The organism is Allochromatium palmeri (assembly GCF_009720725.1).
Lineage (GTDB): Bacteria > Pseudomonadota > Gammaproteobacteria > Chromatiales > Chromatiaceae > Thermochromatium > Thermochromatium palmeri.
In genome coordinates, this window is the sequence record NZ_WNKT01000028.1 from 1 (window position 1) to 52,894 (window position 52,894).

47 protein-coding genes, 5 tRNA genes and 3 pseudogenes are annotated in these 52,894 nt (G+C 60.7%); 35 read left to right on the forward strand and 20 right to left on the reverse strand.

Going from position 1 to position 52,894, the window contains the following annotated elements:
- Window positions 1–470: 470 nt before the first annotated feature.
- Window positions 471–2,105 (reverse strand): alpha-D-glucose phosphate-specific phosphoglucomutase, encoded by a 1,635-nt coding sequence (locus GJ668_RS12605; RefSeq protein WP_155450505.1) that lies wholly within the window; start codon window positions 2,103–2,105, stop codon window positions 471–473.
- A 191-nt stretch (window positions 2,106–2,296) separates the two neighbouring features.
- Here GJ668_RS12605 and htpG point away from each other — a divergent pair, with 191 nt between their 5' ends.
- The 4 genes from htpG to GJ668_RS12625 all read left to right on the forward strand — a co-directional run bounded on the left by htpG (window position 2,297) and on the right by GJ668_RS12625 (window position 6,207).
- Entirely contained in the window at window positions 2,297–4,216 is a 1,920-nt protein-coding gene (gene htpG, locus GJ668_RS12610; protein ID WP_155450506.1) for a molecular chaperone HtpG, read from the forward strand.
- A gap of 230 nt (window positions 4,217–4,446) precedes the next feature.
- A complete protein-coding gene (gene adk, locus GJ668_RS12615; RefSeq protein ID WP_155450507.1) occupies window positions 4,447–5,106 on the forward strand; it encodes an adenylate kinase in 660 nt (219 codons plus the stop codon).
- 136 nt (window positions 5,107–5,242) lie between these two features.
- Window positions 5,243–5,614 (forward strand): thioredoxin, encoded by a 372-nt coding sequence (gene trxA, locus GJ668_RS12620; protein WP_155450508.1) that lies wholly within the window; start codon window positions 5,243–5,245, stop codon window positions 5,612–5,614.
- 32 nt (window positions 5,615–5,646) lie between these two features.
- The gene (locus GJ668_RS12625) at window positions 5,647–6,207 is read left to right on the forward strand and encodes a DUF1249 domain-containing protein (RefSeq protein WP_155450509.1); all 561 of its coding nucleotides are present in this window, start codon (window positions 5,647–5,649) and stop codon (window positions 6,205–6,207) included.
- On the opposite strand, the gene argA is transcribed toward GJ668_RS12625, so the two are convergent.
- Window positions 6,164–7,546: an amino-acid N-acetyltransferase gene (gene argA / locus GJ668_RS12630; RefSeq protein WP_155450510.1), complete on the reverse strand. Its 1,383-nt coding sequence runs from the start codon at window positions 7,544–7,546 to the stop codon at window positions 6,164–6,166. The two genes, GJ668_RS12625 and argA, sit on opposite strands and share 44 nt — an antisense overlap.
- Window positions 7,547–7,691: 145 nt before the next feature.
- Between argA and gpmI the strand changes: the two genes are divergently transcribed.
- The 7 genes from gpmI to GJ668_RS12665 all read left to right on the forward strand — a co-directional run bounded on the left by gpmI (window position 7,692) and on the right by GJ668_RS12665 (window position 12,893).
- Window positions 7,692–9,227 carry a 2,3-bisphosphoglycerate-independent phosphoglycerate mutase gene (gpmI, locus tag GJ668_RS12635; RefSeq protein ID WP_155450511.1) on the forward strand — a complete coding sequence of 512 codons (1,536 nt, stop codon included), beginning with the start codon at window positions 7,692–7,694 and terminating at the stop codon, window positions 9,225–9,227.
- A gap of 5 nt (window positions 9,228–9,232) precedes the next feature.
- Window positions 9,233–10,072, forward strand: coding sequence for a thymidylate synthase (locus tag GJ668_RS12640; RefSeq protein ID WP_155450512.1), 840 nt, complete (start codon window positions 9,233–9,235; stop codon window positions 10,070–10,072).
- A 36-nt stretch (window positions 10,073–10,108) separates the two neighbouring features.
- Window positions 10,109–11,125 carry a protease SohB gene (gene sohB / locus GJ668_RS12645; RefSeq protein ID WP_155450513.1) on the forward strand — a complete coding sequence of 339 codons (1,017 nt, stop codon included), beginning with the start codon at window positions 10,109–10,111 and terminating at the stop codon, window positions 11,123–11,125.
- A gap of 12 nt (window positions 11,126–11,137) precedes the next feature.
- A complete protein-coding gene (locus GJ668_RS12650) occupies window positions 11,138–11,584 on the forward strand; it encodes a nucleotidyltransferase substrate binding protein (RefSeq protein WP_155450514.1) in 447 nt (148 codons plus the stop codon).
- Window positions 11,581–11,934: a nucleotidyltransferase domain-containing protein gene (locus GJ668_RS12655; RefSeq protein WP_155450515.1), complete on the forward strand. Its 354-nt coding sequence runs from the start codon at window positions 11,581–11,583 to the stop codon at window positions 11,932–11,934. Before GJ668_RS12650 ends, GJ668_RS12655 begins: the two co-directional genes overlap by 4 nt.
- A 102-nt stretch (window positions 11,935–12,036) precedes the next feature.
- Window positions 12,037–12,345 (forward strand): type II toxin-antitoxin system TacA family antitoxin, encoded by a 309-nt coding sequence (locus tag GJ668_RS12660; RefSeq protein WP_155450516.1) that lies wholly within the window; start codon window positions 12,037–12,039, stop codon window positions 12,343–12,345.
- Window positions 12,346–12,467: 122 nt separating this feature from the next.
- Window positions 12,468–12,893 carry a GNAT family N-acetyltransferase gene (locus tag GJ668_RS12665; protein WP_246194844.1) on the forward strand — a complete coding sequence of 142 codons (426 nt, stop codon included), beginning with the start codon at window positions 12,468–12,470 and terminating at the stop codon, window positions 12,891–12,893.
- Window positions 12,894–13,107: 214 nt separating this feature from the next.
- Here GJ668_RS12665 and GJ668_RS12670 read toward each other — a convergent pair whose 3' ends face one another.
- The 6 genes from GJ668_RS12670 to GJ668_RS12695 form a co-directional block, all read right to left on the reverse strand.
- On the reverse strand, window positions 13,108–14,520 hold the full coding sequence (locus tag GJ668_RS12670) for a tetratricopeptide repeat protein (protein ID WP_155450518.1): 1,413 nt from the start codon (window positions 14,518–14,520) through the stop codon (window positions 13,108–13,110).
- On the reverse strand, window positions 14,517–16,616 hold the full coding sequence (locus GJ668_RS12675; protein WP_155450519.1) for an AAA family ATPase: 2,100 nt from the start codon (window positions 16,614–16,616) through the stop codon (window positions 14,517–14,519). Before GJ668_RS12675 ends, GJ668_RS12670 begins: the two co-directional genes overlap by 4 nt.
- A 65-nt stretch (window positions 16,617–16,681) precedes the next feature.
- Complete coding sequence (locus GJ668_RS12680; RefSeq protein WP_155450520.1) at window positions 16,682–18,409, reverse strand: response regulator; 1,728 nt, start codon at window positions 18,407–18,409, stop codon at window positions 16,682–16,684.
- The gene (locus GJ668_RS12685; RefSeq protein ID WP_155450521.1) at window positions 18,393–21,026 is read right to left on the reverse strand and encodes a reverse transcriptase domain-containing protein; all 2,634 of its coding nucleotides are present in this window, start codon (window positions 21,024–21,026) and stop codon (window positions 18,393–18,395) included. Before GJ668_RS12685 ends, GJ668_RS12680 begins: the two co-directional genes overlap by 17 nt.
- A gap of 561 nt (window positions 21,027–21,587) precedes the next feature.
- Window positions 21,588–23,102, reverse strand: a complete 1,515-nt coding sequence (locus GJ668_RS12690) for a PcfJ domain-containing protein (RefSeq protein ID WP_186343084.1) — start codon at window positions 23,100–23,102, stop codon at window positions 21,588–21,590.
- Window positions 23,103–23,472: 370 nt separating this feature from the next.
- Window positions 23,473–24,984, reverse strand: a complete 1,512-nt coding sequence (locus GJ668_RS12695; RefSeq protein WP_155450523.1) for a sigma-54 interaction domain-containing protein — start codon at window positions 24,982–24,984, stop codon at window positions 23,473–23,475.
- A 109-nt stretch (window positions 24,985–25,093) separates the two neighbouring features.
- Between GJ668_RS12695 and GJ668_RS12700 the strand changes: the two genes are divergently transcribed.
- From GJ668_RS12700 to GJ668_RS12715, 5 genes are all read left to right on the forward strand, one after another.
- Complete coding sequence (locus GJ668_RS12700) at window positions 25,094–25,324, forward strand: hypothetical protein (RefSeq protein WP_155450524.1); 231 nt, start codon at window positions 25,094–25,096, stop codon at window positions 25,322–25,324.
- Between the two features lie 209 nt (window positions 25,325–25,533).
- Window positions 25,534–25,680 (forward strand): hypothetical protein, encoded by a 147-nt coding sequence (locus GJ668_RS12705; RefSeq protein WP_155450525.1) that lies wholly within the window; start codon window positions 25,534–25,536, stop codon window positions 25,678–25,680.
- Window positions 25,681–25,777: 97 nt separating this feature from the next.
- Entirely contained in the window at window positions 25,778–25,912 is a 135-nt protein-coding gene (locus tag GJ668_RS20940) for a hypothetical protein (protein ID WP_281350234.1), read from the forward strand.
- Window positions 25,912–26,088, forward strand: coding sequence for a type II toxin-antitoxin system RelE/ParE family toxin (locus GJ668_RS12710; protein WP_155450526.1), 177 nt, complete (start codon window positions 25,912–25,914; stop codon window positions 26,086–26,088). Before GJ668_RS20940 ends, GJ668_RS12710 begins: the two co-directional genes overlap by 1 nt.
- Window positions 26,089–26,104: 16 nt before the next feature.
- The gene (locus GJ668_RS12715; protein WP_155450527.1) at window positions 26,105–27,004 is read left to right on the forward strand and encodes an alpha/beta fold hydrolase; all 900 of its coding nucleotides are present in this window, start codon (window positions 26,105–26,107) and stop codon (window positions 27,002–27,004) included.
- On the opposite strand, the gene GJ668_RS12720 is transcribed toward GJ668_RS12715, so the two are convergent.
- Window positions 26,988–27,647 carry a thiopurine S-methyltransferase gene (locus tag GJ668_RS12720; protein WP_155450528.1) on the reverse strand — a complete coding sequence of 220 codons (660 nt, stop codon included), beginning with the start codon at window positions 27,645–27,647 and terminating at the stop codon, window positions 26,988–26,990. The two genes, GJ668_RS12715 and GJ668_RS12720, sit on opposite strands and share 17 nt — an antisense overlap.
- Window positions 27,648–27,799: 152 nt before the next feature.
- Between GJ668_RS12720 and GJ668_RS12725 the strand changes: the two genes are divergently transcribed.
- The 4 genes from GJ668_RS12725 to GJ668_RS12740 all read left to right on the forward strand — a co-directional run bounded on the left by GJ668_RS12725 (window position 27,800) and on the right by GJ668_RS12740 (window position 31,211).
- Window positions 27,800–28,675 carry an HDOD domain-containing protein gene (locus GJ668_RS12725; protein ID WP_155450529.1) on the forward strand — a complete coding sequence of 292 codons (876 nt, stop codon included), beginning with the start codon at window positions 27,800–27,802 and terminating at the stop codon, window positions 28,673–28,675.
- Window positions 28,659–30,491 carry an excinuclease ABC subunit UvrC gene (gene uvrC, locus GJ668_RS12730; RefSeq protein ID WP_155450530.1) on the forward strand — a complete coding sequence of 611 codons (1,833 nt, stop codon included), beginning with the start codon at window positions 28,659–28,661 and terminating at the stop codon, window positions 30,489–30,491. Before GJ668_RS12725 ends, uvrC begins: the two co-directional genes overlap by 17 nt.
- Before the next feature lie 4 nt (window positions 30,492–30,495).
- The gene (pgsA, locus tag GJ668_RS12735) at window positions 30,496–31,080 is read left to right on the forward strand and encodes a CDP-diacylglycerol--glycerol-3-phosphate 3-phosphatidyltransferase (RefSeq protein WP_155450531.1); all 585 of its coding nucleotides are present in this window, start codon (window positions 30,496–30,498) and stop codon (window positions 31,078–31,080) included.
- A 55-nt stretch (window positions 31,081–31,135) separates the two neighbouring features.
- Window positions 31,136–31,211 (forward strand) — tRNA-Gly (locus GJ668_RS12740).
- A 77-nt stretch (window positions 31,212–31,288) separates the two neighbouring features.
- On the opposite strand, the gene GJ668_RS12745 is transcribed toward GJ668_RS12740, so the two are convergent.
- Together GJ668_RS12745 and GJ668_RS12750 are read right to left on the reverse strand one after the other, a co-directional pair.
- Window positions 31,289–31,519: a hypothetical protein gene (locus GJ668_RS12745; RefSeq protein ID WP_155450532.1), complete on the reverse strand. Its 231-nt coding sequence runs from the start codon at window positions 31,517–31,519 to the stop codon at window positions 31,289–31,291.
- Window positions 31,520–31,525: 6 nt separating this feature from the next.
- On the reverse strand, window positions 31,526–32,089 hold the full coding sequence (locus GJ668_RS12750) for a Uma2 family endonuclease (RefSeq protein WP_155450533.1): 564 nt from the start codon (window positions 32,087–32,089) through the stop codon (window positions 31,526–31,528).
- Window positions 32,090–32,597: 508 nt separating this feature from the next.
- On the opposite strand from GJ668_RS12750, the gene GJ668_RS12755 reads away from it, so the two are divergent.
- From GJ668_RS12755 to GJ668_RS12765, 3 genes are read left to right on the forward strand one after another with little or no spacing between them, the layout of a single operon-like run.
- Window positions 32,598–34,016, forward strand: a complete 1,419-nt coding sequence (locus GJ668_RS12755) for an acetyl-CoA carboxylase biotin carboxylase subunit (protein ID WP_155450534.1) — start codon at window positions 32,598–32,600, stop codon at window positions 34,014–34,016.
- Window positions 34,017–34,047: 31 nt separating this feature from the next.
- Complete coding sequence (oadA, locus tag GJ668_RS12760) at window positions 34,048–35,874, forward strand: sodium-extruding oxaloacetate decarboxylase subunit alpha (RefSeq protein ID WP_155450535.1); 1,827 nt, start codon at window positions 34,048–34,050, stop codon at window positions 35,872–35,874.
- On the forward strand, window positions 35,874–36,200 hold the full coding sequence (locus tag GJ668_RS12765) for a cysteine-rich small domain-containing protein (RefSeq protein ID WP_155450536.1): 327 nt from the start codon (window positions 35,874–35,876) through the stop codon (window positions 36,198–36,200). Before oadA ends, GJ668_RS12765 begins: the two co-directional genes overlap by 1 nt.
- Window positions 36,201–36,213: 13 nt before the next feature.
- On the opposite strand, the gene GJ668_RS12770 is transcribed toward GJ668_RS12765, so the two are convergent.
- Both GJ668_RS12770 and GJ668_RS12775 read right to left on the reverse strand, forming a co-directional pair.
- Entirely contained in the window at window positions 36,214–36,708 is a 495-nt protein-coding gene (locus GJ668_RS12770; protein WP_155450537.1) for a DUF302 domain-containing protein, read from the reverse strand.
- A gap of 70 nt (window positions 36,709–36,778) precedes the next feature.
- Window positions 36,779–37,060, reverse strand: coding sequence for a cupin domain-containing protein (locus GJ668_RS12775; protein WP_155450538.1), 282 nt, complete (start codon window positions 37,058–37,060; stop codon window positions 36,779–36,781).
- 160 nt (window positions 37,061–37,220) lie between these two features.
- Here GJ668_RS12775 and pncC point away from each other — a divergent pair, with 160 nt between their 5' ends.
- Complete coding sequence (gene pncC / locus GJ668_RS12780; protein ID WP_155450539.1) at window positions 37,221–37,742, forward strand: nicotinamide-nucleotide amidase; 522 nt, start codon at window positions 37,221–37,223, stop codon at window positions 37,740–37,742.
- 2 nt (window positions 37,743–37,744) lie between these two features.
- On the opposite strand, the gene GJ668_RS12785 is transcribed toward pncC, so the two are convergent.
- The gene (locus tag GJ668_RS12785) at window positions 37,745–39,928 is read right to left on the reverse strand and encodes a transporter substrate-binding domain-containing diguanylate cyclase (RefSeq protein WP_155450540.1); all 2,184 of its coding nucleotides are present in this window, start codon (window positions 39,926–39,928) and stop codon (window positions 37,745–37,747) included.
- A gap of 194 nt (window positions 39,929–40,122) precedes the next feature.
- On the opposite strand from GJ668_RS12785, the pseudogene recA reads away from it, so the two are divergent.
- From recA to GJ668_RS12830, 11 genes and pseudogenes are all read left to right on the forward strand, one after another.
- A pseudogene (gene recA, locus GJ668_RS20945) lies at window positions 40,123–40,734 on the forward strand (recombinase RecA); the annotation flags it as partial.
- Window positions 40,726–41,472 (forward strand): annotated as a pseudogene (locus GJ668_RS21095) (intein-containing recombinase RecA); the annotation flags it as partial. The pseudogenes recA and GJ668_RS21095, both read left to right, overlap by 9 nt.
- 345 nt (window positions 41,473–41,817) lie before the next feature.
- Window positions 41,818–42,252: pseudogene (locus GJ668_RS20955) on the forward strand (recombinase RecA family protein); the annotation flags it as partial.
- Window positions 42,253–42,327: 75 nt separating this feature from the next.
- Complete coding sequence (locus GJ668_RS12795; protein WP_186343085.1) at window positions 42,328–42,747, forward strand: RecX family transcriptional regulator; 420 nt, start codon at window positions 42,328–42,330, stop codon at window positions 42,745–42,747.
- 39 nt (window positions 42,748–42,786) lie between these two features.
- Entirely contained in the window at window positions 42,787–45,390 is a 2,604-nt protein-coding gene (gene alaS, locus GJ668_RS12800; RefSeq protein ID WP_155450542.1) for an alanine--tRNA ligase, read from the forward strand.
- Window positions 45,391–45,451: 61 nt separating this feature from the next.
- A complete protein-coding gene (locus GJ668_RS12805; protein ID WP_155450543.1) occupies window positions 45,452–46,672 on the forward strand; it encodes an aspartate kinase in 1,221 nt (406 codons plus the stop codon).
- Between the two features lie 281 nt (window positions 46,673–46,953).
- Window positions 46,954–47,175: a carbon storage regulator CsrA gene (gene csrA, locus GJ668_RS12810; protein ID WP_155450544.1), complete on the forward strand. Its 222-nt coding sequence runs from the start codon at window positions 46,954–46,956 to the stop codon at window positions 47,173–47,175.
- Window positions 47,176–47,299: 124 nt separating this feature from the next.
- A tRNA-Ser gene (locus GJ668_RS12815) sits at window positions 47,300–47,390 on the forward strand.
- 126 nt (window positions 47,391–47,516) lie between these two features.
- Window positions 47,517–47,933: a tetratricopeptide repeat protein gene (locus GJ668_RS12820; RefSeq protein ID WP_155450551.1), complete on the forward strand. Its 417-nt coding sequence runs from the start codon at window positions 47,517–47,519 to the stop codon at window positions 47,931–47,933.
- 72 nt (window positions 47,934–48,005) lie between these two features.
- Window positions 48,006–48,092: transfer RNA gene (locus GJ668_RS12825), tRNA-Leu, on the forward strand.
- An 83-nt stretch (window positions 48,093–48,175) separates the two neighbouring features.
- On the forward strand, window positions 48,176–49,453 hold the full coding sequence (locus GJ668_RS12830) for an O-acetylhomoserine aminocarboxypropyltransferase/cysteine synthase family protein (RefSeq protein ID WP_155450545.1): 1,278 nt from the start codon (window positions 48,176–48,178) through the stop codon (window positions 49,451–49,453).
- A 10-nt stretch (window positions 49,454–49,463) separates the two neighbouring features.
- Here GJ668_RS12830 and GJ668_RS12835 read toward each other — a convergent pair whose 3' ends face one another.
- From GJ668_RS12835 to GJ668_RS12860, 6 genes are all read right to left on the reverse strand, one after another.
- Complete coding sequence (locus tag GJ668_RS12835; RefSeq protein ID WP_155450546.1) at window positions 49,464–50,288, reverse strand: Fic family protein; 825 nt, start codon at window positions 50,286–50,288, stop codon at window positions 49,464–49,466.
- 122 nt (window positions 50,289–50,410) lie between these two features.
- Window positions 50,411–50,486, reverse strand: a tRNA-Phe gene (locus GJ668_RS12840).
- A 123-nt stretch (window positions 50,487–50,609) separates the two neighbouring features.
- The gene (locus tag GJ668_RS12845) at window positions 50,610–50,882 is read right to left on the reverse strand and encodes an oxidative damage protection protein (RefSeq protein WP_155450547.1); all 273 of its coding nucleotides are present in this window, start codon (window positions 50,880–50,882) and stop codon (window positions 50,610–50,612) included.
- Between the two features lie 75 nt (window positions 50,883–50,957).
- Entirely contained in the window at window positions 50,958–52,025 is a 1,068-nt protein-coding gene (gene mutY / locus GJ668_RS12850; RefSeq protein ID WP_155450548.1) for an A/G-specific adenine glycosylase, read from the reverse strand.
- A 69-nt stretch (window positions 52,026–52,094) separates the two neighbouring features.
- Window positions 52,095–52,168 (reverse strand) — tRNA-Gly (locus GJ668_RS12855).
- A 91-nt stretch (window positions 52,169–52,259) separates the two neighbouring features.
- Complete coding sequence (locus tag GJ668_RS12860; protein WP_343032213.1) at window positions 52,260–52,754, reverse strand: hypothetical protein; 495 nt, start codon at window positions 52,752–52,754, stop codon at window positions 52,260–52,262.
- Window positions 52,755–52,894: the final 140 nt, after the last annotated feature.

A 52,894-nucleotide genomic window follows, 5' to 3' on the forward strand; every position in this document is an offset into this window, starting at 1 on the left:
TGCGAACCTAGGGCACCGCCAGGGCCCTCTTCCTCCATTACCCCCTCCACTACACAGTGGCGGGGGTCTTGGTTTTGTCTAAACGAAATTTCGAATGTCCCGTAAACCTTGACCTCCGCGAGGCGATAGGGTCGGAATGCCAAAAAAAGACCCGGCGGTGTGCCGGGTCGAAAAGTCTCTCGTAGAAGAGAGACGAGGAGGACAGTGTGACCTGGCGCTGGCCAGGAAATTCGGTGCGTCGCTTGAGTGTATCGGCGACCATAAATGGAAGTTTAGATGATTTTTGGCGATTGCAATGGGTCCAGTGCAAATTTTTTTCTGGCCCGGCCCCATCGCTTCCATTGCAACAGACTTTTGCTGAAGCGGCGCGGGCGTATCAGGATCAGGTAGAGGCGCTGTCCGGCCGCTTAACCCCTCTCCCCACGCGGGGGAGGGGTGATGTTGGCGAAATGGGTTAATTTAGGCGTGGTTCAGGTCACAACATCCGGCTCAGCACGCCCGGTGCGGGCCTCGATCTGAGCCAGTTCGCGCGCGATAAGGATGAGTGGGCGCATCGCCTCCTGGGTGTCGCGCTGATGCAGCATCGGATCCGGCTCGAAGTATTCGAGATAGACCCGCAACGTGGCTCCCGAGGTGCCGGTACCCGAGAGCCGATAGACGATCCGCGCGCCGCTTTCGAAGCCGATGCGCAGCCCCTGATGCTCTGAGACGCTACCGTCGATGGGGTCTGTATAGGCGAAGTCGTCGGCATAGCTCACGATTTCGGCACCAAGCTGACGCCCTGGCAGATCAGGCAGCAGTCGGCGCAGATGGTCGACCAGACCCGCGGCGGCGGCTAGATCCACGGCCTCATAGTCATGACGGGTGTAAAAATTACGCCCGAAACGGCGCCAGTGGTCGGTGAGGATCTCGGCGACCGACTGCTGACGCACCGCCAGCAGATTGAGCCAGAACAGGACTGCCCACAGCCCATCCTTCTCGCGCACATGGTCCGAGCCGGTGCCGAAGCTCTCCTCGCCGCAGAGCGTGATGCGCCCGGCATCGAGCAGGTTGCCGAAGAACTTCCAGCCGGTGGGCGTCTCGAAGCACTCGATTCCGAGAAAATCCGCGACCCGATTGGCTGCCTGACTGGTCGGCATCGAGCGCGCGATCCCACGAATGCCCTGCCGGTAGCCTGGCAGCAGATGCGCATTGGCAGCAAGGATGGCCAGACTGTCGCTAGGTGTGACGAAGCAGTCGTGTCCGAGGATCATGTTGCGGTCGCCATCGCCATCGGAGGCGGCGCCAAAGTCGAGTCCGTCCTTGCCCTGGGTCAGGGCCACCAGTTCCTGGGCATGGGCGAGGTTGGGATCGGGGTGACCGCCGCCGAAGTCCTCCAGCGGTACGCCATTCATCACGGTGCCAGGTGCCGCGCCGAGCCGGTTCTCAAGAATCTCGACCGCATAGGGACCGGTGATGGCGTGCATGGCGTCGAAACGCATCTGGAAATGGCCGGAGTTGAACAGATGATGGATCGCGTCGAAATCGAACAGCGCCTCCATCAAATCGGCATAGTCGCTGACCGGGTCGATGATCTCGATCTCGGTTTCGCCGAGCGTGAAGGTGCCGAGCTGGTCGAGATCGAGCGGCGGGGTGTCGAGCGTCAGATAACGGTCGATGGTCTTCGTCCGCTCGAAGATCGCCTCAGTGACCGACTCGGGCGCGGGGCCGCCATTGGCCGAGTTAAACTTGATGCCGAAGTCTTCGTCCGGTCCGCCGGGATTGTGGCTGGCCGAAAGTACGATGCCACCCTGGGTCTTGTGCTTGCGAATGACGCAGGACACAGCCGGCGTCGAGAACAGCCCACCGCGCCCGACGATGAGCCGGCGCACGCCATTGGCCGCGGCCAGACGCAGGATGACCTGGATCGCCTCGCGGTTGAAGTAGCGTCCATCGCCACCGACCACCAGGCTGCCGCCCTGAAGTTCAGGTAGGGTGTCGAGGATCGCCTGGACGAAGTTCTCCAGATAGCCCGGCTGCTGAAAAACCTTGACCTTCTTGCGCAATCCGGAGGTTCCGGGGCGCTGGCCCTCGAACGGCGTGGTGGCGATGCGGATCGTTTCCATCTTCAAACCCTTGAATTATGGTTGAATAGACTTCACTGAGCGGCCAGCGCGCGGCGGCGGGACGGCCGTGACGAGAACGGGGCGATGCCGACGTTAGCGGGCATTGTATCCCCCCGGCCCCGTGCGACAATAAGCGGCGCGCGTAAATTCGCGCCCATCCCCCACATTCACAGTAAGGTAAGTATCCAAAGATGACAGTCGAAGCGCATAAGGAAACACTGGAGTTCAAGGCCGAGGTGAGTCAGGTGCTGGATCTGGTGATCCGCTCACTCTACTCGAACAAGGAGATCTTTCTGCGCGAACTGGTCTCCAACGCCTCGGACGCAGCCGAAAAGCTCCGTTTCGAGGCGCTGAGCGACGACGGGCTCTACGAGGGTGATTCGGAGCTGCGCATCCGCGTCACGGTCGATCGCGAGGCCGGCACGGTCACGATCTCCGACAATGGCATTGGACTCAGCCGCAACGAGGTGATGGAGACCATCGGCAGCATCGCCAGCTCAGGCACGCGCCGCTTCATCGAGAGCCTGTCGGGCGATCAGGCCAAGGACAGCACGCTGATCGGCCAGTTTGGCGTCGGCTTCTATTCGGCCTATATCGTCGCCGACAAGGTGACGCTGGTCTCGCGCCGCGCCGGACTTGGTGCCGACCATGGCGTGCGCTGGGAGTCCGACGGACGCGGCAGCTATACGCTGGAGACGGTCGAGAAAGCCGAACGTGGCACCGATGTCACCCTGCATCTCAAGGACGACGAAAAAGAGTTCCTGGATAGCTGGCGTCTGCGTTCGATCATCGGCAAGTTCTCCGACCACCTCGCCATCCCGGTCGAGATGACCAAGGAACTCTACGGCGAGGAGGCCGAGCAGAAGAAAGACGAACCGCCCGAGTTCGAGCAGGTCAATCGCGGCACGGCGCTATGGATGCGCAACAAGTCCGAGATCAGCGAGGAGGAGTACCACGACTTCTACAAACACGTCTCGCACGACTTCCAACCGCCGCTGGCTCATGCCCACAACCGGGTCGAGGGTACCAACGAGTACACCACGCTCCTCTATGTGCCGAGCAAGGCGCCCTGGGATCTGTTCGACCGCGACCAGAAGCACGGCGTGAAGCTCTATGTGCGCCGCGTCTTCATCATGGACGAGGCCGACAAGCTGATGCCGCACTATCTGCGCTTCGTCAAGGGCATCGTCGACTCCGACGACCTGCCGCTGAACGTCTCGCGCGAGATCCTTCAGCACAACCGCAAGATCGACACCATCCGCCAGGCCAACACCAAGCGCGTGCTGGGTCTGTTGGAAACCCTGGCCAAGGACGAGCCCGAAAAGTACGCCGGTTTCTGGGATGAATTCGGCAAGGTGCTCAAGGAAGGTCCAGCCGAGGACTTCGCCAACAAGGAACGCCTCGCGAGCCTGCTGCGCTTCTCGACCACGCACAGCGAAGGCACCGAGCAGCGCGAGTCGCTCGACGCCTACATCGAGCGCATGAAGGAGGGTCAGGACAAGATCTACTACATCACCGCCGATAGCCCGGCGGCGGCGCGTCACAGCCCGCATCTGGAAGTGTTCCGCAAGAAGGGCGTCGAGGTGCTGCTGCTCTCCGACCGCGTCGACGAGTGGCTGGTCAGCCACTTGACCGAGTACCAGGGCAAACAGCTCCAGTCAGTCGCCAAGGGCGATCTGGATTTCGGCGAGCTGGCCGACAAGGATGAGCAGGAAGCCAAGGAAAAAGCCGCCAGCGAGCACAAGCCGCTGCTGGAGCGTCTGAAGACCACGCTCGGCGAGCAGATCGAGGACGTGCGTCCCAGCACCCGTCTGGTCGACTCACCGGCCTGTCTGGTGGTCGGCGCCGACGACATGAGCGCCAACCTGGCGCGCGTGCTCAAGGCCGTGGGTCAGAGCGCGCCCGAAACCAAGCCGATCCTGGAGATCAATCTGGATCATCTGCTGGTGCGACGTCTGGAGTCCGAGTCGGACGAGGGGCGCTTCAATGATCTGGCCTCGATTCTGTTCGATCAGGCGCAACTGGCCGAGGGCGGTCAGCTCGACGATCCGGCGGCCTTTGTCGGGCGCTTGAACAAGCTCATGCTCAATATGATGATGTCCGGCGGTTGAGGCTGGACAACACGCCAGCGAAGCGGTGATCTGACGGACATCCACGGGCAACCGGGGTGTCCGTTTTCATTTGCTTAGAGCATTGAAATACGCAAAACTCATGATTGATCAGCGCCTTGAAAGCGCCGCTCGGCTGATTCGGGTGGTCGCGCCGCTAAGGCCCATGGCATACTCCACCCGATCCCGATTTTCACCAAATGATTCAAGTTTTCGATTGAGGAGACACAGATATGCGCATCATCCTGCTCGGCGGTCCAGGCGCGGGTAAAGGCACCCAGGCCAGCTTCATCAAGGCGCACTTCAATATCCCGCAGATCTCGACCGGCGACATGCTGCGTGCGCACGTCAAGCAGGGCACCGAGCTGGGTCTGGCCGCCAAGAAGATCATGGACGAGGGCGGTCTGGTCTCCGACGACATCATCATCGGCATGGTCAAGGCACGCATCGCCGAGGCCGACTGCGTCAACGGTTGTCTGTTCGACGGCTTTCCGCGCACCCTGGCCCAAGCCGATGCGCTCAAGGACGCGGGCGTCTCGATCGACGCCGTGGTCGAAATCGATGTGCCTGACGAGGAGATTATCAAGCGCATGTCCGGGCGTCGCGTGCATCCAGCCTCGGGTCGCACCTATCATGTCGTTTTCAATCCGCCGAAGGTCGAGGGCGTCGATGACGAGACCGGCGAACCGCTGATCCAGCGCGATGACGACCTCGAAGAAACCGTCAAGGCGCGTCTCAAGGTCTATCACGACCAGACTGAGCCGCTGGTCGGCTATTACTCCTCCTGGGCCACGCAGGGCGACGAAGGTGCGCCGAGCTATATCAAGGTCCACGGCATCGGTCAGGTCGAGGACATTCGCGCCCAGATCATCGCCGGACTCCAGGCACTCTGAAGCAAGCCTGCCGGCGCCCATCGTCTGGGGCGCGCGGCCAATCCCGGCTCGATGATTGCCTGAGCCGGGTCGGGTCACGGGACGCCGCCGTTTCTGTTAGTATCGCGCTCAACTTTTCATCTAACGGGGGAGCCCCATGGCCGTCGTCGAACTCGATACCGCTAATTTCGAACAGACCATCCAGGACAACGACTTCGTAATCGTCGATTTCTGGGCGCCCTGGTGCGGTCCCTGCCGCTCCTTCGCGCCCGTTTACGAGAAGGTCTCGGAAGACTTCCCGAACATCGTCTTCGCCAAGCTCAACACCGAAGAGCAGCAGGCAATTGCGGGCCATTTCCAGATTCGTTCCATTCCGACGCTGATGATCTTCCGCGAGCAGATCATCATCTTCTCGCAGGCCGGCGCGCTGCCCGAGGGTGGTTTCCGCGATCTGCTCGCCAAGGCCGGCGAACTCGACATGGACGACGTGCGGCGCCAGATCGCCGAGCAGTCCAACGCTCAGGCTTGAGCGTCAGACGCCCGGAGCGCGTTCGACCTTCGATGCCATTCACACTCGACCGCGCCTTTCTCCTCAAGCTGATCGCAGGGCACCCGGATGTCGGTGCCCTGATGAGTTTGTGCGAGGAGAATTTCGTTTTGCTACGGCGCCTGGCTCCAGGGTTGAGCGCCTGTCCGGTTGGACAGGACGTCTCGCAGCGTCCTGGCGCCGTCGATCTGCATCTGGAGATCGAGGAGCAGGCGCGCTACACCACCCTGGTGCATCTGACCCATCGCTTCACGGCCTCCGAGACGCTGGAGACCTATGCCGATCCGGATGCGCGTCTGCGTGTCTACCATGACGCGCGACAGGTCGAGGTACTGGAGCTGCGTCAGTCCATGCTGCCCCTGCGCACCCAGTATGCCCATCCGGCTCTGGCCGACAAATGGCGGGCCAATCTGTTTCTCTCCAAATGGCTGCTGTTCTGTCTGCGCCAGGGGCATGGCTTCAGCCAGCGTCCACTCAACGAAGGCTATTCGCTAGAGCGCGCGCGACCGGCGGCCTGTCTGGCCGGTGCGTCTATGGAGACTTTGGCAAAGACCTGCAATCGGGAAGCGTCTTGATGAAGACCTTGGAATTGCGCTGAAAGTTGTAGAGAGCGCGTTTTTCCATCGGTAAGGCTTCGAGTCCGCTGGGTTGGAAACCGCGTTCCTGAAACCAATGCGCGGTCTGGGTCGTGAGCACGAACAGCCGTCCGATCCCCCGGGCGCGCGTCAATCCCTCGATATGCTCCAGCAGACGCTCACCGCGTCGCCCGCCACGATAGTCCTGATGGACGGCCAGACAGGCCAATTCCGCCATATCGTCGTGCGGGTAGGGATAGAGCGCGGCACAGGCCGTCACCAGCCCATCGCGCTCGGCGATGTGGAAACAATCGATCTCGGTTTCGAGACGCTCGCGTGAACGGCGCACCAGCACGCCGCGTTCTTCCATCGGTCGCAGCAGTTCCAGGATGCCGGTCACATCATCGATACGCGCCGGGCGCAGATCCTCGTAGGGTTCAGCCGAGATGAGGGTGCCGTGGCCATCATGAGTGAAGAGTTCGCGCAACAGCGCGCCATGCTCGCCGCGTTCGACCAGGTGCACCCGACGGATACCGTGGCGGCAGGCTTCGGCGCCAGCCCGCAGACAGGTCGCGATCTCATCGGGCAGCATCTGCGTGCCGGCCAGCAGTGCATCGACCTCTCGTGCGAGCAGATTCGGCGCGAGTCGTGCGCCCTGTTGCGACTCGGCAGACTCGGTCAAAAAGATCAGCTTATCCGCCCCAAGAGCCACGGCGGCACTGCGCGCCACGTCCGCCGCGCTCAGATTGAAGACCTCCCCCGTGGGCGAATAGCCGAGCGGCGGCATCAGGGCGACCATGCCCTGGTCGAGCAGCAGGCGCAGGCTGCGATGATCGACCCGTCGTACCGCACCGGTATGGGCATAGTCGACGCCATCGATGACCCCGAGCGGGCGCGCGGTGACAAAGTTGCCCGAGACCACCGGGATGCGCACCCCGGCCATGGGCGAGTTAGCCAGCCCCAGCGACAGTAGGGCCTCGATCTCGACCCGGACCATGCCAGCGGCTTCCTTCACGCAGGCGAGCGCGCGGTCATCGGTGACACGCAGACCATTGACGTAGCGCAGTTCCACGCCCTGACCCTGGAGGCGCTGCTCGATCTGGGGACGCGCACCATGTACCAGCACCAGCCGGATACCGAGTCCGTGCAGCAGGGCGATGTCGTGCACCAGTTCTGGAAAGCGCGCGTCGACTACGGCCTCGCCGCCGAAGGCGATGACGAAGGTCCGTCCGCGATGCGCGTGGATATAGGGCGTGGCCTCGCGCACCCAGTCGACGAAAGGGTCGTTCGTAGACTGGATGTCGTCGTCTGGGCGGGGGCGATGGGGCCTGGTAGTCATGAAGGCAGAAATCGAAAGCCGGGCGATGAGGTCAGAGGCCGTTTAGAATAGCTGATTTTGCAAGCGGGCCGACAGCCGGATCACGCCGGTCGACTAACACGCTCGCTCCTGGCCCGGAAGGGTTGAGTTTCTCGCGGAGTCATTGATGAAGAACGTCCCACGCCGCCCCGTCGTCCTGATCATCCTCGATGGTTTCGGTCTGAATCCGTCCAAGGCCAACAATGCCGTCGCGATCGCGCACACGCCCAATCTGGACCGCTATTTCTCGACTCATCCGCATACGGCCATCCAGGCTTCCGGGCTGTCGGTTGGGCTGCCGGACGGTCAGATGGGCAACTCCGAGGTCGGACACATGACGCTCGGTTCCGGCTGCGTGGTGCGTCAGGATCTGGTGCTGATCGATCAGGCCATCGCCGATCGCAGTTTCTACGAGAATCGCGCCCTGGTCGCGGCGGCTCAGGCCGCCGCCGCTCAGAATCGGCCGCTGCACCTGATGGGCCTGGTCTCGGATGGCGGCGTGCACAGCCACGTCCATCATCTCAACGCGCTGATCAAGCTGTGCAAGTATCAGGGCGCGCGCCCGATGGTGCACATGTTCACCGACGGACGTGACACCGCGCCGCGCTCGGCGCTGAATTATCTCAAGAGCGTCGAGAATGCGCTCGAAGTAGCCGGCGGTCAGATCGCCAGCGTCTCGGGGCGCTACTACGCCATGGACCGCGACAATCGCTGGGAGCGCACTGAGCTGGCCTGGCGTGCGCTGGTCGATGGCGAAGGCCAGCACGCGCCGAATGCACGCGCCGCCATCGAAGCCTCTTACGCACAGGGCGAGGACGATGAGTTCATCCGCCCGACCCTGATCGAGGGCGGCGAGACGATTCAGAGCGGCGATCAGGTCATCCATTTCAATTTCCGCAAGGATCGGCCGCGTCAACTGGTCTCGGCGCTGTTCAAGCCCGACTTCGACCACTTCGACCGGCGTGGTGTCACTGGGGTCAAAGTCACCTGTATGATGGAGTACGACCAGTGGTACGGGCTGCCGGTGGCCTTCGATCACGACATGCCCAGGATCACGCTCGGTCAGGTGCTGAGCAACGACGGTCTGCCGCAGTTTCACTGTGCCGAGACCGAGAAGTACGCCCATGTCACCTTCTTCTTCAATGGGGGACGCGACGAGCCGTATCCAGGCGAGGAGCGCGTGCTCATTCCCTCGCCCAAGGTCGCGACCTATGATCTCAAGCCCGAGATGAGCGCGCCCGAGGTGGCCGAGGCCGTAATCGCGGCCATCGAGCAGCAGGTCTATCCCTTCATCGTCGTCAACTTCGCCAATGGCGACATGGTCGGGCACACGGCGGTGCGCGAGGCGGTGATCGCGGCGGTCGAGGTGCTCGATCGCGAGGCCGGACGGGTGATGGACGCGGCGGTCGCCGGCGGCTATTCGGTGATCCTCACCGCCGACCACGGCAACTGCGACGAGCTGGTCGATCCGGTCACCGGCGATCCGCATACCCAGCACAGTCTCTATCCGGTGCCCTGCCTGATCGTCGACGAGGTGCCCTGGCGCTTGGCCATCGGCGGCGGCATCAAGGACATCGCGCCCACGGTGCTCAATCTGATGGGCATTCCGATCCCCGAGGTCATGGACGGGCGCTCGCTGCTGCTCGGCCCGGCGACGGTCTGATCGCGATGCAGGTCTATCTGGATCTTCTGCGCGACGTCATCGCCAACGGCCAGGATCAGGCCGACCGCACGGGCGTCGGGACGCGCGCGGTCTTCGGGCGGCAGGTGCGGTTCGATCTGGCCGCAGGCTTTCCGCTGCTGACCACCAAGCGGGTGCATTTCAAGAGCGTGGTGGGCGAGCTGCTGTGGTTCCTGTCCGGCTCGACCGACAACGGCTGGCTGCGCGAACGGGGCATCCGCATCTGGGACGAGTGGGCGACGGAGGAGGGCGCGCTCGGCCCGATCTATGGGGCGCAGTGGCGTGCTTGGCCGGCGCCGGACGGGCGCGTGATCGATCAGCTCGCCGAGCTGGTCGCGACCATCCGCGCCCGGCCGCACTCGCGGCGGCTGGTGGTCTCGGCCTGGAATCCGGCCGATTTGCCCGACGAGCGGCTCAGTCCTCAGGACAATGTGCGCACCGGACGCATGGCGCTAGCGCCCTGTCATTGTCTGTTCCAGTTCCATGTCGCCAATGGGCGGCTGTCCTGCCAGCTCTATCAGCGCAGTGCCGATCTCTTTCTCGGCGTGCCCTTCAATATCGCCAGTTATGCGCTGCTGACGCACCTGATCGCCCAGCAGTGCGATCTGGAGCCGAGCGAGTTCATCCATACCTTCGGCGATCTGCATCTGTATCGCAATCATCTGACCCCGGAGATCGTCCACGCCCAGCTCGGGCGCGAGCCGCGTCCGCTGCCGCGTCTGGTGCTCAAACGCCGACCGGCGACGCTGTTCGACTATGCGTTCGAGGACATCGAGATCCAGGGGTATGATCCGCATCCAGTGATTCGCGCCCCGATCGCGGTGTGAGTCGCGGCCCATTTCACTCGATAAGGTTGTTCGCCCATGCTGGAATTGTTCTTCGAGTCATTGATCGACTATCTGTTCTTCCTGGCCAAGACGCTGACCCTGCTGGCCGGGATCGCGGTGCTGATCGTGCTGGCCTTGCGTGCGCGCTCCAGCGGCGGCCTGCAACGCGAGCAACTGGAGATCACGGATCTCAAGGAGCGTTATCGTTCGCTCAGTTATGCGCTCAAAGAGATCTCGCTGTCTGAGAAGGAGTACAAGGCGTTTCTCAAGGAGGAGCGCAAGCGCGAGAAGGAACGCGAGAAGCGCGTTGATCAGGAGCAGCGGCGGTTGTTCATCATCGAGTTCAACGGCGATATCCGCGCCAGCGAGGTCAGTGCGCTGCGGGTGCTGGTGACGACGTTGCTCCAGGAGGCGCGCGAGGGCGATCAGGTGCTGGTGCGGCTCGACAATGCCGGTGGCATGGTCAGCGAGCATGGGCTGGCGGCCTCGCAACTGGCGCGGTTGCGTGCCAAGGGGATTCCGCTGACGGTAGCGGTCGACAAGGTCGCGGCCAGTGGCGGCTATCTCATGGCCTGTGTCGCCGATCGCATCATCGCGGCGCCCTTCGCCGTCATCGGTTCGATCGGCGTGCTGGCCGAGCTGCCCAACTTCCATCGCTTGCTCGAACGCTATGGCGTGGACTTCGAGCTGCATACGGCCGGCGAGTACAAGCGCACGCTGACGCTGTTTGGCGAGAACACGGATGAGGGGCGTCAGAAGCTGCGCGAGCAGTTGGAAGAGACGCATCGGCTGTTCAAGACGTTCGTCTCCGAGTACCGGCCCAGTTTGGAGTTGGAGCGGGTGGCGACCGGCGAGTATTGGCATGGTCAGCGCGCGGTCGATCTGGGGTTGGTCGATGCCATCCAGACCAGTGACGACTTCATCCTGGAAGCGGGGGCCAAGATGGAGTTGCTGAAGCTCAAGTACCGGGCGCACAAGAAGCCGATCGAGCGGTTGGTGGCCAGTGTGCGTGGGGTGTTGGATCGGGTGCTGGCGGCGGCTTCACGGCTTTAGGCGTGCTACTCGATGATGACGTTGAACACGGATCATTTGCGCAATACCTTGCGAGCGCTCGAGTCGGCCGTGGCGCGCTATCAGCTCGCGGTGGCGGAGCATGAGGACACAGATCAGGAAGTCTTCCGCATGGCGATCGTCAAGGGGTTCGAACTGACTCAAGAAGTCTGCTTTAAGCTCATCAAGCGGCGCTTGAAAGATTTTGGCTATGGTGGACGCAAGCTCGAAGCCACGCCGGTCAAGGAGCTTCTGCGGCTGGCGGCCCAACATGGTCTGCTGACGCTGGAGGAGGTCGAGCGTTGGTTCGCGTATCGCGAGAACCGCAACGATACGGCTCATGACTATGGGGAGGCGTTTGCCGAGGAGACGCTGGCGCTCATGCCGGATTTCATCCGCGATGCACGAGGACTGGAAGCGCGTCTGCGGGCGGGCGATGCGGATTCCGGAGGCTTGGCATGAGTACAGGTTTCGGACTCGATCTGCCGGATCGTTATCTGGCGATGGTGCGTGAGATTCTGTGCCGGTATGTTCCGGAATATGACGTTTGGGCTTATGGGAGCCGTGTGACCGGTGGGGCGTTCGAGGCGAGTGACCTCGATCTCGTGGTCCGTCATCCGGCTGACCCTCACCAGGTCTGTGACAAGCTGTTCGATCTGCGAGAGGCGTTCGTGGAAAGCAATGTGCCGATTCGTGTCGATGTGATGGATTGGGGGCGGATTCCCGACTCCTTCCATCGCGAGATCGAGTGCGGCTATGTGGTGGTGCAGCGGGCGCCATGCGAAGTTTCCCGATTGGGTCAGTTTGCTTGAAAATGGGATGAATCAAGATCCTGGGTCACTCAGCATCGTTTGATGCGTACGCTCAATCAGCGTACATTGTCCCGTGTCATGCCAAACAGTGGGAGATCGATCATGCGGCCGGCAGAAGACCTGACGAACACGATCAACGAGCGCAATGAGGCACGGATGCATTTTCGCACCAAGCCAAGGATCAAGGAGACGATCCACAGAGCGGCCGTGCTGTCGGGCCTGGATGATTCGACCTTCACCATGAATGCCGCCTACCGGGCCGCCCTGGAGACCATTGCGGCCCATGAGCTAACGATCCTGCGCCCTGAGGATCAAGCGGTCTTCTTCGCGGCACTGGATCAGCCGCCCGAGCCGACCCCCGAGCTACGCGCGGCTCTGAAACGCAGTCGTGAGCGGACCCGGTCGCAATAATGCCGGATCGAAGCGCTCAGTCCTATTGCATCGAGCCGTTCGACTCCGCGCGGCATGACCGGGATGGTTTCAGTTGCGGGATCGCCGCGATCGACAATTACTTTCACAAGACAGCCAACAAATTGGCCAAGGCCGACAATATCCGGCTGTATGTGATGGCAGCGCCCGATGGCGCCGTGATGGGCTTCTATGCGATCAACGCCCATGCCGTCAGCTACGAGGCGCTGCCGCCACGCTATGCGCGCGCACGACCGGCGCATGGCGCGATTCCCGCCGCTTTCATCTCGATGATCGGTCGTGATCAGCGGTATCGGAATCAGGGTTTCGGCAGCGACCTGCTGGTGGACGCCCTGACGCGCATTGCTCACGCATCCGAGGCGATCGGCATTGCGGTGGTGATGCTGGACGTGTTCGATTGCGGCGATCCGGAGCGCGTGGAGCGACGCAAGGCCCTGTACCAAGGCTTTGGTTTCATGCCGCTGCCGTCCAATCCCCGGCGGCTTTTCTTACCCATAGCGACCGTGCGGCAGTGGCTGGCCGAAGGGTGACACAAGCTCGAAGCCACGCCGGTCCGAAATTTCCCGATCGGGTTAGTTTGCTTGAAAACGGGGTGGATCAAGCCATAATTTCCCGAACGGGAAATTTTTTATGCTCGAAGTCATCGTAACGCCATCGGATCTGGGTCAGGTCGTGCTGGATCGGATCGTCGAACTCATCGAATGCCGGTGTCGGCTGATCGACTGCGTATTCAAGTAGAGAGCATCAGTCAATCCAACTGAGCGCACGCCATCCGGGCTTGCCCTGTTTGTCCTTGCCCATCACGGCCAGGCAGGTGATCGCCTTTGACTCTGCGCTGGGCAAGTGATCCATCAAGGCGGGGTGAACGAAGACGCGCTCACCGGTGCCGGTTTTCAGAAATCCAAAGGACTGATCTTCTCGCTTCGACACCTCGCCGGTCATCGGCTTGACGAAGCCATCGATCCCTGTGTGTTCAGTGGTTCGCCAGCGCTGTGGCTGGCGTGCTTCTTCGATGAATCCGACCTCGACGATCCGGCCAATCGGGACATCGCGAATGTTCTTGAAGCGCCGATAGGGCAACACGACGCCGTCTTCCAGTGAGAAGGCGACATGGGCGAGCGCCTTGTCGCTGTTGTGATGGTCGAGCACGCCGACTCGGTATGTCATTCGCGCCTGTTCTCCCTCGAACAGAATGGCCTCGGCGGCTTCGGCCATGTCGGGCGGGCACGGCAGATCCGTGCGCTTGGACAGCTCGCGATACCAGTCCATACCCGCCAGTTGTCCGAGTGCTTGCGGAACGCGGAAGTTGTTGTCCTGGCGATAGGCGAGTGCGGCGTGAACCTGTACGGCAGCCTCTGGAAAGCGTTGTTGTTGGGCAAGCAGGCGCGCCAGACTGATGTGTGTGTTGGCGACCTCCTGGGGTTGTCGGGCGACATGCACGGCGCGGAAATAGCAAACGATTGCTTTGGCTGGATCTTCTATCTCGTAAGTCGTCCCAAGTGTGTCCCAAACCCAAGCGGCCCGCGACTGTCGCCGGACGACGGGCAGTAGATTCGCGCGGGCCTGTTCGGATTCACCGCGCGTGAGCAGAAACTTGCTCTTGTAGTAGTGCAACCATTGATCGTTGGGCGAGTCATGCAGGGCGGCATCGACCTGTTGCTCGGCCCAGGCGAGCAGGTCGGCGGGGATGTCTGCCGCTTGGCGCGCGGCTTCGCGCCCCACGGCGTAGACATAGCGAGTGGCGAGACTGGGAACCTCGCGACCGCCATCCGGCGGCCTAAACGGCTTCCGATCTTCCTCGGTGAAGTATTCCGGTCCCCACCAGCGCGCGAATTTCAGGAAAGATGGCCAAACATGACTGGCTTTGATCACCTGTTGCAAAAGATTGGAGTGCAGCATGCCAGGTCGCTCATTAGTGCCGAACTGGTGGTATTCGCGCAGCCAGGTATTGAGCTGGTTGGCCAGTCGTCCCGGTGGAATCTGCTTGTCCTCGAACTCCTGGACTGCGTGTTTGATCAGGTCGTAGAGCACCCAGCCATAAGCGCGCTGCATCCAGATGTCGTTTGCGTTGGCCGCATAGCCTTCCCGCGCCATGGCCAATGCCTCGTCCAACCGGCCTTCCTTGCGCAGATTGAATACGGCTTTCGAGTCGCTCATGGCACCTGGTCCAGTAACTGTTGAACGCGATCAATGAGACCGCCGCTGGCCCCCGGACCTCCAACCACGATAGCGGACGTCCAGGTTTGTTTGCCGTTGTAATAAAAGTCGATCTTGGCGCGCCGCCCGGCGGTCTCGAATTCGATGCGCAAGCGGTATGGCATGGGTTCGGTAGCGACGATACGGATCTCCGTCCCTTCCAATGCCGCGTTCAGCTTGTCGTGGAATTCAGCCAGAAAGGGTTCGGACAGTGGAGTCTTGTCCGCCGGCATGGAGGAAAGGGCTTCGTGCATCGCCGTCAGTGCCGCATCCAGCAGTTCAGGATCTGAGGCGCTACTAGGCGTGTCCTGGGTCTTCGAGATTTTGTGATTGCCCTTGTAGTGGTACTGCACGGTGGCGGCACGACCGTCACGGCTCAGCAGGTAGCGCTCGGTATATTGCAGATGGTCGAGGTGTTCGATGCAGATTCCACGTTTCGACCAAGCTTCGCGGAGTGCCACATGGTAGGCAAACAGTGTCTCTTGCCCAGCGTTGAAGCTCCATCGGTTCCAGTCGTCGTCGGTTGGAGGCGTCGTTGTCGTCGAGGTCGATTCAGGTTGAGGCGACGGTCCCAGGGTGTCCCAAGTGATGCCGGATGTTGGTGTGAAGGACGGGGCATTGATCGTGATGAGTGTCCTTTGCGCGCGGGTGATCGCGGTGTACGACCAGCGAAAAAATTGCTCATTGCGCGCGCTGTGGCCACCCTCAAAGTTGACCACAGCGGTCTGCCACTCTCCACCCTGCGCTTTGTGACAGGTCATCGCGTAGCCGTACTTGACCTGCAAGGCATTGAAATAGGGATCTTCGCGAAAGGCGATACTGAAGGCGTTGGTTTTGGGCCGCAGTTCTGGATTGCGTATTCGAAAATCGACCAGCAACGCCCGTTGCTCAAGCGGTGTCAGTTCACGTTCAGGCGAGTTCAGCAGATTTTCCAGCAAGCGGCACCGAATGGTTCTGATCGAGCCATCTCCGGCTCTGTAGGCGACTTCGACCTGCCGAAATGCTAGCTCGACAGGAACCCGCTCATGTTCTCCCTTGACGTTCAGGTGAATCGCGCGCTGTTCAGACGAACCGAGCATCTGCCTGACCTTGACGAGATCGCCGTTGCTGAGATCGTGCAGAAAAGAGTTTTTGTTGACCAGCAGTAGATCGCCCTGACGTAAATCTGCGTCTTCATCGCCCCACAGGCGGCCGCGCAGTGCACGATTGAGCTGAAACGCCTGGGAGTTCGAGTAGGTGATCAGGACCGAACTGGACTTGGAGCGTAGCCCTGTCTCGACTCGGGATATGGCCTCGGTGATCGAAGTGGCGATGATCTCGCTATCCGCAGTTTTGAGATCGAAGCGGTTATAGTCGCGCTGGCCGATCCTGTTGCGCAGCTCTGTGGCGCGATCCAAGATGGCACTCTCAGTCTGTTGGCGCATCACTTCGGTCAGTTCAAATGTCTGACAGTCGAGGGCAAAGGTCTGCTTGAGATAATCGCTGCACATGGCGGGCGAAAGAGTTTCGCCGACCGGCGGCAACTGCGCCGGATCGCCGACGAAGATGATCTTGGCTCCGTGTTCGCCAACACGTCCTTCTCGACCTAATCGGGCATAGCGGATTAGATCCGTCAGCAGTCGACCCGAACCGAAGCGCAGCAGGTCGCCCTTGGCTTCCTTGTCGCCGACCATTGAGGATTCATCGACGATGAAGACCGTTGCGCCTGGATCTTCCTCCTTGAGCGGAAAATGCCAGCGCATCCCAGGGTCGTTGATGGAGACGGCTTCTTCAAACACTTCGACGCTGGGTTTGGCGTAGAGTACGCTGTGAATCGTCGTGGCGTCAGTCTGTGTCTTTGTGCCCAGGATGCGAGCGGCACGGCCGGTTGGGGCAATGACCTGAAATTTGCGGTGCTGCTGATTGAGCAACCGAATGAGATGGGCAACCAGCGTCGTTTTTCCTGTTCCGGCGCTGCCTTGGAGCAGGAAAATCGGCGTCTCGCTGTGCAGGAAGACCGAAATAGCCGTGATAGCGGCTTGTTGGCAAGGATTCAGTTCGGGTTGTTCAGCAGGCATTTCGGTTTCTCCTTAATCTGATTCCCATCCCCAAGCCTTAGATCCGGCAATGATCAGTCTGACGTTCAGACCCGGTCTTTCTCAGCCCGAATGTCAACGACGGCTTGGAGTACACTGAGCATGTCATCAAGATGCTTGTCGGTTACTTTTTGAACAACATCACCATGTCCAGTTTCTGCGTCTGTGACTCCGTGGGTTAGTGGCAGGACATTTCGGATTTTTTTGAGTTCGCGGAATAAAGTCCCTTTTTTAGCGCATCCCAATATCGTTAAAAGCCTTAGCGATGCATCAGTGTCAGGAAAAAGATCTGATCGTCGGCCAGAGCCCTCCACTTCGTACTCGAATTTTGCTTCAACATGACGCATACCAACGCGACGTTTGCTTACCAATAAATCATTGCCAAGCGATTCGACGGTATACCAATTCTCAGCGCCATCTTCTTTTTTCTCAACTCGACAGCACCAGGCGCGCAGATCGTTCATGCACGAAAACAGAATCAGAAAAGCGACGTTAAGCTGCAATCCGTCGTCCAAATCGCGGCTGAATGGACTGAAAGCGCGATCAAGCAACCCGTGGAGTGACTTGGCTTTTTTCTCCAGGATTTGACCTTGACGGACATCGTTTCGAAAAACCTCTTCGGCTATTGCATAAAGTCCTTCAATCCATCCGCGTGTGCGATCTGACCAAACGAGAACATCCCGCGTCTTGCGGTAAAAATCGATGACATTCCGAATCGCGTGTGACAAATCACTTTTTTGCTCTGGTGACTCTTTGACCCAGTAAGCCTGGACACCGTATTTTAAAAGCGGCTCCAGAATCCATGTCTTATTCGATGCGGTCGCCGCCAAAATCGGAATGGGACTCCATTGCTCTCGAAACCATTTAGCGAGAGTGACACCTGTTGGAACGGCGTTATTGGTGGATTCCGTCACATCATCTTTACTATCGAGTCGGACATCCAGAACAATCAGTGCGATGTCTTTCGCAAATGCAGCTTTGGCCTCACTGACATTTGTTGCCCAAATGACAGAAACGCTGTCGCCGGCTGATTCGAAGACCTCCCGATAGACTTCGCGCCAACCATCGTCTAAGTGATCCTCCACGACGAGAATCTTGCGTCCAACATTGCCGGCCAGAAGTTTTTCTCGGAGTGAGCAGCGCTCAGTCCGCAATTGATCGATGCGTGGTTTTGGGAGGTTATCGTCGCGTAGTGTACTAGCCAGTCGCTTGAGAAAAGGCTCCTCAAACATGCTTTTTTCGATGGATTCGAGTTGAGTCGAAAAAGCTGGATCAAGGGATTTTAAGACGCGGAAAAAGGTATAAGGCCCCCATCGGTTCGCTCGGTTGTGACGCCCCTGAGTGAACCAGGGCTGACCAGCGTGCTGTTCGAGATAACGAGATACCGCATCGAATTTTGGTTGATGTGGTGTGATATTTTCCGGACGTTTATCCGGTGGAACAAGAACCACACCGATGCGTTCGAGGCCACGCTCGGTCATGCCGAATCGATCACAAAACGTACAGTAACGATCCTCGTTGTCGAACCAAACCCGGATCGGGAGTTCTTGCAAGCCGCTAGTTGTCTCCAAGCGTATCTGCAGGATCATTAACTTTACGTCATAATTGTGTCCGCTTAGCTCATCAGGAATAACCAAACCTTCAATACCGTTGCAGATTTTACTGAGGGATCGACAGGTTGCGTTGTAATGGATGATATACAGAAAATCTTTTCGCTTATCAAGCTCGGCATGAATTCCAGAGCCATCAGGTTCGATTTCAAGATAGACCCACACAGTCTTTTCTCTCCTTTCGCACGATTTGATCGATCAGATCACCGAATCGCTCCTTCAGAAAAGTCCGCGATACGCACCAGCAGCCTTCATGTATCATACATTCAGACATAAATTCTCCACTAAATAAAACAATTGGACAGAGATTTGTGTTCTCTTGAGTTATCCATTTACGCTCATCGTTGTTAAAGTGAACAAAAACAATGTCCGGGGCGTAGCTTGCGCAAGTCTCTCGATCAATTGCTGCAACCGTTTTCAACTCCAGATCGGGCAGTGTCTGCCACCGCAGCTCGTTGTCGTAGCGCTCCTGATCATTATTGTCGATAACTAAAACTCGCAAGGTTCTACGAGACGTTTTCGCAACTGAAACATCCAGAGAAGACTTGCCGACGCTCGGCGGATCAATCCTGCCCTCGTTGTTCGGTAAAACCAGAACGTGCGTGAATCCAGAATACCGATCATCAGCGACTTTAACTGTCTCTCCAGTGAGCATATTGACCCGATGTACGGAGCCATCATTGAAACGTGCAAAGATCCAGTAGCCAGCAATCACAAAGAGACTGCGTGTAGCGCGGCGTAGTTTGCCGTGCGCGAAATCTCGCCCCGGCGGAACTCTTAGACTCGCACCATCGACATCGGCAATTCGGATTTGGAAACAGCCGCTTTCAGTGACCGATGTCTCGACCTCGATTTGTCCGCTTTTTCTGTTACGGTACATCGATTCGAAGATGTCAACTAGACTGCCCTGGAGCGCCGGAATCACGGTGTAGATATCCTCGCGCGGATTCTGGAGACGACCTTTCCACGGAACCGATTTTTTGGGTGTTTGATTCGCGCGCTTGAGACCTTCCTCATAAGCGGACTGCAACATCTCTTCGATCATTGTGCCAATATGAGCCTGCCCCTGACGCGCGCTCAGTCGGGTTCCCTGCTTAAGCTTTGCCACCTTGGATTCAATACGCGGATCGTTAAAATCCAAGAATACATCTTCGCCATCTTCCAGTACGATGTTGCGAAGCGCATCGGACATTGGATCGACAAGACCTCGCAGCGAATACGGTGGCTCATAATCCGGAAGTTTGTAGTAATGAGGCTCGTATCGCTTAAGTAGAATATTTAGCAAATGAGCGGGTGTACTTCCGTGATGTGTCAAGGCTCCTAGATCCTGCGTGTCCTTAAACCCGTGTAGCACTTGCCGCGTATCAAAGAAATTGAAAGCGGGATACTGTGCAAACTTTGCAAGCTTTATCTTGATGTCTTCAAAATTACCGCTGCACTCGATCCAGTAACGAACGTCCGAACACGCTTGCGCTGTCAAAAATCGGCGCGCATCCTCTAGCGTTGTTATACACGCTAGTTCGTCGCGGATCGTTTGTGCTTCTTTAGAATTTTGCCATTGCTCAAGCTTAGATTGACGGCACTCTTTCGCTCGATTATACCATTCGGACTGCTGATCAAAAGATGAGTATTTTTTCATCAATTTTTCGAGCGTACTTTTACATTTTTCTGGTCCTTTTCCCAAATTTTCATTTTTTTCTATACGGCAGATACAGATATAAAATCGCTTAAGCAGACGTTTATAGAGCACCACGCGACGGTAACGGATCTGCCGGTTTTCCTGCCCTTCCGCATTGACTACTTGGCCAACGAAGGCGAAGCGCCCCACGAGATGCTGAAGAAAGCGTTCAATTGATTCTTCTTTGGTGAGTTGTCGCGTACCTAGACGATAGCCATCGCCATCCCGTTTGAGTTCAAGACGTGACGCCCGGCGATCATGGAAACCGCCATCTTTAATCAGCTGTGTCTCAAGCCCATTTTTCTCGATATTGTGCAAAATTGCGCGCAGGTTACGAATATACTTTCGTGTAACATTCAAGCCGTCGTTGACGACGATTCCAGTAACAATCTGACGGTCCGATTGGCGCAAGACGCGCGTTTTCTTCGAGTTGATCGTGAATCCTTCATTCGCGACAGCTGCTTCGACGCGAGCAATAAACTGCTCCCTATTTAAACACTTCACGTCATTAGTGGAGAACGTCAGATCGTCTGCGTAGCGCGTGAAATGGCATCGATGCTCACGTGCGATGGCGGCGAGTTTTTGATCCAGACGTCGGCAGATGACATTGGCGACATAGGGACTGAGCACGCCGCCTTGGGGAAGCGGCCCATTATCTCCCGGCACACAGATGATCTGCGCGAGTGTAATTGCGGCTTCGCGACCGAAATGAAACGGGGCGGACTGAAACAGACCCATTACCCGCGCGAAGCGGATCGATGGAAAGAAGTCGCGGATGTCCAATTTGACCAACACCTTCTTGCGACGATGCGGTATGGCATTGGTGATGATGCTGCGTTTGGGCACGAAGCCATGAGCGCGCGAGCTGGGCGGGAAATCCGCCTGTAGCTTGTCCAGCACTTTCCTTTGGATGTCCTTGAGCTTACCAGACACAGCGTGAATGGTCCGCGTACCACCAGATGCCTTCGGAATCGATCTGATCCTGTAGTAATCCCGGCGATTTTCCTTGTAGAGAATTTCAAGGAGATCTTGGAGCGGTACCCCGATATACTGAGCGAGGTCTCGACGCCAGTAGATCTTCGTCCTTGTGGTCATTTTTTCCATTAGTCTTCACAAGATTGTTGAATAAAAAGAAGGGGGTTATCCGGTCTCATACTCGCTTTCTTCAGTACCAAGCTGTAAGTATCAAGCTCAGCAGATTAGCGAAACTTTGCTAACACTGCTTTTTGCTAACACTGCTAAGGTTCATGGCGTACATACTTTTTATGCACGCAGTTTGCCTCAGGCGCACGGAAACCCATGCGGTTGCGACATGGGCAGACTATGTCGTACCGGATAATCCCCATAAAGCTGATTGCGAGCAAACTAAACAACGTCTAGGGTGAAATGCGTCATTTTGCTGTCGGTGCGGCTTCAGCCGTACCTAAAAAGACGTTTATCGAACCAGACGCCGTTTAAACACCGTCTCGCTACCATCAATGATTAAAGGCTCAATCCATGCCACTTTATTATTTTTCATCAACCGCTAAGCATAGCCGCGTGACAACGAGGTTTTGCGACTGATTGCGCTCAACGATAGTAAATTTTACTCCTCAACGAGTACGTTTACGAGATGCAGGTTTTTCAGTACAGCTTCGTTTAGTACATGAAAATGTGGAACAGTGATTACGCGGCTCGCGGTAATTCGGCGAAACCATCCGACTCGTCGAAAAAGTTTCCGTTGATGGCTGAAAGACGACCTTTGTGGCTTAGCCGCCGAATCTCCGATGGATGCGCAAAGGCAACTAGCTCAGCCAACCGGGCGCGTTCTCGGGCGCTCAGTGGCTGATCGCCGGTATCCGGCTCGGCCAGAAATTCACGAATCTGAACGCTCCCCCGGCGGCGGGCGATACGGACCTGCCGGATCTGTTGATTTCCCAATTTAGCAAGCACCTGGTCGACAAAGCGCTGCACAAACGCTTGTAGCTCCGGCGATGGGACGGCGTTCTCCCGACCATGATGCCGAGCCAAGACAGGTACGTCGTAGGTTAGAGCAACCTCAAAAGTCGAAATGGGTGCACCCGTGTTACGGTCCCTGACTGAGTAAATGGCGCTCTCGCCGAGCACGCACTTGATCGCATAGCTGGCGACGCAGTGCTTCTGCGTCCGTCCCTCGTGTTCCAGCGCTTGCTGGCTGGTGAGTTCGATGATCCGATAGCCCCTGTCGCTGTAGCTGACAGGACTGTCCATTAGACCCGGCCAGGACAGCGCGGCAGCCAGTGCCGGATCAGACACGCCGAGACGTTCCATGCTGAAGCGCCGATACCCTTGCTGCCATTGCCCGGCCATTTCAGTCAGGCGGGGGAGCGAATATCGTCCGAACCAGCGCGGAAAGAAGCTCGGAGGCGGCGCATTGCCCGCCGACGCCAGCAAGGACATCCTCGGTTTCTGTGCTTTTAGCACGGGGTAGAGGCCATAGCGATAGACCGCGTGCATCATTTCGTAGATGGGTTGGACGCTGAAATCGGCGCCGAGCTTGTGGCTGAGTAAGGTACGGCCCGAATGCCAACCAGCGGCAAACGGCTTGATCAATGGCACGAGGTCAGTGCGCAGCGTGGTCGCAAGATCACTCAAAGACCCGGCAAGATCCAAGAATGCCGTCCAGTCCTGCTCCGTTTTTGGCAAGTATTCCGCCGGAAGCCGGTCGAGCCGGTTGAGAAGATCCACTCGCCGCTCGTCTGGCGCACGCACAGTGCTCAGCGTCCGGCAACATTGAATCGTGCGCGGCTGGACCTGATGCGCCGCCGCTAGCGCGTGGGTCAAGGGCTGACCACGGTCGACCATGCGCCGCAGTTGCCAATCCGTGCGAAGCCTTGCACCGAAGAGCGGAAACGCTTGGACAGCCTGAATGCGGTTACGATGCGGTTTACCGTTGACGTCGAGATAGTGATTGAAGGCCTCGACCGTCGCCGCCCCTTCGGTACGCATCGCTGCCAGGACATCCGATGGCAGTTGATCTAAAAAGAGGCTGAGCGCGTGCCCGAGCACCGCTCGCTCGATCCGCGAGAGGACGACTCTGTCGCGCTCGAGATTCTCACCATCGTCGATCACGGGCAGGGTCGCCAAAATCCGCGACGCAGCACCCATGGCAAGTTGGTTGTAAAACGCTGAATCGGCTTGAAGAACGGCCTGTTCTCTCAAGACAGTGCCTCCAATGAATTGGCTCCCGGTCGCTCGGTCGCTTCTATAGGCGAAGACTTGGCGATTGGATTGCTCCACGATCCAGAGGCAACGAAGATTGCCGAGCGCGTCAGCCTCTCCACAGGACTCTCCCATATTGATCAACAAGGCTTGCCGCACCCCAGTATAGTGCCCAGGTGCAAAGTATCGCGCCCGGTATTCACGTAGCCCGCCGACCGAAAAGATGCGGCGAAGCAAGTCACTCGCCAGTCGTGTTTCAGTGTCTCCGCCAATATGCCGATGTGCCCAGTGCAGGATTGCGCGACCTTGTGCCAACATCCTTTGACCTTTCGGTGATGGTGTTGGCCGGTATTAAGCGAAACCCATGCCACTATGATTTTTCTTGGTGCTTTTTAAGTCGATTGGTCAGTGTCGTCGCGCTGCCGAGGCCCAGTAGCGCGGCTGCACGGGTCTTGGTGCCGCCCGCAACGTGCATTGCCTCATCCAGGTAGTGTCGCTCGACCTGGTCGAGAATGTTATCGAGATCAATACCTTGCCTCACGTCAAGACTGAGGATTGAGTCGCTCGTCGAACGGCCGACCGGACTTGGAAGCAAAGCATCTTGGGCATCGTCGACATCGATCAGCGAGCCGGGAGTCCAGACAGCGGCACGGCGCAACGTGTTGAGCAGCTCACGGATATTACCCGGCCATCGGTGTTGGAGTAGAAGATTTCTTGCAGTAACGGAAAGTTTTTTTGGCTCATAGCCAGGTTCGCCGACGCTCTCTCGGTTCACCTGATCGAGCAACCGATCCAACAGCAACCCCGCATCGTCCTCCCGCTCACGCAACGGCGGCAGTTGAATCACCGCCACCGCCAACCGATAGAACAGATCCTCGCGAAACCGCCCCGCCGCAACCTCCTCGATCAGGGACCGATTGGTCGCCGCCACCACCCGCACATCGACCCCAATCGGCTGAGTCGCCCCAACGCGCGTCACCTCCTGCTCCTGCAACGCCCGCAGAAACCGCACCTGCGCCGGCTTCGGCAACTCACCGACCTCATCGAGAAACAGCGTGCCGCCATGTGCCGCCTCGAAGTAACCCAGACGACGCCGATCCGCACCGGTGAACGCCCCTTTCTCATGCCCGAACAGCTCGGACTCCACCAGTTCCGGCGCGATGGCCCCACAGTTGACAGTCACGAACGGCTGCTCACGACGCGGACTCGCACGATGGATGGCGCGCGCCAGCAGCTCCTTACCGGTCCCGGATTCGCCCTCGATCAGCACCGGAATCGACCGCAACGCCGCACGGCGCGCACGCGCCAGCACGCGCTGCATGATCGCACTGCGATGAAGAATGGCCGAAAACTCCGGCGCCTCCGGCGGCAACCCGGCGGTCAGACGCTCCAACTCACGATCCGGCCGGTCGAGCAGATCCGGGATGAAATCAGCGGAGATATCGAAGGGCACCGAAGCCGACTCGACGCCATGCGACAGCGAAGATTGAATGAGATCAGCCGGAAAACGGGTCTTGGCCAGAATGATCCAGACCGCCGCCATCGCCGGTGTGCCCGGACTGAGATGAAAGGTCAGATGATCGCCGTCGCCCAAACGCTCGGCACAGGTCGCCACGACCTGCCGCGCCTGGCGATAGATGGCGCCGAAGTCCATCGGATTCGGCAATTCGACCGGATGCAGTGTGACAGGGAGCGCAACCTGCGCCGCCAGCCAGCGGACATAGACGCTCGCCTCGGACTCCGAGCAATCACACAGCAGATGCAACGCCGCAAAGCGCCCAGTCTGGAGCGCACGCGCCACGGGACCGACGCCGATCCGTTCCGGATCCTCGACCGCGCGCAGATCCGTTTTGCCGAGCCAACTGAGAAGTAGCGCACTCATTAAGTTTTCTGAGAAGCTGTCAAGCCATTTTTGTTGCGCGCCGATCCTTATGGAATCTACCACCCCAGCTCCGGTTCCCGCTGACGCGAAGCCGAAGAAGCGTAGCTCTGTGCGTCATACTCGGGCGATTCAGCGGGATCGCCAGCACCGCCCGACGAGTGCCCCGACAGCCGAGGCGGTCGCTGAACGTCTGCAGGATCGGGTGGTCTGGGTCGGTCAGGGCGCCACCCGCCAGCGCGTGCGCCTGATCGAGATCCAGTCCGGTGGAACGGTCTACCGCTATCTGACCAATGCGCTCAATCCCGTCGACTTGCCCTCGGCCTACGCCGCCGCCCTCTAGGCCCAGCGTTGGCGAGTGGAGGACGCCTTCGCCATCGCCAAACGCTTGTTGGGAATGGCTTATTTCTACGGTGGGGCGCAAAACGCCGTGGAGCTGCAACTGTGGGCCACCTGGATCCTGTACGCCGTGCTGGTCGATTTGACCGATGCCGTGGCCGAAGCACTCAGACGCCCCTTCGCCGAGATCTCCATGGAAATGGTCTACCGCAGTTGTACTTCATCGTCGGCGCCCAACAACAGGATCCCACGCTCGACCCCGTGTGCTATCTGGCCGAGCACGCCAAGCCGCTGGGCCTCATCAAACGTCCACGCAAGCCGCCTAAACAAAAGGCTCAGGCTCCACTGGATTCTGCTTGACATGATGACCAATCCCTTAACTTGTAACGGATGCCCCAAGATAGTTCCGTTTTGGATCTTAACTGGCTACGATGGATCCATGTAACGGAGGTTCGAAATGGCCATCAACGTCAAACTCTCAGAAGCCTGGTCGAGAATGCCAGGCGCTACGGCGCCATCGAGCATCGCTCTGTGCCTAAACAACCTGATGGCCGATCAGCAAGACCCCGTGGGCGAGTACCAGTTCGGCTGATGCGTCGCCTCCTCGTCACGCCTGCGTTCGAGCGCACGGCCAAAAAACTGCATCGCCAGCAGAAGACCGCGCTCGATGAAGCCCTGCGCGCCGTCGCCAGTCAGCCGGAATTGGGAGAGGCCAAAGTCGGCGGCCTGACTCCTGATGGTCGACCCGCACGAACATTTCTACCGTGACCAAGGTACCCAACACATGAGTCCCCAACATCCTGTCGAACAGGCGCTGCCAGAGGCCATCGCCGCCCCGCGCGCCGACTTCACCACCGGCGACGGCTGGCGCCTGGCCTATTACACCGACCGCACCCAGTCGGGACGTCCGCTGGTGCTGATCCACAGCATCAATGCCGCCTCCAGCAGCTTCGAGATGCGCCCACTGTTCGAGCACTATCGACTCTCGCGGCCGGTCTACAGCCTGGATCTACCCGGCTTCGGCCACTCGGAGCGCCGCGCCGCGGGCTACTCACCCGCGCTCTATGCCCAGGCCATCGCCGAGTTCCTCACCCAGGTCGTCGGCGAACCCGCCGACCTGATCGCGCTCTCTCTTAGCTGTGAGTTCGCCGCCCAGGCCGCACGGCTGGCGCCGGACCATCTGACCTCGCTGGCGCTAATCTCACCGACCGGATTCGGCGAACAGCCGCTGCCGAGCTCCAGCCCGGTCACGACGCTGATGAAATGGCCCAAACTCAGCCAATGGGTCTATGGCCTGGTCGCCTCGCGCCCGAGCATCCGTCATTTCCTCAGCCGTTCCTTCGTCGGCCCGGTGCCCGAGGACATGATCGATCAAGCCTGGGCCACTGCGCATCAGCCAGGCGCGCATCATGCGCCACTGACCTTCCTGACCATGCGCCTGTTCACGCCCGACGCCATCGATCTGCTCTACGACCGGCTCACGGATCTCCCGGTGCTGGTCATCGCCGACCAGGATCCCTACATCCGCTTCGAGCGTCTGCCGAGCTTCGTCGTGCGTCACGACACCTGGCATCGTGTCACGCTGGAGCCGCACAAGGGACTGCCGCACTGGGAGAAACTTGCCGACACGGTTGCCGCGCTCGACGCCTTCTGGGTGCACCCGCCGCTCAAGCGCGCGGCCTGAGCCAGTGGACGCGCTCGGTGAGCGCCGTGAGTCCACGTCGGCGGAAGTTCGGCGACTCGTCCAGCGCGTCGATCTCAGCCAACAGTTCAATATGATGATCGGCCTCGAACAACTGCGCGATCTCGGGCGGTTGAACCGAGAAGGGCGGGCCGCTCATCTGGCTCTGGTCGTAGTCGAGGGTGATCAGCAGCCGGTCGACCGGACGCGGCAGGATGGCACACAGATGCTTGGCATAACGCGCACGCATCGGCGGCGGCAGGGCGATCAGCGAGGCCCGATCGAAGACCGCGCCCACACCGTCGAGATGCTCGGGACGCAGATCGAAGAAGTCACCCTGCAACAGCACCAGCTCATCGACCTGATAGATGCGCAACGCGCCCAGCTCGGTGATCCGGGGTTCGAGCCGGTGCTCGGCCATGAACGCCTCGATGCCAAGCCGACTCAGCTCCACCCCGACCACCCGATGCCCCTGGCTGACCAGCCACACCAGATCGAGCGTCTTGCCGCACAGCGGCACGAAAACGCGCGTCTCGCGCGCCAGACCCAGCTTGGGCCAATGCTCCTGGAGATGGGCATTGATTTCATTGAGATGCCAGCCGATCTCGCGTCGGTCCCAGCGCTCCAACCAGAATTGTGTGTCCAATAGCCGTACTCCAACAAAAGGATGTGCAACGACGCGCGCTATGGTGCACTCAAAATGCGGCGAAATTGTGTATTTGGGAATTTGGGCCGGACGCGGTTTAATGACTGCATCCAGGGTTCAAACCTATAGAGATAGAGGCCGTCTCAGCATTCATGTCCAGTCCAGCCGCCTCCACCCATGCCGATCAGTATCCGCCGCGTGCCGATCTCGAGGCCGCCTTCCAGGCCGTGCGTCGCGCCAAGGTGCCCCAGGCGCCCGATATCGTCCTGAGTCTGCGCGACGAACTGCGCCTGCCTGACCCGGACCTGATGCGGGCGGCCGATCTGATCGCCCAGGATCTGGCCATGACCGGCCAGGTGCTCAAGACCATCAACTCGCCGCTCTTCGCCAGTCGCACCAAGATCAGCAGCATCCGGCAGGCCGTCACCCTGATGGGGCTGCGACGCCTGACCAATCTGGTCACGGCCGAGGCTTTCAGCCGTTTGGTCGGCGACCGCGAGGGCGGGGCGCGTCTGATCCTCGACTTCATCCAGGAGCAGGCGCGCATGGCCGTGTCAGTGGCCGCGCTGGCGCCCGAGCTGACGCTGGATGAAGCCTATCTGTTCGGCATGATGCAAGGTGTCGGCAGTCTCATCTTCGCCGATCTGATCGAGGACTACGGCAATGAGTGGACGCTCCAGGCGCTGACCGCGCATCAGTCGCTGATGGACTATGAGCGCCGCGCGCTGGGCACGGATCATGTCACGGTCGGCTTTCTGCTGGCTGGAACCTGGCGTCTGCCCGAACCCGTGGCCCTGGCGATCTATCATCAACATGCCAGCGAGCCGCCGCAACAGTTCGATGCGTCGCTGCGCGCCCTGATCGCTGTTGCCCGACTCTCGCGCGTGCTGCTGGCGCTGCGGCGCGGTATCGAGGATAACCACGCGCTGCTCGACCAGCGCGATTGGGGGCTGAATGAGCTGGACGTGACGCCCGAGACCTGGGAGCGACTCGTCGCGCGTCTCCTGGCTGATGACGACGGCACCTGACGCGCGCCCCGACCCGCGCCGACGGTTGCAAGACCTGCCCGTCGGCCCTGGTGTCTACCGGATGCTCGATGCTCAGGGCACCGTGCTCTATGTCGGCAAGGCCAAGAATCTCAAGCGTCGGGTCTCCAGTTATTTCGGGCGCACACTCACACCCCGTCATGAGCGTCTGGTCAGCCTGATCGCCGACATCGAGGTGACCGTCACCCGCACCGAGGGCGAGGCGCTGCTGCTGGAGAGCCAGCTCATCAAATCGCTCCAGCCGCGCTTCAACGTACTGCTGCGCGATGACAAGAGCTATCCCTATATCCAGCTCACCCGCCAGGACACCTATCCGCGGCTGGCCTTCTATCGCGGCCCGCGTCAAACCGAAAGCCGGCTGTTCGGCCCCTATCCAAGCGCCTGGGCGGTACGCGAGACCTTGCAGATCCTGCAAAAACTGTTTCCAGTGCGCCAGTGCGAAGAGGGCTTTTTTCGCCATCGTTCGCGTCCCTGTCTTCAGTATCAGATCAAGCGCTGTAGCGCGCCCTGCGTGGGTCTGGTGACGCCCGAGCAGTACGCCGAGGACGTGGCGCGCACCGTCAAGTTTCTCGACGGACGCGCCAGCGAGGTCGTCGATGAGCTGGTCGCGGCGATGGAGACGGCGGCGACCGCGCTGGAGTTCGAGCGCGCGGCTCAGTATCGCGACCGCATCCAGGCGCTGCGCCGGGTGCTGGAACGCCAGTCCGTCAGCGGCGAGGACGGCGATTTGGACATCATCGCCAGTGCCCGCGAGGCCGATGTCTGGTGCGTGCAGGTGTTCGTCGTGCGGCGCGGACGTCATCTCGGCAACACGGCTTTTTTTCCCAAGGCACCGGCGGACATGGAGGAATCAGCGCTGCTGGCCGGTTTTCTGGCGCAGTTCTATGCCACACACGAGGTTCCGGACACGCTGATCCTGAGCGCGCGACCCGATGAGGCCGAGATCCTGTGCGAGGCACTCGCCGAGCGGGCGGGGCGGGCGGTTCGGCTCCATGTCAATGTGCGCGGCGAGCGCGCGCGCTGGCTGGAGATGGCGCGTGACAATGCGCGCTTCGCGCTCCAGCAGCGGCTCGGCAGTCAGGCCGGTTATGCACGGCGCCTGGAATCATTGCGCGAGGCACTGGGGCTGGCCGACCGGCCCGAGCGGATGGAGTGCTTCGACATCAGCCACACCCAGGGCGAGCATACGGTAGCCTCGTGCGTGGTCTTCGACGGCGAGGGGCCGCGCACGTCTGATTATCGACGCTTCAACATCACCGGCATCACCCCAGGCGACGATTATGCCGCGCTCGATCAGGCGCTGACGCGGCGCTACAAGCGGGTCGAGCAGGGTGAATATCCAATTCCCGATCTCGTGCTCATCGATGGCGGACGCGGCCAGCTCGCCGCTGTCAGCGGCGCGCTTCAGGAACTGGGTCTGCATGGTCTGAACCTGGTCGGCGTCTCCAAGGGGCCGGATCGGCGTCCAGGTACAGAGCGCCTTTGGTTGTTGGGTCAGGAGGCGCCCGTTATACTGCCAAGCGACTCACCGGCCATGCATCTGATCCAGCAGATCCGCGATGAAGCCCACCGCTTTGCGATCACCGGCCATCGTCAGCGTCGCGCCAGGGCGCGTGTGACCTCAGTGTTGGAGGACATTCCCGGTATCGGCCCCAAGCGCCGTCAGCGGCTGCTGCAACACTTTGGCGGACTGCGCGGTCTGGAGCGCGCCGGGGTCGATGACATCGCGGGGGTCGAGGGCATCAGCCGCCCACTGGCCCAGCGCATTCACGCCGCCTTCCATCGAGACCAAGCCTGAAATCATGTGGAACCTGCCGAATATCCTGACGCTGCTGCGGATCGTGCTGATCCCGGTGTTCGTCGTCGTCTTCTATCTCGACTCGGTCTGGGTGCCCTATGCGGCGGCGGCCGTCTTCGGCGCGGCGGCCCTGACCGACTGGCTCGATGGCTATCTGGCGCGCAAATGGAACCAGACCTCGCCGCTCGGCGCGTTTCTCGATCCGGTCGCCGACAAGCTGATGGTGGCTGTGGCGCTGGTGGTGCTGTTGCAGGCCGATCCGCGCGTGCTGATCGCGCTGCCGGTGATGGTCATCATCGGGCGCGAGATTACGGTTTCGGCCCTGCGCGAGTGGATGGCTGAAATTGGCGCGCGCGCGACCGTGGCTGTTTCGACGCTTGGCAAGATCAAGACTACCGCGCAGATGATCTCGATCGTGGTGCTGATTCTGCGCGACTCGGTGTTCGGTCCCTGGACCTATGGTCTGGGCGTGGTGCTGCTCTATGTCGCGGCCCTTCTCACGCTTTGGTCGATGATGCTATATTTAGCGTCTGCCTGGCCCAGCCTGTCGGGGCAGACCGATCCATCAGACAGCCGTCAGTCAAAATAAATTTCTAAATCGACTTGACGGACTGAGAAAAGCGTCTATAATGGGCGTCTCTCAAGCGGGAATAGCTCAGTTGGTAGAGCACAACCTTGCCAAGGTTGGGGTCGCGAGTTCGAGTCTCGTTTCCCGCTCCAAATTCTAAAACAAACGGCACTCTTCGGGGTGCCGTTTGTTTTTGTCTTGTGTCGATCCGCACAGGCTCACCCTGAAATCACCCCGACGCCGCCTCCTGCGCCTGCCGCCGCGCCCGATTGAAGAAATGCCGTGTGGCCTTCTCGCGCGCCTCGGCGTCGGTGAACACGATGTTGCGCATTTCGTTGTCCTTCTGAAACAGCCGAATCGCGCCCTGCAAGAAGGCGGTGGCAAAGGCGCTGTAGTGGGCGATGAGGTGATCCTGCAAGACCCGTTCGGTGTGGATGGCGCTGATCGGGTGGGCGGCCATGATCGTTCAGTCCAATGCGTCGAGTTCTTCGTAGATCAGACTCAGCGGCAGCCCGATCCCGAGACAGTCGAGGGTCAGACTGCCTTCCGTCACGCGCTCGGCGTGCCAGTCGCACGAGCGGCGATGATGCCAGATGGCGCGTTCGGTTTGGCTGACGAGCAGGTAGTCCTGGAGGCTCGGTAGCGTGATGTATGACAGGAATTTTTCGCGTCGGTCAAGGCGTTCGGTCGAGGGGGACAAGACTTCGACGATCACGCAGGGTTTGGTGCGGTAATAGGTCTCGCGGTCATCGGGTGCGCAGCTCAGGAGCAGATCGGGGTAATAGAAGATGTCTTGGCCGGCGATCTGCAAACGCAGCTTCATATCGCTGGCAAAAAGCTGACAGCCGTGACCGCGCACCAGTGGACGCAGTGTGGCAACGAGATTGGAGACGATGATGCCATGCCGGTCGCTCGCGCCGGTCATGGCATAGACCTGACCATTGATGTACTCGTGGCGCAGTTCGGCGGTTTCTTCACCGGCGAGATACTCGTCAACGCTGATGGCGGGCGACAGGTTCGGGGCGGGCATGGGTTGAGTCCTGTGATTGCGGCAAATCGGCTCAGGGGATTGGGCGTGCGTCTGCTTCGGCGGCGTGGGCGATGTCGTCGAGCGTGCGGGTAGTGTGGCCGCGTCGGCTCCAGGTGGTCACGTCGATCTGGCCGGTGACGGCGGCGGTCCTGAAACTCCCAATGCGGTGTCGAGTGCGCGGTGCCGACACATGACCGATACACGACCACTGTCGGCATCACCGCCGTGGCCGAAAGGTAGAGCAAAACACAGGTCATGGCTAGGGGCGCTAACAAACCGTTAGCGCAGGTTTTAGAAGGCTCCGGTCTACGAGGCATGGGTAAAGGTGGGGGCGAACCCGAAGAATGAGTGCCGCTTTTGTTTGTGCCGCCGCAATCGCGCTCAGCGATCCCTTTGCAGGACTCCGGACTTCCGTTATATTGCTGCTTAGCAGCATCCATCGCGAGCCGAACCGCTTCGCTCGCCAACGCCATTGCGGCCAGCGGCCGGCCGTTTCAGAGGCTCACCCATGCTTCGTAAGATCCTGATCGCCAATCGTGGCGAGATCGCCGTGCGCGTCATCCGAGCTTGTGCCGAGATGGGCATTCGCTCGGTGGCCATCTATTCTGAGGCCGACCGTCACTCGCTCCATGTCAAGAAGGCCGACGAGGCCTACAGTCTGGGCAGTGACCCGCTCGCCGGTTATCTCAATATCCACAATATCGTCAATCTGGCCGTCATGACCGGCTGTGACGCCGTGCATCCCGGCTACGGCTTCCTGTCGGAGAATCCCGAGCTGGCGCTGACCTGCGCGCGGCGCGGCATCACCTTCATCGGCCCGAACGCCGAGGTCATCGCACGCATGGGCGACAAGACCGCCGCGCGTCAGGCCATGCAGAAGGCCGGGGTGCCGGTCACGCCAGGCAGTCCCGGTAATCTGGACAGTCTCGACGAGGCGCTCGCCTGCGCCGAGCAGATCGGCTATCCGGTCATGCTCAAGGCGACCTCAGGCGGCGGCGGGCGCGGCATCCGTCGCTGTGACGATCCAGCCGCCCTGCGCAACAATTACGAGCGCGTCATCTCAGAGGCGACCAAGGCGTTCGGACGTGCCGAGGTGTTTCTGGAAAAGTGCGTGGTCAATCCCAAGCACATCGAGGTCCAGGTGCTGGCCGACCATCATGGTCACTGCATCCACCTGTTCGAGCGCGACTGCTCGATCCAGCGCCGCAATCAGAAGCTGATCGAGATCGCCCCCTCGCCACAGCTCGACGATGCTCAACGTCAGTATGTCGGCGGACTGGCCGTGCTGGCCGCGCGCGCGGTTGGCTACACCAATGCAGGTACCGTGGAGTTTCTGCTCGATTCCGACGGGCGCTTCTACTTCATGGAGATGAACACCCGCATCCAGGTCGAGCACACCATCACCGAGTCGATCACGGGTGTGGATCTGGTCGAGGAGCAGATCCGGGTCGCCGCCGGCTTGCCGCTGCGCTACCGCCAGGATCAGATCAAGCGTCGCGGCTTCGCCATCCAGTTCCGCGTCAATGCCGAAGATCCCAAGAACAACTTCCTGCCGAGTTTCGGGCGCATCTCGCGCTATTACGCGCCGGGCGGTCCGGGCGTGCGCACCGATGGCGCCATCTACACCGGCTACCATGTGCCGCCCTATTACGACTCGATGCTGGCCAAGCTCATCGTCTGGGCGCTCGAATGGGACGACGTGGTCAATCGCGGCCATCGGGCACTGCGCGACATGGGCGTCTATGGCGTCAAGACCACCATCCCGTTCTATCAGGAGATCCTGCGCCATCCCGACTTCCGGGCCGCGAATTTCGACACCGGATTCCTGGAGTCGCATCCAGAACTTCTGAACTATTCGACCAAGCGCCGCCGCGAGGACATCGCCTCGGCGCTCGCCGCCGCCATCGCCGCGCACGCGGGGCTTTGAGACAACCGACCGGCTTCAAGCGAGTTCACTCATGCCGAAGATCAACATCACCGACGTCATCCTGCGCGACGCGCACCAATCCCTGCTCGCGACACGCATGCGCACCGAGGACATGCTGCCGATCTGTCCCAAGCTCGACGCCATCGGCTACTGGTCGCTGGAGTGCTGGGGCGGGGCGACTTTCGACGCCTGCGTGCGCTTCCTGAAGGAAGATCCCTGGGAGCGTCTGCGCCAACTGCGCGAGGCACTGCCCAACACCCGGCTGCAGATGCTGCTGCGCGGTCAGAACCTGCTCGGCTACCGGCATTATTCCGACGATGTGGTGCGTGCCTTCGTGCGCCGCGCGGCCGACAATGGCATGGACGTGTTCCGCATCTTCGACGCGCTCAACGATCTGCGCAATCTCAAGACCGCGATCGAGGCCACCAAGGCCGCCGGCAAGCATGCCCAGGGCACCATCTGCTACACCATCAGTCCGGTCCACGACATCGCCGGCTTCGTCAGGATGGGCAAGGAACTGGCGGCCATGGGCTGCGACTCCATCGCTATCAAGGACATGGCCGGGCTGCTCACGCCCTTCGTCACGGCTGAATTGGTCAAGGCACTCAAAGACAGCGTCGATCTGCCGCTGCATCTGCACTCGCATGCCACCTCAGGTCTGGCCGATATGTGCCATCTGAAGGCGATCGAAAACGGCTGTGACACCGTCGATACCGCCATCTCGTCGATGGCCGGCGGCACCTCGCATCCGCCGACCGAGAGTCTGGTCGCGGCCCTGCGCGGCACCGAGTACGACACCGGGCTGGATCTGGAGGCCATCCAGGAAATTGGCATGTACTTCTACCAGATCCGCAAAAAGTACCATCAGTTCGAGAGTGAGTTCACCGGCGTCGATACTCGGGTGCAGATCAGTCAGGTGCCGGGTGGCATGATCTCGAACCTGGCCAACCAGTTGAAGGAGCAGAACGCGCTCGACCGCATGAGCGCGGTGCTGGAAGAGATCCCGCGCGTGCGCAAGGATCTCGGCTATCCGCCACTGGTCACGCCAACCTCGCAGATCGTCGGCACTCAGGCCGTGTTCAATGTGCTGACCGAAAAGCGCTATCAGACCATCACCAACGAGGTCAAACTCTATCTTCAGGGACGCTATGGCGCGGCACCGGCACCGGTCAATCCAACCCTGCAACAGCAGGCCATTGGTAACGAGGATCTGATCGAGTGCCGTCCGGCGGATCTGCTCAAGCCCGAGCTGGAGCGTCTGACCAAGGAAGTCGGGCCGCTGGCTGGCTCAGAGGACGACGTGTTGACCTATGCCATGTTCCCCGAAATCGGGCGCGCCTTCCTGGAGCAGCGCGCCGAGGGCACCCTGGTCCCTGAACCGCTGGAGCCACCGCCGAGCACCGCTGAGCCGGCCAAGGCCGCGCCGACCGAGTTCAACATCAACGTCCATGGCGAGACCTATCACATCAAGGTCACGGGCGCCGGTCATAAGGGCCAGGCTGAGCGTCACTTCTACTTCACCATCGACAACATCCCGGAAGAGGTGGTGGTCGAGACGCTCGACGAGCTGGTGCTCTCGGGCGGCGCTGAGGGGGCGGTGCCGAGGCCAAGCGCCAGCAAGCGTCCCAAGCCGAGCCAGCCGGGGCACGTCACGACCTCCATGCCGGGCAATATCGTCGATGTGCTGGTCAATGAAGGCGACACGGTAAGCGCTGGCCAGTCGGTCCTCGTCACCGAGGCGATGAAGATGGAGACCGAGATCCAGGCACCGATTGCCGGCACGGTCACCGCCGTCTATGTCAACAAAGGCGATACAGTCAACCCGGACGAAGTGTTGCTCGAAATCACGACGGCTTGATGCAACCCAGGGACTCCACGGCGAACGAAGCCTACAAAGGTTTCACCAACCATGAATGCCCGTTCTACCCCTGTCATGCAGGGGTCAGACGGGCGTTCAACTGTCTGTTCTGCTACTGCCCGCTCATTGCCTACGAGTGTCCTGGACCCTATCGGATCTATACCGACAAACATGGACTCAGGCGCAAGGACTGCTCGGACTGTCGGCTGCCGCACGAGGGGTATCAGGCGTCCTGGTCCTTCATCCAGACATGGCTGGAGCGGCCCAGGATCTGGGGCGGGGAGGTTCTGAGCGCGCGCGAGCGCAAGGCCGCGCGCGGGGGTTGAGCCGGGAAGGGCGCTATAGATCGCCGTTGGCGCCAGCCGTCATGATTTCATTCATGGTGTCGCGCACCTTGATCGCCAGCGCCTTGAGGTTCGGCGGCAGGTCGGCCATCTGCATCACCATGTCCAGATCCAGCGTCACCAGCCAGGCCTTGCCGTCCTGATCCTCGATCAGCGTGATGCGGCAGGGCAGATAGGCCGCGAAATCGATATTCTCGGCCAGCATCTGAGCGGCGATGCGCGCATCGCAGAACTGGAAGATCTCGACGTGCCTGGTCTCCACGCCCATGGCTTCCAGCTCCTTGTAGAGCGGCTGGCGCGCGACCAGCTTGAAGTTCAGCCCGTTGGCGCGCAGCAGCATGGAGTCGATCGCGTCCTCGATGGAGACGTCCTCGGCCAGCGGCCTCTTGACCACGGTGTCGGCGAGGCTCATCCCCTCGGCGCGTGGCGCCAGCGTGGCGAACAGCAGGGGGAGGGCGGCGAACAGTGCAAGCCAGTGGATCTTTCGCATGTGATGGTCCTCGTTGCTCCGTTGGGGTTCTTGTGTGTCGACGCGCGGCGTGTGCTGGAAACGCGTGCGCTTACTCGAAGTTATAGTGTTTTTCGACGGCCTCGATAACCTCCCAGGTGCAGGCGAGTCCGGCCGGGAAGGTGATGAGATCGCCGCGTGCGAACGCCTGCGGCTCGCCGCCCTCGGGTGTCACGCGAAAACGGCCGCGTAGCACATAACAGGTCTCGGTCTGGTCGTAGCGCCAGGGGAAGGTCGAGGGTTCCTTCTTCCAGATCGGCCAGTTCTCGACGCCCATCACATCCAGCTTGGCGGGTGAGGGTTTGTGTTCGCAACGGATCTCCAGGTCGCTCATGGGTTCTCGGTGGTCTCGTCGGTTGGGTTGAATCGGAGTGTCTGATTCGGGGCATTGGCCGTTCGCCAACCCTTCAAGCGCAATAGTGCGGTTTTCAGACGGCTTTTTCCAACGCTGACGCTTGTCCAGCCCGCGACCTTCGGCGAAGATCGCGCTCATCATGATGACGGACACCCCTTCACCCCATTCAGTCTCATCACACGAACTCACCCAGAGCGCGGCGCGCGTGGGCGAGTGCCTGCGCGCGCGTCGCTGGCGGCTGGCGACCGCCGAATCCTGCACCGGCGGCTGGATCGCGAAGACGATCACCGACATCGCGGGCAGCAGCGACTGGTTCGATCGCGGTTTTGTGACCTATAGCAATGCCGCCAAGCAGGAGATGCTCGGCGTCGACGCCGGGCTGATCGAAGATCATGGCGCGGTGAGCGCGCCCGTGGTGCGGGCCATGGTCGAGGGAGCCTTGACGCACAGTCAGGCCGAGGTCGCGCTGGCCGTCAGCGGCATCGCTGGGCCGGGCGGCGGCTCGCCCGAGAAACCGGTCGGAACCGTCTGGTTCGCCTGGGGGCGGATAGGGGACGGCGTGATGACGCGCTGTGAGTGTTTTGCAGGTGAGCGTGAGGCCGTGCGCGCTCAGGCGGTGCGCGCGGCACTGATGGGTCTGCTCGACGTGCTGAGTCACTGAACTCAGGCGGCGCAGACTCGATTTCTTCCTTCCTCCTTGGCTCGATAAAGGGCGAGGTCTGCACGGGCAACAAGCGCGTTGATGGTTTCCGAGGTTTGGTACTGGGCGACGCCGAAACTCGATGTGATGGATCGCTCAATCCCGAAGTCGCTTTCGGCAACACGTTGCCTCAGTAGCTCGGCTAATTTAGTGGCGGATTCCAGATCAGTTTGCGGACAGAGCATCAGAAACTCCTCGCCGCCCCAGCGGACGACCAGGTCGCAACGCCGGCTCTTGTGAACAAACAGTTGCGCGAATTTGATGAGCACGCGATCGCCGGCATCATGGCCCAGGCTGTCATTGATAGTCTTGAAATGGTCGATATCGGCAATGATCAACGACACCGCACTGCCGTAGCGCTCTGCGCGGACCCGCTCTTGGGCCATGGACTCGGCAAATTTGCGTCGATTGGCGACTCCGGTCAGTTGATCGGTGGTCGAGAGCACCTCAAGCTGCCGATTAGCCTCGCGCAGGCGACGGTTGTAGCCGGATCTGACACGCTCACGATAGAGCAACAGCAAGCCGATCACGCCAAGCGCGCCGAGCATCTTGAACAGCAGTGAGCGATCAAGCTCCTTGACGGTCTCCACCGTGGTCCAGCGCGAGACGGCCTGGTCGACCTCTTGCTCGGGCAAGGACTCCACGGCCTTCCGGTAGATCGACAGCAACAGCGGATCGTCGCCGCGCACGCCGACCGTCAGCGCGTAGCGCTCATCAAGCTTGCCGGCAATCTTGACGTCGATGAGCTGGTATTTGCGCATCGCATAGCCGATGGTCACGCTGGTGTCGATGAAACCGAATACCCGCCCCTCGCGCACCGCCTCAAGCCCGGCGAGTGGGTTCATCACCTCAATCAGGTGGATACCAGGGTAGCGACGGCGAAAGATCTCTTCGAGCGCGTGATGGCGAATCATCGCAAAGGTTTTATCGGAGACATCCAGGATGCTGTCGATGAAGGGCTGATCGTCGCGAGTGGCGATGACCAGGGGCACATCCAGGAAGGCGGGCGTAAAACCGAGAAAGGACTGGCGCTCGGGCGTCTCAACCGCCGCCGAGAGGAGATCGCAGCGCTGCTCGCGGGCGGCTTGCAGCGACTCGGCCCAGGTCGCGGTCGGCAGAATCTCGAGTTGGATATCGAGCCGCTTGGCGAGCGCATGATGGATGTCTGCAATGATCCCCCGGTAGCGGCCTTCATCGTCCAGATACTCGTAGGGCATCCATTGCGGATCGACACACAGCCGCAGTCGCTCCTTATTGAGGAGATAGCCTCGTTCCTCGGCGTTCAGCGTCACCCGTGGCTCAGGATCGCCGCGCGGATTGAGGAACCAGCGCCTCTGGATCGACAACCGCTCATCCTGCGGAATTGCGTCCAGGCCTTTGTTGAGAATGCTGAGCGCCTCTGGCCAGTCGTTGCGCACGGAGAACACCTGATCCATCGACTCGCCAATATTTGTCGCGACTTCCAGGGTGGGAAGGCCAAGACGGTCGGCGGCAAAGAGTGTTGCAATGTTGCCGAAGGTGGCATCGGCCTCGCCATGATCGACCGCGAGGATGGTTTCTTTAATGCCGTCCCCAAGCATCAGCTCGGCTCCGGCGACACTCCGCGCCAGCTTTTCGTCAGCCAGATTGCCGCGCTGAATCACCAGGGTCTTGCCGACCAGATCCCGAGTCGAACGGATGTTCGCCGGGTTGCCGCCGGCGACCAGCAGCATCTTGCGCAACGAGATATAGGGGGTGGAGAAGCTCAGAGAGTCTCGGCGCTCATCATGCACGGCGCTGCTGCTGAGACCATCGATGCGCCGCTCCCGTGCGGCCTCCAGCATGTCGCTCCAGCGACCCAGCACCAACTGGAAGTTGGCACCGGTCAGGGCATTGACGCGCTCCAGGATATTGGCATCGTAGCCACGAATGCGACCATCCGCCCCCGCGATGACATAAGGCTCCCAGCTCTCGTCGGTGCCCAACGTGATGCTTGGATGCTGGCGGAGAAAGGCCTGTTCCGCGTCCGACAGGACCACCTGCACCTTGGTGTCCGGCTCGGCGGACTCGGCCCAGAGCAGCCGTGGCAGCAGGATGAGCATTGCACAGAGCAGCGCCGCGACGGCGAGAAGGCAGGGGAAGCGCCTGAAGCGGCATTGTATGTGCATGGTTCAGTTTAACTCAGGAACCGCTCTAAACCGCTTTCTATATAGCATGGGCCTTGTTCGCTTCAAGCGCGCAACGCGGGCATTTTTGGCCGCGCGCCATGCGCTAGGCTGAAGTTATCCAACGCTTATGTCATAATTTTCGGCTAATTCGTGAGGTGCAACGGCTTGGATCCCAACCCGCAACGGAGACCCGAATGGACGAGAACCGCAAGAAGGCGTTGGCCGCCGCGCTGACCCAAATCGAAAAGCAGTTCGGTAAAGGCTCGGTCATGCGCATGGGCGATGTCGGAGCCGTGCGTAACATCGAGGCGATCTCGACCGGCTCACTCGGACTTGATCTGGCCCTCGGCATCGGCGGCGTGCCCAAGGGCCGCGTCATCGAGATCTACGGACCCGAATCCTCGGGCAAGACCACGCTGACACTGCACATCATCGCCGAAGCGCAGAAGCTCGGCGGCACGGCGGCCTTTGTCGATGCCGAGCATGCGCTCGATCCGGTCTATGCCGAAAAACTCGGCGTCAACATGACCGATTTGCTGGTCTCCCAGCCCGACACGGGCGAGCAGGCGCTTGAGATCACCGACATGCTGGTGCGCTCGAACGCGGTCGACATCGTGGTCGTCGACTCGGTCGCCGCGCTCACGCCCAAGGCCGAGATCGAAGGCGAAATGGGCGACTCGCACGTGGGCCTGCAAGCGCGCCTGATGTCCCAGGCCCTGCGCAAGCTCACCGGCAATATCAAGCGCTCCAACTGCTGCGTCATCTTCATCAACCAGATCCGCATGAAGATCGGCGTGATGTTTGGCTGCTTCGATTATCACGCGCGTGTCGTGCTCGCGGATGGCACGACCGAGAAGATCGGTAAAATCGTAAATCAGCGTCTCCCGGTCGAAGTCATGTCGATGGATCCCGCCACCGGTGCCATCGTGCCGCGCCCGGTCGTCAACTGGTTTCGCAATGGCGAGACCGACGAATGGCTCTATTTCGAGGTCGCGGCCGGCGGCGGTTCCGGGCGGCGCAAGTTCACCTGTACCGCGAACCATCTCATCTTCACACCCACGGGCGAGCGCCGTGCGGGCGAGCTTGAGGTCGGCGACGAAGTCATGACGGCCGTCAAACATTACGCCCTGAACGAAGACCAAAATCAGCTCATCCTGGGCGGCATTCTGGGTGATGGTTCGTTGCGTTTTGCCTCCGAATCCAATGTGTCCTTCCGCGTTGGTCATGGTCCGCAACAGCAGGACTATTGTCACTGGAAGCATGAGATGCTGGCGCCCTTCGCCAACCGCGTCGGTCCCACAGGCAATGGCCTCGGATTCGATACCCTGCCCATGGCTCAGTTGGTCGGTCTGCATCGCCAGGCGTACTCGGCTCAGGGTCGGCGTGTCAGTGATGGCATGCTCGCGGCCATGGATGCACGCGCCGTGGCGATCTGGTATGGCGATGACGGCACCTTCTCCGGCTCCTATGAGCAGTCGGGACACGGCAAGGCCGAGATTGGCTGCGTCAGCCTCTCGATGGACGATAAGGAACGCCTGGCGGATCGGCTGGAGCAGCTCGGCATGGGACGCCCGACCGTGCGCGAGCGTTCCCTGCTCTTTAGCGGCGAGCGCACCCAGCAGTTGCATGAGAAGATTGCGCCCTATGTGCATCCCTCGCTCGACTACAAGCTGCATCCGGATTTTCGCGGACGTTTCGCCTGGCACCCGGATACTTCGGATATCCATTTGAACGGTCATCGGCTGGACGCACGCACCCAGCTCAAGGCGGTTCCCATGCGCATCACCCGCAAGGAAATCCGCCCGGCCAAGCCGCGCCATCGGATGCGCTTCGACCTGGAAGTGGCGGGCAACCACAGTTATCTGGTCGACCATGTGGCTGTCCACAACTCCCCCGAAACCACAACCGGCGGCAATGCGCTCAAGTTCTACGCCTCGGTGCGGCTCGATATCCGGCGCACCGGCAGCATCAAAAAAGGCGATGAGGTCATCGGCAACGAGACCCGAGTCAAGGTCGTCAAAAACAAGGTCGCGCCACCCTTCAGACAGGCCGAGTTCGACATCCTCTATGGCCAGGGTATCTCGCTCGAAGGCGAGATCATCGACCTCGGCGTGTCCGAAGGCTTTGTCGACAAGTCCGGCGCCTGGTACAGCTACGAGGGCACGCGCATCGGGCAGGGCAAGGATAATGCCCGCAATTTTCTGTGCGAAAATCCCGAAATCGCCCGCGCCATCGAGGCCCGTATCCGCGAGAAGCTGTTGCCCAAAAGCGGCGGCGAGGGGCCAGCCGATGCCGAGTCGCTTGAGCCGCCGCTGGAGGATTGACCCCTGAACGACCCGGCTCAAGATCCGGCCTCAAACGCGGTTGATGCGCACGCGCTCATCGACGAGGCCGCGCGCGTGGCCCTGCGTCTGCTGGTTGCGCGCGAGCACTCGTGCCTGGAACTGACCCGCAAGCTCAGTGCGCGCGGTCTCACTCCAGACGCGATCGCCGGCGCGCTCGATCGCCTGATCAGCGAGGGCGCGCTCGACGAATCGCGTCTGGCCGCGCACTATGTCGCCGAACGCGCCGACAAGGGCTTCGGCCCGCAGCGCATCCGTGCCGAGCTGCGCGACAAGGGACTTGCCGACAGCCTGATCGACCGCCATCTCCAACCCATGAACGACACCTGGCCCGAAGTTCTGGCGCGCGCCCACGAGCGCCGCTTCGGCCAGCGATCACCCAGCGACCGTGCCGACTATGCCAAACGCGCGCGTTTCCTCGAACAGCGTGGTTTCACGCCCGATTCGATCCGGCGCTTCCTACGCTACCCTGACTGACCTCCGCCATGCGGCGCGCGGTCCATTCGAGATTTTCCAATGATCACCAGTGCAGAGCTTCGAGCGAGCTTTCTTGACTATTTCGCGCAACGCCAACACGAGCAGGTGGCCTCCAGCCCCTTGATTCCGGCCAATGATCCAACCCTGCTGTTCACCAATGCGGGCATGGTCCAGTTCAAGGACGCCTTCCTCGGTCGCGAGCGCCGCACCAACAACCGCGCCGTCAGCTCGCAGCGCTGTGTGCGCGCCGGCGGCAAGCATAACGACCTGGAAAACGTCGGCTATACCGCCCGTCATCACACCTTCTTCGAGATGCTGGGCAACTTCAGCTTTGGCGACTATTTCAAGCGCGAGGCCATCGAATACGCCTGGGACTATCTGACCCGGGTGCTGGCGCTGCCGCCCGAACGGCTGTGGGTCACCGTCTTCACCGAGGATCAGGAAGCCGCCGACATCTGGCTCAACGAGATCGGCGTCGATCCGCAACGCTTCTCGCGCTGCGGAGCCAAGGACAACTTCTGGTCGATGGGCGACACCGGCCCCTGTGGCCCCTGTTCCGAAATCTTCTACGACCATGGGCCCAGCATCCCTGGCGGTCCGCCCGGCTCGCCCGACGAGGACGGCGACCGCTATGTCGAGATCTGGAATCTGGTCTTCATGCAGTTCAACCGCGACGCCGAGGGCCACATGACGCCCTTGCCGCGTCCATCGGTCGACACCGGCATGGGACTGGAGCGGCTCGCGGCTGTGATGCAGGGTGTGCACAGCAACTATGAGATCGACCTGTTCCGCAACCTGATCGCGGCCGCCGCGCGCGCGACCGGCTGTACTGACCGTGCCGACAAGTCGCTGCGCGTCATTGCCGATCACATTCGCTCGACCGCTTTTCTCATCATCGATGGGGTCACGCCGGGCAATGAAGGACGCGGTTATGTCCTGCGCCGGATCATGCGCCGCGCTATCCGTCATGGCTACCGGCTCGGCTGCTCAACACCCTTCTTCCATACCCTGGTCGCGCCGCTGGTGCGCGAGATGGGCGACGCCTATCCTGAACTGCGAACCAGCCAGGCGCATGTCGAGCGTCTAATCAAGCTCGAAGAAGAGCGCTTCGCCGAGACCCTGGAGCACGGGATGCGCCTGCTCGACGAGGCCATTGCCGGCCTGAGCGGTGACCAGATTCCAGGCGAGACCGTATTCAAGCTCTATGACACCTATGGTTTCCCGACCGACCTGACTGCCGATATCGCGCGCGAGCGCGGACTCGAACTCGACATGGCCGGCTTCGAGCAGGCGATGGCGCGTCAGAAGGAACGCGCCCGGGCCGCCAGTCAATTCGGCGCGGCTCAGACGCTGGATATCCAGATCCAGGGCGAAACGGATTTTTGTGGCTACGAACGGCTCCAGGAAGCGGCGACCATCGTTGCGCTCTACCGCGATGGCGAGTCCTGCGATGCGCTGGAAACCGGAGAAGAGGGCATCGTCATCCTCGACCGCTCGCCCTTCTATGGCGAATCCGGCGGTCAGGTGGGCGACCGCGGCTGGCTCACCGTCGAAACCGCGCGCTTCGAGGTCCAGGACACGCAGAAGAAGGGCGATGGTGTGCTGGTCCATATCGGCCAGGTCTCCGACGGCCCGCTCACCGTTGGCGATCGCGTCGATGCCCGTGTCGATGTCGAGCGCCGTTGCGCGACCGCGCTCAACCATTCAGCGACCCATCTGCTGCACGCTGCGCTGCGCGAGGTACTTGGTCCGCATGTGCAGCAGAAAGGCTCACTGGTCGGCCCTGAGCGGCTGCGCTTCGACTTCTCGCACTTCGAGCCGGTCTCGCGTGAGCAACTCCTGACCATCGAGCGGATGATCAATCGCGAGGTACGCGCCAATCATCTGGTCGAGACCCGCATCATGAGCCTGGAAGACGCCAAGGCGTCCGGCGCCATGGCGCTGTTCGGCGAAAAATACACCGATCAGGTGCGGGTGCTGCGCATGGGCGAGTTCTCGACCGAACTCTGTGGCGGCACCCACGTCAAGGCGGTCGGTGATATCGGTCTGATCAAGATCGTCTCCGAGAGCGGCATCGCCGCCGGCGTGCGCCGCATCGAAGGTATCACCGGCGCCTCTGCGCTGGAGTGGGTCGAGGCCGACGAGGAGCGTTTGCTGCGGCTGGCCGGTTTGCTCAAGGGTGGACGTGAGGACGTCGACGAGCGCGTGACCCAGCTTATGGAGCGCGCGCGGCGGCTGGAGAAGGAGCTCGAACAGTTCAAGGCCAAGGCCGCCAGTTCCGCAGGTCAGGATCTCGCCGCCCAGGCCATCGACATCCAGGGCATCAAGACCCTGGCCGCGCGTCTGGACGGCACCGATCCCAAGAGCCTGCGTGTCACCCTCGATCAGCTCAAGGACAAGCTCGGCAGCGCCGTCGTGGTACTGGCCACCGAGTCCGACGGCAAGGTCAGTCTGGTCGCGGGCGTGACCAAGGATCTGACCGACCGGCTCAAGGCCGGGGATCTCATCCGCGAAGTGGCCGAGAAAGTCGGCGGCAAGGGCGGCGGGCGTCCCGACATGGCTCAGGCCGGCGGCAATGATCCGGCTGGGCTTCCGGCCGCGCTGGAGCTGGTGCCCGGTTGGGTCAAGGCACGGCTTGGCTGATCTTTTTTTACTGAACTGAACGCTGACCCCGAATGAAAGACGTGCAATCCAGGTATCAACGATGGCCCTGATCGTTCAAAAATACGGCGGAACCTCGGTTGGGAGCATCGAGCGCATCCAGGCAGTGGCCGAGCGCGTCAAGCGCTGGTGCGACCGGGGCGACCAGGTGGTGGTCGTGGTCTCGGCCATGTCGGGCGAGACCGATCGCCTGATCAAACTCGCCAAGCAACTCCAGGAGCGCCCCGAGCCGCGTGAACTCGACGTGCTGCTCTCGACCGGCGAGCAGGTGACCATTGCCCTCCTGAGCATGGCGCTCGCGGCTCAGAGCTGTCCGGCGCGCTCCTACACCGGCGCCCAGGTCCATATCCTGACCGACAGCGCCCACAACAAAGCGCGCATCCGCGACATCGATGCCGCGCGCGTGCGCGCCGACCTGGACGCCGGGCGCGTGGTCGTGGTCGCCGGTTTTCAGGGCATCGACGAGCAGGGTGATATCACCACGCTCGGACGCGGCGGCTCGGATACCTCAGCGGTGGCCATCGCCGCCGCGCTCAAGGCCGATGAGTGCCAGATCTACACCGACGTCGATGGCGTTTACACTACCGACCCGCGCGTCGAACCCAGAGCGCGCAAGCTCGATCGCATCACCTTCGAGGAGATGCTGGAGATGGCCAGCCTCGGTTCCAAGGTGCTCCAGATCCGTTCGGTCGAATTCGCCGGCAAGTACCGGGTTCCATTGCGTGTGCTCTCCAGCTTCGGAGAAGGCGAGGGCACATTGATCAGTTTTGAGGACAACGACGTGGAAGACGCCAAGATCTCCGGAATCGCCTTCAGCCGCGACGAGGCCAAGCTGACCGTGCTCGGCGTGCCGGATCAGCCCGGCGTGGCGCATCAGATCCTCGGCCCGATCGCCGAGGCGAACATCGAAGTCGACATGATCGTGCAGAATGTCGGCGCCGAGGAGGCCACCACGGACTTTACCTTTACCGTGCATCGCAATGACTATGTCCAGGCGCTTGAGATCCTTCAGCGCACGGTCAGCGGTCTGGGAGCCCGTCAGGTGACGGGGGATGCCAGCATCGTCAAGATCTCGCTCGTTGGTGTCGGCATGCGCAGCCATGCCGGGATCGCCAGCCGCATGTTCGCGAGTCTGGCCAAGGAGGGGATCAACATCCGCATGATTTCGACCTCTGAGATCAAGATCTCGGTGGTGGTCGACGAGAAATATCTGGAGCTTGGCGTGCGCACGCTCCACGAGACCTTTGGGCTGGACCAGCCCTAGCACTGACGCGGCTGTCAAGTACCGACCGTTCGTCGAAAAATTGCGCTTCGGGTGCTTGTTTTCGACCAATCAAGCTAGATTTTACTTGCAATGGGATCTAGCTCTATGGTGATTCCATTGGAGTTGGTAGAATGGCAGGCATTGGGCCTTGCTCTAGCAGCTTGGTTCAGGCGTGGTTCAACCCTTGCGCGGTGGCCGCGCAAGCAAGGTCAGGTTCGCCGGGCCGGATGAATCATTCATGTAATCGGATTTTTAGGGATTCATTTAGGGAGACCGAGACAATGTTGATTTTGACTCGCAGGGTTGGCGAAACGCTGATGATCGGTGACGAAGTCACTGTGACCGTCCTCGGCGTTAAGGGCAATCAGGTCCGGATCGGCGTCAATGCCCCGCGGGACGTGGCTGTGCATCGTGAAGAGATCTATGAGCGCATCAAGCGCGAGCAAGCCGGTGCCAGCCAGGATGCACCCATCGTGGGTCAGCCGCCCGCTCAGTACGACTGATTTGAAGTGTTGGAAAGTTTGGTCGGGCGTGTTATCATGCCCGGCCTGTTCGATGGTCAAGGCATGAAATATCGATCAAGATGTTTGCAAGCTGAGGCGGCAATATTCGAACTTGAACTCTCACGGAGAGATGGCCGAGTGGCTGAAGGCGCTCCCCTGCTAAGGGAGTATAGGTTAATACCCTATCGAGGGTTCGAATCCCTCTCTCTCCGCCAATTCCTTACGGTGTTCATCCGTCAATCGACACGATCCGCCTCCTCCTGGATCGCCCTTCACAAACCGCGCCGGATCGGTCTCGCCTGAGGTAAAGTCCTGTGAGCGACGAACCTAATGCACTCGATATGGATTTGGCCAGCGGTATCGCAGCCTTCGAATCCAAGCAATTCTCGCGTGCCGTGGGGCTACTTGCTCCGCTCGCTCAGCAAGGCCAGGTCGAGGCCCAGTACCGCATGGCCATCATGGCCCAGAACGGTCTCGGCATGCTGCCCAATCCGCTGATCGCCTACAGCTATATGAAGAATGCCGCCAAGGCAGGACTCGGGCTGGCCCAACATGGCCTGGCCTTCATGTATATGGAAGGCGAGTGTACCGACAAGAATCCCGCCAAAGCGATCGAGTGGTTCAAAAAGGCCGCTGATCAGGGACTTGTTGGCTCTCTGACCACCCTGGCCATGATGTATGAGCAAGGCCATGGCGTGGAGCAGGATCTGGAGGAGGCGAAGCGTCTCTATAAGCTGGCAGGATTCGACGAGCGCTAAACGCTGGTGCCGCACGGCCTGGATTAGCGCTCCCATTCGCCGCTTGAATTGGTTATAATCCGCGTCCGCGTTGCCGGGGTGGCGAAATTGGTAGACGCATCAGACTCAAAATCTGACGGGGGCGACCCCATGCCGGTTCGAGTCCGGCCCTCGGTACCACCATCTTCGCGCAAAAGGCCAGGCTTCAAAAAGCTTGGCCTTTTCTTTTTTCAGACCTCGTCGAGCCGCTTGAGGAATGCGTTATGAAGATCGAAACCCTGGCCATCCACGCCGGCTTTGAGCCGGATCCGACCACCAAATCGGTGGCCACGCCCATCTATCAGACCACCAGCTACGCTTTCGACGACACGCAGCATGGCGCGGATCTGTTCGATCTCAAGGTCGCAGGCAACATCTATACCCGCATCATGAACCCGACCAGCGACGTGCTCGAAAAGCGCGTGGCAGCCCTGGAGGGCGGTATCGGCGCACTGGCGCTGGCCTCGGGCATGTCGGCGGTGACCAATGCGATCTTCACCCTGGCTCAGGCGGGGGACAATATCATCGCAGTGTCGACGCTCTACGGGGGTACCTACAATCTCTTTGCGCATACCCTGCCGCGTCTCGGCATCCAGGTCCGTTTTGCCGCGCCCAACGACATCGATGGCATGGCGGCACAAATCGACGCGCGCACCAGGGCCGTCTTCTGCGAGTCCATCGGCAATCCTGCCGGCAACGTCGCCGATATCGCACCGATGGCCGACATGGCTCATGCGCATGGTCTGCCGCTGATCGTCGACAACACCGTGCCCACGCCCTATCTGTGCCGGCCGTTCGAGCATGGCGCCGACATCGTGGTCCATGCGCTCACCAAGTACATGGGCGGACATGGCACCACCATCGGCGGGGCACTGGTCGACTCGGGACGTTTCCCCTGGGCTGAGCACGCCGAGCGGTTCTCGATGCTCAACGAGCCGGACATCTCTTATCACGGCGTGGTCTATACCGAGGCGATGGGGGCGGCCGCCTATATTGCGCGAGCCCGTGTCGTACCGCTGCGCAACATGGGCGCGGCCATCTCGCCGTTCAACAGCTTTCTCATCCTGCAGGGCATCGAAACACTGCCGGTGCGCATGGATCGGCACTGCGAGAACGCCATCGCTGTGGCCAACTATCTAAAGGATCATCCCAAGGTCGCCTGGGTGCGTTACGCCGGCCTGCCGAATAGCCCCGATTATCCGCTGATCCAGAAATACATGGATGGAGCCAAGGCGAGTTCCATCCTGTCATTCGGGATCAAGGGCGGACGCGAGAATGGCGGTCGCTTCATCGACGCGCTCAAGCTAGCCGTGCGGCTGGTCAATATCGGCGATGCCAAGACACTGGCGTGCCATCCGGCAACGACCACGCATCGGCAGTTGTCGCCCGAAGAGCTGGCGCGCGCTGGCGTCTCTGAGGATCTGATCCGACTCTCGATCGGTATCGAGCATATCGACGACATCATCGCGGATCTGGATCAGGCGCTTGCAGCGGCCGATTGAGGAGCGATATTTACCGCTCCTGACGCGCGCGGCGACGGGATTGTTGCGCATGGGCCTGTTCGACCAGCGCCCGTGTCGCGGCATAGGCGGCGTGGCAGAAGGTCTGGAAATCCGCTTCCAGGTCGGCCTGCGGCCAGACCCCCGTCGCCGGGGTCAGGGCACCAGCGGTCAACTGGTATTCGGCGAGAGTATCGATATAGTGCTTGCGGTCCTTGACATCGATCACGACCGGAAGGTAGCCCGAGCGCAGCACCGGCACATTGGCGAGTAGTCGGGCCAGCCGTCCATTGCCGTCCCAGAAGGGATGGATATGCACGAATCCGAGGTGCAGATGGGCATAGGCGTCGATGGCTTCCGGCTCACTCAGTGTGTCGTTTGCCAGGCGCTTCAGCTCCGCGAGCCAGTCCGCCATCAGGGCCGGTACATGTTCGGGCGCGGCGTATTCGATGAATGTTTGCAGACCATCAGGTGTCACCGCATAGGTGCCGTTGGGCTCGCGCTTCCAGGCGCCAAAGGGTTTAAGGATGTCCAGTGTGACCTGGGTCTGGATCGCGCGATGCAGATCGAACAGCCGCTCAATCGTCAGGTCTTCGTTGAGCCAGGCGTAGATCAGCTCGATGGCGCGCGCATGACCCATGACCTCCTGGTGGTCCTTGAGCGGCTTGCCTGAGACCGTCAGCCCTTCCTCGATCACGAACTTGGTCTCACCAAGGGTCAGAGTATTGCCTTCGATGGCGGTCGAGCCATGGGTCCAGAGATCGCGGATCTGGGCGAGCAAGGCCGCGCGCAGATCGGGGTCGAGTCCCTGAAAGGCTTGAAGGTTGGTGATGGCCATCAGGTGATGTTGTTAGCCCAAATCTTTGACCACGAAGTTCACGCTGAAATCGAAATTCTGCGGCGGAAAAAACCCAAAAGAAAACAGCCGGCTGGTCGTGAGACCAAACCGGCTGTTTTTGTTGGTGCCCAGGGGCGGAATCGAACCACCGACACGCGGATTTTCAGTCCGCTGCTCTACCAACTGAGCTACCTAGGCTTAAATCTTCAACCGATCAGTTCGGGCTGCCGGTCGAGCTGCGTATTAAACCGATCTCGATTCGGCTTGTCAACCACTGAGCCTGAAAAAATCACCAACAAGCGCCCGGCAGAAGCGAACGCCTCAAGCCGCCGGCGGCGTATAACCTGCCGGCGCCTCAACGCCATCGCCGAAGAAATAGCGCTCCATCTGCTCTTCGAGAAAGCGACGCGCCTTGGGGTCCATGGGGCTGAGGCGGTTTTCGTTGATGAGCATGGTCTGATGACGCAGCCAGTCCTGCCAGGCCGGCTTGGAGACCTGGTCGAAGATGCGCCGGCCCAGATCACCGGGGTAGGTGGGACGGTCGAGTCCCTCGGCCTCGCGGCCGAGTTTGATGCAGTGAACAGTACGGCTCATGGTGAATCTCTCACTCCCAACGACGTTTGACGATCAGTCCTGTGAACTTTGGCGATCACTCGCGCTGGATTCGCGTTACAGGCTCAGGTCGGCGAGGATCCGGGCGATCGGCGCGGGTAGACCGAGATCGCCGACCGTTTGCGGCGCGCTCCAGCGGACACCTAAACCGTCCTGAACCCCTGACGGATAGGCACCCAGTTCGATTCGGGCCAGCTCGATCCTGAGATGATAGTGACTGAAGGTATGACGGCGCTCAGCGAGCCTTTCAACCCGCTCGGGCCGAACGCCGAGCCGATCCTGGCACCAAGCGGCGATCGACTCGATGTCCGAGGCCGAAACGCCGGTCTCAGGCAGACTCCAGAGTCCGCCCCAGATGCCGGTCGGCGGACGACGTTCGAGCAGGATTTCACCCGACGGGTCGAGAATGGCAAGCAGGGTCGTGGCGCGCGTCGGGAGTTCTTTACGCGGACGCGGCGCCGGTAGCTCGCGCTGGCGCCCTTGGAGCTGAGCTACACAGCAGGCGGCGAGCGGACAACGCGCACAGTCCGGTCGGGTGCGGGTGCAGCGCGTGGCCCCGAGATCCATCATCCCCTGGTTGTACGCCCCCGCGCGGGACTGGGGCGTACAGTGTTCAGCGAGCCGCCAGAGTTCGGCCAGCACCGCACTCTGTCCGGGCCAGCCGTCGACGCCGAAGACACGCGCCAGCACCCGCTTGACGTTGCCGTCGAGGATCGGATGACGCTGCCCGCACGCCAGCGACAAAATCGCCCCGGCCGTCGAGCGTCCAATGCCCGGCAGATTCTGGACATCCGCGAAGTCGTCCGGAAAGACGCCGCCATGCTGATCGGCGATCAGCACCGCCGCGCGATACAGATGGCGCGCGCGGGCGTAATAGCCAAGCCCCGACCAGTGCGCCAGCACAGCATCGAGTTCAGCCGAGGCCAGCTCGGCGAGCGTCGGAAAGGACGCCATGAAGCGCTCGAAATAGGGGATGACCACGCTGACCTGAGTCTGTTGCAGCATGATCTCGGAGACCCAGACCCGATAGGGCGTCGGATTGCGCTGCCAGGGCAGATCGTGACGGCCATGCTGGTCGAACCAGTCCAGCACCATGGCTGGAAACGCCTCCGGTGACGCGATCATGGGCGGTTGCAAACGAGGACTGTCAGGGAGGATCGGAGGTCGCTCGGCACGCCGCGAGCGAGGGCGGATTGGAGCGGGTGATGGGAATCGAACCCACGTTAGAAGCTTGGGAAGCTCCTGTTCTACCATTGAACTACACCCGCGACAGGCCGATTAGTTTAGGCCGACCCCTCAACCTTGGCAAGCCTCGAATGCTCCGCAGTTGCGCGCGATCGACTCAGGTCGCGGTCAGCCTCAGCCATCACCACCGTACATCGTCTGGATGGCCGCGGCGTGATACTCCATGATGCGGTTGCGCTTGATCTTCAGGGTCGGCGTCAGCAGGCCATTCTCGATCGACCAGGGTTCCAGGGTCAGGGTGACGCGCCGGATCTTGGCATAGCCGGGGAAGTCGCTCAACGCCAGCCGCAGACGCTTGATGATGTCCTTGTGCAGGTGAGCATCGTGCAGACTCTCCGTCAGGTTCGGGTCGAGTCCATGTTCGTGGGCGATACCCGGCCAGAGATCAGCGTTGAGCACCAGGATCGCGCTGAGATAGGAGTGACCCTCGCCCACGACCATGACCTGATCGAAGAGCGGATCCAGTCCGATGGCCATCTCCAGATCAGCCGGCGGCACCTTCTCGCCGTTGGAGAGCACCAGGATGTCCTTGATGCGGCCGGTGATGAAGATATGGCCATCCTGAAGACGCGCCTGATCACCTGTATGTAGCCAGCCATCGTGATTCAAGACCTTGGCCGTGGCGGGGTGCGACCATAACTGATGCGCTGGCTTAAACTGTAGGTTCCATGGAACTGTCTTGTGAGGCTCCTGCCATGCCAACGTACGCCCAAAGCGATAAAGAGTTGCTTGAGGCACTGAATCGCAAC

What these genes read in the sequence shown, in the direction of transcription:
- GJ668_RS12660 (WP_155450516.1), top strand. Translation starts at nt 12,037, where the DNA reads ATGCGGCCGGCAGAAGACCTGACGAACACGATCAACGAGCGCAATGAG.
- pgsA (WP_155450531.1), top strand. Translation starts at nt 30,496, where the DNA reads ATGTGGAACCTGCCGAATATCCTGACGCTGCTGCGGATCGTGCTGATC.
- mutY (WP_155450548.1), bottom strand. Translation starts at nt 52,025, where the DNA reads ATGATCGCGTCACCGGAGGCGTTTCCAGCCATGGTGCTGGACTGGTTC.
- alaS (WP_155450542.1), top strand. Translation starts at nt 42,787, where the DNA reads ATGATCACCAGTGCAGAGCTTCGAGCGAGCTTTCTTGACTATTTCGCG.
- uvrC (WP_155450530.1), top strand. Translation starts at nt 28,659, where the DNA reads ATGACGACGGCACCTGACGCGCGCCCCGACCCGCGCCGACGGTTGCAA.
- GJ668_RS12715 (WP_155450527.1), top strand. Translation starts at nt 26,105, where the DNA reads ATGAGTCCCCAACATCCTGTCGAACAGGCGCTGCCAGAGGCCATCGCC.
- htpG (WP_155450506.1), top strand. Translation starts at nt 2,297, where the DNA reads ATGACAGTCGAAGCGCATAAGGAAACACTGGAGTTCAAGGCCGAGGTG.
- argA (WP_155450510.1), bottom strand. Translation starts at nt 7,546, where the DNA reads ATGACTACCAGGCCCCATCGCCCCCGCCCAGACGACGACATCCAGTCT.
- GJ668_RS12710 (WP_155450526.1), top strand. Translation starts at nt 25,912, where the DNA reads ATGCGTCGCCTCCTCGTCACGCCTGCGTTCGAGCGCACGGCCAAAAAA.
- csrA (WP_155450544.1), top strand. Translation starts at nt 46,954, where the DNA reads ATGTTGATTTTGACTCGCAGGGTTGGCGAAACGCTGATGATCGGTGAC.
- GJ668_RS12625 (WP_155450509.1), top strand. Translation starts at nt 5,647, where the DNA reads ATGCCATTCACACTCGACCGCGCCTTTCTCCTCAAGCTGATCGCAGGG.
- GJ668_RS12755 (WP_155450534.1), top strand. Translation starts at nt 32,598, where the DNA reads ATGCTTCGTAAGATCCTGATCGCCAATCGTGGCGAGATCGCCGTGCGC.
- GJ668_RS12670 (WP_155450518.1), bottom strand. Translation starts at nt 14,520, where the DNA reads ATGAGCGACTCGAAAGCCGTATTCAATCTGCGCAAGGAAGGCCGGTTG.
- GJ668_RS12770 (WP_155450537.1), bottom strand. Translation starts at nt 36,708, where the DNA reads ATGCGAAAGATCCACTGGCTTGCACTGTTCGCCGCCCTCCCCCTGCTG.
- GJ668_RS12835 (WP_155450546.1), bottom strand. Translation starts at nt 50,288, where the DNA reads ATGGCCATCACCAACCTTCAAGCCTTTCAGGGACTCGACCCCGATCTG.
- GJ668_RS12830 (WP_155450545.1), top strand. Translation starts at nt 48,176, where the DNA reads ATGAAGATCGAAACCCTGGCCATCCACGCCGGCTTTGAGCCGGATCCG.
- GJ668_RS12650 (WP_155450514.1), top strand. Translation starts at nt 11,138, where the DNA reads ATGATGACGTTGAACACGGATCATTTGCGCAATACCTTGCGAGCGCTC.
- GJ668_RS20940 (WP_281350234.1), top strand. Translation starts at nt 25,778, where the DNA reads ATGGCCATCAACGTCAAACTCTCAGAAGCCTGGTCGAGAATGCCAGGC.
- GJ668_RS12655 (WP_155450515.1), top strand. Translation starts at nt 11,581, where the DNA reads ATGAGTACAGGTTTCGGACTCGATCTGCCGGATCGTTATCTGGCGATG.
- gpmI (WP_155450511.1), top strand. Translation starts at nt 7,692, where the DNA reads ATGAAGAACGTCCCACGCCGCCCCGTCGTCCTGATCATCCTCGATGGT.
- GJ668_RS12765 (WP_155450536.1), top strand. Translation starts at nt 35,874, where the DNA reads ATGCAACCCAGGGACTCCACGGCGAACGAAGCCTACAAAGGTTTCACC.
- GJ668_RS12785 (WP_155450540.1), bottom strand. Translation starts at nt 39,928, where the DNA reads ATGCACATACAATGCCGCTTCAGGCGCTTCCCCTGCCTTCTCGCCGTC.
- adk (WP_155450507.1), top strand. Translation starts at nt 4,447, where the DNA reads ATGCGCATCATCCTGCTCGGCGGTCCAGGCGCGGGTAAAGGCACCCAG.
- GJ668_RS12775 (WP_155450538.1), bottom strand. Translation starts at nt 37,060, where the DNA reads ATGAGCGACCTGGAGATCCGTTGCGAACACAAACCCTCACCCGCCAAG.
- GJ668_RS12805 (WP_155450543.1), top strand. Translation starts at nt 45,452, where the DNA reads ATGGCCCTGATCGTTCAAAAATACGGCGGAACCTCGGTTGGGAGCATC.
- GJ668_RS12820 (WP_155450551.1), top strand. Translation starts at nt 47,517, where the DNA reads ATGGATTTGGCCAGCGGTATCGCAGCCTTCGAATCCAAGCAATTCTCG.
- GJ668_RS12640 (WP_155450512.1), top strand. Translation starts at nt 9,233, where the DNA reads ATGCAGGTCTATCTGGATCTTCTGCGCGACGTCATCGCCAACGGCCAG.
- trxA (WP_155450508.1), top strand. Translation starts at nt 5,243, where the DNA reads ATGGCCGTCGTCGAACTCGATACCGCTAATTTCGAACAGACCATCCAG.
- GJ668_RS12675 (WP_155450519.1), bottom strand. Translation starts at nt 16,616, where the DNA reads ATGCCTGCTGAACAACCCGAACTGAATCCTTGCCAACAAGCCGCTATC.
- GJ668_RS12745 (WP_155450532.1), bottom strand. Translation starts at nt 31,519, where the DNA reads ATGGCCGCCCACCCGATCAGCGCCATCCACACCGAACGGGTCTTGCAG.
- oadA (WP_155450535.1), top strand. Translation starts at nt 34,048, where the DNA reads ATGCCGAAGATCAACATCACCGACGTCATCCTGCGCGACGCGCACCAA.
- GJ668_RS12685 (WP_155450521.1), bottom strand. Translation starts at nt 21,026, where the DNA reads ATGGAAAAAATGACCACAAGGACGAAGATCTACTGGCGTCGAGACCTC.
- GJ668_RS12845 (WP_155450547.1), bottom strand. Translation starts at nt 50,882, where the DNA reads ATGAGCCGTACTGTTCACTGCATCAAACTCGGCCGCGAGGCCGAGGGA.
- sohB (WP_155450513.1), top strand. Translation starts at nt 10,109, where the DNA reads ATGCTGGAATTGTTCTTCGAGTCATTGATCGACTATCTGTTCTTCCTG.
- pncC (WP_155450539.1), top strand. Translation starts at nt 37,221, where the DNA reads ATGATGACGGACACCCCTTCACCCCATTCAGTCTCATCACACGAACTC.
- GJ668_RS12605 (WP_155450505.1), bottom strand. Translation starts at nt 2,105, where the DNA reads ATGGAAACGATCCGCATCGCCACCACGCCGTTCGAGGGCCAGCGCCCC.
- GJ668_RS12695 (WP_155450523.1), bottom strand. Translation starts at nt 24,984, where the DNA reads ATGAGTGCGCTACTTCTCAGTTGGCTCGGCAAAACGGATCTGCGCGCG.
- GJ668_RS12750 (WP_155450533.1), bottom strand. Translation starts at nt 32,089, where the DNA reads ATGCCCGCCCCGAACCTGTCGCCCGCCATCAGCGTTGACGAGTATCTC.
- GJ668_RS12725 (WP_155450529.1), top strand. Translation starts at nt 27,800, where the DNA reads ATGTCCAGTCCAGCCGCCTCCACCCATGCCGATCAGTATCCGCCGCGT.